49 protein-coding genes and 3 pseudogenes (2 of these 52 cut by a window edge) are annotated in these 57,671 nt (G+C 62.1%); 36 read left to right on the top strand and 16 right to left on the bottom strand.

The genetic code is table 11. From position 1 onward, the window contains the following. From AC1L34_RS07240 to proB, 10 genes are all read left to right on the top strand, one after another. On the top strand, window positions 1–1,780 hold the 3' portion of the coding sequence (locus AC1L34_RS07240; protein ID WP_424297384.1) for a valine--tRNA ligase. The gene continues 887 nt to the left of window position 1, outside the view; 1,780 of the gene's 2,667 nt are visible here — the last part of the coding sequence; the start codon falls outside the window, past its left edge; its stop codon occupies window positions 1,778–1,780. Continuing rightward, on the top strand, window positions 1,777–3,183 hold the full coding sequence (folC, locus tag AC1L34_RS07235; RefSeq protein WP_424297382.1) for a bifunctional tetrahydrofolate synthase/dihydrofolate synthase: 1,407 nt from the start codon (window positions 1,777–1,779) through the stop codon (window positions 3,181–3,183). Before AC1L34_RS07240 ends, folC begins: the two co-directional genes overlap by 4 nt. Further along, a complete protein-coding gene (locus tag AC1L34_RS07230; RefSeq protein ID WP_424297380.1) occupies window positions 3,180–3,569 on the top strand; it encodes a DUF4233 domain-containing protein in 390 nt (129 codons plus the stop codon). The genes folC and AC1L34_RS07230 overlap by 4 nt, the downstream gene beginning before the upstream one ends. A 177-nt stretch (window positions 3,570–3,746) precedes the next feature. Further along, window positions 3,747–4,250 (top strand): hypothetical protein, encoded by a 504-nt coding sequence (locus AC1L34_RS07225; protein ID WP_424323220.1) that lies wholly within the window; start codon window positions 3,747–3,749, stop codon window positions 4,248–4,250. A 35-nt stretch (window positions 4,251–4,285) separates the two neighbouring features. Then, entirely contained in the window at window positions 4,286–4,714 is a 429-nt protein-coding gene (gene ndk, locus AC1L34_RS07220) for a nucleoside-diphosphate kinase (protein WP_424297376.1), read from the top strand. A 356-nt stretch (window positions 4,715–5,070) separates the two neighbouring features. After that, window positions 5,071–8,520: a translation initiation factor IF-2 N-terminal domain-containing protein gene (locus AC1L34_RS07215; protein WP_424323479.1), complete on the top strand. Its 3,450-nt coding sequence runs from the start codon at window positions 5,071–5,073 to the stop codon at window positions 8,518–8,520. 244 nt (window positions 8,521–8,764) lie between these two features. Then, window positions 8,765–9,076, top strand: coding sequence for a 50S ribosomal protein L21 (gene rplU / locus AC1L34_RS07210; RefSeq protein WP_424297373.1), 312 nt, complete (start codon window positions 8,765–8,767; stop codon window positions 9,074–9,076). Window positions 9,077–9,112: 36 nt separating this feature from the next. Further along, a complete protein-coding gene (gene rpmA, locus AC1L34_RS07205; RefSeq protein WP_424297372.1) occupies window positions 9,113–9,376 on the top strand; it encodes a 50S ribosomal protein L27 in 264 nt (87 codons plus the stop codon). Window positions 9,377–9,526: 150 nt separating this feature from the next. Beyond that, window positions 9,527–11,020: a GTPase ObgE gene (obgE, locus tag AC1L34_RS07200; protein WP_424296460.1), complete on the top strand. Its 1,494-nt coding sequence runs from the start codon at window positions 9,527–9,529 to the stop codon at window positions 11,018–11,020. Between the two features lie 37 nt (window positions 11,021–11,057). Beyond that, complete coding sequence (proB, locus tag AC1L34_RS07195; RefSeq protein ID WP_424296459.1) at window positions 11,058–12,164, top strand: glutamate 5-kinase; 1,107 nt, start codon at window positions 11,058–11,060, stop codon at window positions 12,162–12,164. A gap of 108 nt (window positions 12,165–12,272) precedes the next feature. On the opposite strand, the gene AC1L34_RS07190 is transcribed toward proB, so the two are convergent. From AC1L34_RS07190 to AC1L34_RS07175, 4 genes are all read right to left on the bottom strand, one after another. Next, window positions 12,273–12,692: an ectoine synthase gene (locus tag AC1L34_RS07190; protein ID WP_424296457.1), complete on the bottom strand. Its 420-nt coding sequence runs from the start codon at window positions 12,690–12,692 to the stop codon at window positions 12,273–12,275. Further along, the gene (gene ectB / locus AC1L34_RS07185; protein WP_424296455.1) at window positions 12,689–13,981 is read right to left on the bottom strand and encodes a diaminobutyrate--2-oxoglutarate transaminase; all 1,293 of its coding nucleotides are present in this window, start codon (window positions 13,979–13,981) and stop codon (window positions 12,689–12,691) included. Before ectB ends, AC1L34_RS07190 begins: the two co-directional genes overlap by 4 nt. Before the next feature lie 44 nt (window positions 13,982–14,025). Then, window positions 14,026–14,574, bottom strand: coding sequence for a diaminobutyrate acetyltransferase (ectA, locus tag AC1L34_RS07180; RefSeq protein ID WP_424296453.1), 549 nt, complete (start codon window positions 14,572–14,574; stop codon window positions 14,026–14,028). Between the two features lie 121 nt (window positions 14,575–14,695). Next, a complete protein-coding gene (locus AC1L34_RS07175; RefSeq protein WP_424296451.1) occupies window positions 14,696–15,619 on the bottom strand; it encodes a Sir2 family NAD-dependent protein deacetylase in 924 nt (307 codons plus the stop codon). A 76-nt stretch (window positions 15,620–15,695) separates the two neighbouring features. On the opposite strand from AC1L34_RS07175, the gene rsmD reads away from it, so the two are divergent. The 7 genes from rsmD to AC1L34_RS07140 all read left to right on the top strand — a co-directional run bounded on the left by rsmD (window position 15,696) and on the right by AC1L34_RS07140 (window position 20,695). Next, complete coding sequence (rsmD, locus tag AC1L34_RS07170; RefSeq protein ID WP_424324674.1) at window positions 15,696–16,244, top strand: 16S rRNA (guanine(966)-N(2))-methyltransferase RsmD; 549 nt, start codon at window positions 15,696–15,698, stop codon at window positions 16,242–16,244. A 36-nt stretch (window positions 16,245–16,280) separates the two neighbouring features. Then, window positions 16,281–16,769: a pantetheine-phosphate adenylyltransferase gene (coaD, locus tag AC1L34_RS07165; RefSeq protein ID WP_424323215.1), complete on the top strand. Its 489-nt coding sequence runs from the start codon at window positions 16,281–16,283 to the stop codon at window positions 16,767–16,769. 129 nt (window positions 16,770–16,898) lie between these two features. Beyond that, on the top strand, window positions 16,899–17,687 hold the full coding sequence (locus tag AC1L34_RS07160) for a DivIVA domain-containing protein (RefSeq protein ID WP_424324675.1): 789 nt from the start codon (window positions 16,899–16,901) through the stop codon (window positions 17,685–17,687). A 50-nt stretch (window positions 17,688–17,737) separates the two neighbouring features. Next, window positions 17,738–18,292: a YceD family protein gene (locus AC1L34_RS07155; protein WP_424294336.1), complete on the top strand. Its 555-nt coding sequence runs from the start codon at window positions 17,738–17,740 to the stop codon at window positions 18,290–18,292. Then, window positions 18,289–18,993 (top strand): ribonuclease III, encoded by a 705-nt coding sequence (rnc, locus tag AC1L34_RS07150; RefSeq protein WP_424294337.1) that lies wholly within the window; start codon window positions 18,289–18,291, stop codon window positions 18,991–18,993. Before AC1L34_RS07155 ends, rnc begins: the two co-directional genes overlap by 4 nt. Before the next feature lie 5 nt (window positions 18,994–18,998). Continuing rightward, complete coding sequence (mutM, locus tag AC1L34_RS07145; protein WP_480035241.1) at window positions 18,999–19,868, top strand: bifunctional DNA-formamidopyrimidine glycosylase/DNA-(apurinic or apyrimidinic site) lyase; 870 nt, start codon at window positions 18,999–19,001, stop codon at window positions 19,866–19,868. Between the two features lie 80 nt (window positions 19,869–19,948). Then, window positions 19,949–20,695 (top strand): metallophosphoesterase, encoded by a 747-nt coding sequence (locus AC1L34_RS07140; protein WP_480035240.1) that lies wholly within the window; start codon window positions 19,949–19,951, stop codon window positions 20,693–20,695. Between the two features lie 170 nt (window positions 20,696–20,865). Here AC1L34_RS07140 and AC1L34_RS07135 read toward each other — a convergent pair whose 3' ends face one another. Genes AC1L34_RS07135 through AC1L34_RS07125 form a run of 3 tightly spaced genes read right to left on the bottom strand, consistent with a single transcriptional unit; the run spans window position 20,866 to window position 25,684 of the window. Further along, window positions 20,866–22,047: a GIY-YIG nuclease family protein gene (locus tag AC1L34_RS07135; protein ID WP_480035319.1), complete on the bottom strand. Its 1,182-nt coding sequence runs from the start codon at window positions 22,045–22,047 to the stop codon at window positions 20,866–20,868. A 35-nt stretch (window positions 22,048–22,082) separates the two neighbouring features. Then, the gene (locus AC1L34_RS07130) at window positions 22,083–24,056 is read right to left on the bottom strand and encodes a DEAD/DEAH box helicase (RefSeq protein WP_480035239.1); all 1,974 of its coding nucleotides are present in this window, start codon (window positions 24,054–24,056) and stop codon (window positions 22,083–22,085) included. Next, the gene (locus tag AC1L34_RS07125; RefSeq protein WP_480035238.1) at window positions 24,053–25,684 is read right to left on the bottom strand and encodes a class I SAM-dependent DNA methyltransferase; all 1,632 of its coding nucleotides are present in this window, start codon (window positions 25,682–25,684) and stop codon (window positions 24,053–24,055) included. Before AC1L34_RS07125 ends, AC1L34_RS07130 begins: the two co-directional genes overlap by 4 nt. 94 nt (window positions 25,685–25,778) lie before the next feature. Between AC1L34_RS07125 and AC1L34_RS07120 the strand changes: the two genes are divergently transcribed. The 6 genes and pseudogenes from AC1L34_RS07120 to istB all read left to right on the top strand — a co-directional run bounded on the left by AC1L34_RS07120 (window position 25,779) and on the right by istB (window position 32,625). After that, window positions 25,779–27,185, top strand: coding sequence for a tyrosine-type recombinase/integrase (locus AC1L34_RS07120; RefSeq protein ID WP_480035237.1), 1,407 nt, complete (start codon window positions 25,779–25,781; stop codon window positions 27,183–27,185). Next, window positions 27,182–28,993 (top strand): hypothetical protein, encoded by a 1,812-nt coding sequence (locus tag AC1L34_RS07115; RefSeq protein WP_480035236.1) that lies wholly within the window; start codon window positions 27,182–27,184, stop codon window positions 28,991–28,993. The genes AC1L34_RS07120 and AC1L34_RS07115 overlap by 4 nt, the downstream gene beginning before the upstream one ends. Beyond that, complete coding sequence (locus AC1L34_RS07110; protein WP_480035235.1) at window positions 28,990–31,068, top strand: hypothetical protein; 2,079 nt, start codon at window positions 28,990–28,992, stop codon at window positions 31,066–31,068. The genes AC1L34_RS07115 and AC1L34_RS07110 overlap by 4 nt, the downstream gene beginning before the upstream one ends. Beyond that, window positions 31,065–31,511, top strand: coding sequence for a hypothetical protein (locus AC1L34_RS07105; RefSeq protein ID WP_480035234.1), 447 nt, complete (start codon window positions 31,065–31,067; stop codon window positions 31,509–31,511). The genes AC1L34_RS07110 and AC1L34_RS07105 overlap by 4 nt, the downstream gene beginning before the upstream one ends. Before the next feature lie 279 nt (window positions 31,512–31,790). Continuing rightward, window positions 31,791–31,940 (top strand): annotated as a pseudogene (locus AC1L34_RS07100) (helix-turn-helix domain-containing protein); the annotation flags it as partial. Next, window positions 31,915–32,625 carry an IS21-like element helper ATPase IstB gene (istB, locus tag AC1L34_RS07095; protein ID WP_480035233.1) on the top strand — a complete coding sequence of 237 codons (711 nt, stop codon included), beginning with the start codon at window positions 31,915–31,917 and terminating at the stop codon, window positions 32,623–32,625. The pseudogene AC1L34_RS07100 and the gene istB, both read left to right, overlap by 26 nt. A 124-nt stretch (window positions 32,626–32,749) precedes the next feature. Here istB and AC1L34_RS07090 read toward each other — a convergent pair whose 3' ends face one another. Continuing rightward, window positions 32,750–33,016, bottom strand: coding sequence for a hypothetical protein (locus tag AC1L34_RS07090; RefSeq protein ID WP_480035232.1), 267 nt, complete (start codon window positions 33,014–33,016; stop codon window positions 32,750–32,752). Between the two features lie 309 nt (window positions 33,017–33,325). On the opposite strand from AC1L34_RS07090, the gene AC1L34_RS07085 reads away from it, so the two are divergent. The 5 genes from AC1L34_RS07085 to AC1L34_RS07065 all read left to right on the top strand — a co-directional run bounded on the left by AC1L34_RS07085 (window position 33,326) and on the right by AC1L34_RS07065 (window position 40,939). Continuing rightward, window positions 33,326–33,616: a hypothetical protein gene (locus tag AC1L34_RS07085; protein WP_480035231.1), complete on the top strand. Its 291-nt coding sequence runs from the start codon at window positions 33,326–33,328 to the stop codon at window positions 33,614–33,616. A gap of 129 nt (window positions 33,617–33,745) precedes the next feature. Beyond that, on the top strand, window positions 33,746–35,314 hold the full coding sequence (locus AC1L34_RS07080) for a type I restriction-modification system subunit M (protein WP_480035230.1): 1,569 nt from the start codon (window positions 33,746–33,748) through the stop codon (window positions 35,312–35,314). Next, on the top strand, window positions 35,311–36,843 hold the full coding sequence (locus AC1L34_RS07075) for a type I restriction-modification system subunit M (RefSeq protein WP_480035229.1): 1,533 nt from the start codon (window positions 35,311–35,313) through the stop codon (window positions 36,841–36,843). The genes AC1L34_RS07080 and AC1L34_RS07075 overlap by 4 nt, the downstream gene beginning before the upstream one ends. Then, on the top strand, window positions 36,843–37,994 hold the full coding sequence (locus AC1L34_RS07070) for a restriction endonuclease subunit S (RefSeq protein ID WP_480035318.1): 1,152 nt from the start codon (window positions 36,843–36,845) through the stop codon (window positions 37,992–37,994). The genes AC1L34_RS07075 and AC1L34_RS07070 overlap by 1 nt, the downstream gene beginning before the upstream one ends. After that, the gene (locus tag AC1L34_RS07065; protein ID WP_480035228.1) at window positions 37,994–40,939 is read left to right on the top strand and encodes a type I restriction endonuclease subunit R; all 2,946 of its coding nucleotides are present in this window, start codon (window positions 37,994–37,996) and stop codon (window positions 40,937–40,939) included. Before AC1L34_RS07070 ends, AC1L34_RS07065 begins: the two co-directional genes overlap by 1 nt. Window positions 40,940–41,093: 154 nt before the next feature. Here the strand turns inward: AC1L34_RS07065 and AC1L34_RS07060 are convergent, their stop codons facing one another. The 4 genes and pseudogenes from AC1L34_RS07060 to AC1L34_RS07045 all read right to left on the bottom strand — a co-directional run bounded on the left by AC1L34_RS07060 (window position 41,094) and on the right by AC1L34_RS07045 (window position 44,717). Next, window positions 41,094–41,438, bottom strand: a complete 345-nt coding sequence (locus AC1L34_RS07060) for a hypothetical protein (RefSeq protein WP_480035227.1) — start codon at window positions 41,436–41,438, stop codon at window positions 41,094–41,096. Between the two features lie 220 nt (window positions 41,439–41,658). After that, a pseudogene (locus tag AC1L34_RS07055) lies at window positions 41,659–41,995 on the bottom strand (site-specific DNA-methyltransferase); the annotation flags it as partial. A gap of 397 nt (window positions 41,996–42,392) precedes the next feature. Next, a pseudogene (locus tag AC1L34_RS07050) lies at window positions 42,393–43,451 on the bottom strand (type IIL restriction-modification enzyme MmeI); the annotation flags it as partial. A 168-nt stretch (window positions 43,452–43,619) separates the two neighbouring features. Further along, on the bottom strand, window positions 43,620–44,717 hold the full coding sequence (locus AC1L34_RS07045) for a hypothetical protein (RefSeq protein ID WP_480035226.1): 1,098 nt from the start codon (window positions 44,715–44,717) through the stop codon (window positions 43,620–43,622). A 213-nt stretch (window positions 44,718–44,930) separates the two neighbouring features. Between AC1L34_RS07045 and AC1L34_RS07040 the strand changes: the two genes are divergently transcribed. The 6 genes from AC1L34_RS07040 to AC1L34_RS07015 all read left to right on the top strand — a co-directional run bounded on the left by AC1L34_RS07040 (window position 44,931) and on the right by AC1L34_RS07015 (window position 51,787). Continuing rightward, window positions 44,931–46,610: a Mu transposase C-terminal domain-containing protein gene (locus tag AC1L34_RS07040; RefSeq protein WP_006898165.1), complete on the top strand. Its 1,680-nt coding sequence runs from the start codon at window positions 44,931–44,933 to the stop codon at window positions 46,608–46,610. 4 nt (window positions 46,611–46,614) lie between these two features. Further along, complete coding sequence (locus tag AC1L34_RS07035) at window positions 46,615–47,553, top strand: TniB family NTP-binding protein (protein ID WP_094610788.1); 939 nt, start codon at window positions 46,615–46,617, stop codon at window positions 47,551–47,553. A gap of 17 nt (window positions 47,554–47,570) precedes the next feature. Next, window positions 47,571–48,782 carry a TniQ family protein gene (locus tag AC1L34_RS07030; RefSeq protein ID WP_006898167.1) on the top strand — a complete coding sequence of 404 codons (1,212 nt, stop codon included), beginning with the start codon at window positions 47,571–47,573 and terminating at the stop codon, window positions 48,780–48,782. Window positions 48,783–48,990: 208 nt separating this feature from the next. After that, a complete protein-coding gene (locus AC1L34_RS07025; protein ID WP_039868144.1) occupies window positions 48,991–50,157 on the top strand; it encodes a site-specific integrase in 1,167 nt (388 codons plus the stop codon). 176 nt (window positions 50,158–50,333) lie between these two features. After that, the gene (locus tag AC1L34_RS07020) at window positions 50,334–51,458 is read left to right on the top strand and encodes a tyrosine-type recombinase/integrase (RefSeq protein ID WP_006898169.1); all 1,125 of its coding nucleotides are present in this window, start codon (window positions 50,334–50,336) and stop codon (window positions 51,456–51,458) included. Next, window positions 51,455–51,787 (top strand): helix-turn-helix domain-containing protein, encoded by a 333-nt coding sequence (locus AC1L34_RS07015; protein ID WP_006898170.1) that lies wholly within the window; start codon window positions 51,455–51,457, stop codon window positions 51,785–51,787. Before AC1L34_RS07020 ends, AC1L34_RS07015 begins: the two co-directional genes overlap by 4 nt. Before the next feature lie 950 nt (window positions 51,788–52,737). Here the strand turns inward: AC1L34_RS07015 and AC1L34_RS07010 are convergent. After that, on the bottom strand, window positions 52,738–53,010 hold the full coding sequence (locus AC1L34_RS07010; protein WP_039868146.1) for a hypothetical protein: 273 nt from the start codon (window positions 53,008–53,010) through the stop codon (window positions 52,738–52,740). Between the two features lie 342 nt (window positions 53,011–53,352). Between AC1L34_RS07010 and AC1L34_RS07005 the strand changes: the two genes are divergently transcribed. Beyond that, window positions 53,353–53,871 carry a hypothetical protein gene (locus AC1L34_RS07005; protein ID WP_143544392.1) on the top strand — a complete coding sequence of 173 codons (519 nt, stop codon included), beginning with the start codon at window positions 53,353–53,355 and terminating at the stop codon, window positions 53,869–53,871. Window positions 53,872–54,043: 172 nt separating this feature from the next. On the opposite strand, the gene AC1L34_RS07000 is transcribed toward AC1L34_RS07005, so the two are convergent. After that, window positions 54,044–54,457 (bottom strand): RidA family protein, encoded by a 414-nt coding sequence (locus AC1L34_RS07000; protein ID WP_006898173.1) that lies wholly within the window; start codon window positions 54,455–54,457, stop codon window positions 54,044–54,046. 5 nt (window positions 54,458–54,462) lie between these two features. Further along, window positions 54,463–55,116 (bottom strand): TetR/AcrR family transcriptional regulator, encoded by a 654-nt coding sequence (locus AC1L34_RS06995; RefSeq protein WP_101841652.1) that lies wholly within the window; start codon window positions 55,114–55,116, stop codon window positions 54,463–54,465. A gap of 332 nt (window positions 55,117–55,448) precedes the next feature. Here AC1L34_RS06995 and AC1L34_RS06990 point away from each other — a divergent pair, with 332 nt between their 5' ends. Continuing rightward, window positions 55,449–56,468: a recombinase gene (locus AC1L34_RS06990; RefSeq protein ID WP_151097328.1), complete on the top strand. Its 1,020-nt coding sequence runs from the start codon at window positions 55,449–55,451 to the stop codon at window positions 56,466–56,468. A 587-nt stretch (window positions 56,469–57,055) separates the two neighbouring features. On the opposite strand, the gene AC1L34_RS06985 is transcribed toward AC1L34_RS06990, so the two are convergent. Then, window positions 57,056–57,671, bottom strand: the 3' portion of a protein-coding gene (locus AC1L34_RS06985; RefSeq protein WP_081598158.1) for a zf-HC2 domain-containing protein. It continues 62 nt past the right edge of the window; only the last 616 of its 678 coding nucleotides appear in the window; its start codon lies beyond the right edge, outside the window; its stop codon occupies window positions 57,056–57,058.

Below are 57,671 nucleotides of genomic sequence, written 5' to 3'. Positions count from 1 at the left end.
CAATCTGCCGATGATCACGATCATGGACCGGACTGCCACGATCGAGGGCACCGGAACGACGTTCGATGGTCTCGACCGATTCGCCGCTCGCGTTGCCGTCCGCGAAGCACTGGCCGAACAGGGCCGCATCGTGAAGGAGATCCGTCCGTACGTGCACAGCGTCGGACACTCCGAGCGCGCAGGTGAACCGATTGAGCCGCGACTGTCGATGCAGTGGTGGGTCAATGTTGAATCCCTCGCCAAGGCTGCGGGCGATGCCGTTCGCGACGGTGACACGGTGATTCACCCGAAGAGCCAGGAGCCGCGTTGGTTCGACTGGGTCGACAACATGCACGACTGGACGATTTCCCGTCAGCTGTGGTGGGGTCACCGAATCCCGATTTGGTATGGCCCGAACGGCGAAGTGGAATGCTTCGGCCCGGACGAGACGGCGCCGGCTGGCTGGGAACAAGATCCCGACGTACTGGACACCTGGTTCTCGTCGGGTCTGTGGCCCTTCTCGACCATGGGCTGGCCCGAGCAGACCGACGACCTGGCGAAGTTCTATCCGACGTCGGTCCTGGTCACGGGCTACGACATCCTGTTCTTCTGGGTGGCCCGCATGATGATGTTCGGCACCTATGTCGGCAAGCTCGACCTTGGGGGATTCGGCACTCGACCCGACGGCGGTGCGAAGGTGCCGTTCTCCGACGTCTTCCTGCACGGACTGGTGCGCGACGAGCACGGCAGCAAGATGAGCAAGTCGAAGGGCAACGGTATCGATCCGCTTGATTGGGTTGACCGCTTCGGTGCCGATGCGCTGCGATTCACCCTGGCCCGCGGCGCCAACCCGGGCAGCGATATTTCGGTCGGCGAATCACACGCGCAATCGTCCCGCAACTTCGCCACCAAGCTGTTTAACGCCACCAAGTTCGCGATGATGAACGGGGCGCAGGTCGGCGACTTGCCGGCCGCCGACGCGCTCACCATCGCTGATCGTTGGATCATCGGTCGCCTCAACGAGGTGTTGGCCGACGTCGACTCGGGCTTTGAACGTTACGAGTTTTCGAAGTCGTGCGAGGCGCTGTTCCACTTCGCGTGGGACGAGGTCTGCGACTGGTACTTGGAATTGGCAAAGGTGCAGTTTGCCGAAGGCGGCGCGCGCGCCGAGGCGACGACCCTGGTGCTCGGCAATGTGCTCGACCAGTTGCTCCGCGCCCTGCACCCGGTGATGCCATTTGTCACCGAAGTCCTGTGGAAGGCGCTGACCGGCGGCGAGTCGGTGGTTATCGCCGCGTGGCCCACGGGAACCGGAACTGGCTCCGACACCGACGCCGCACAGCGGATCGACGACCTGCAGAAGCTGATCACCGAGGTCCGACGCTTCCGCAGCGACCAGGGCCTCAAGCCCGGTCAACGGGTCGCGGCCACCGTCGAGGGGCTCGACGAGGCTGGCCTGGCCGATCTACGTCCGCAATTGGACTCGCTCGCGAAGTTGGAGGCCGCCGGAGACGACTTCTCGGCGACCGCGACCGTCGAGGTGCGACTGTCGACCGGTACCGCGACCGTCGCGATCGACACCTCGGGCACCGTCGACCTGGAGGCCGAACGCAAGCGTGCGGCGAAGGATCTTGCTGCCGCGGAGAAGGAGTTGGCGGGGACCACCGCCAAGCTCGGCAACGAGCAGTTCCTGTCGAAGGCACCGGACAACGTTGTTGACAAGATCAAGGCTCGACAGGCTCTCGCTGAGGCAGATATCGCCCGACTGACCGCCAAGCTCGCCGAACTGGGTGCCCAGTGACCCATTCGCCGGACGCGGCCGCCGACTACGCCGAGCTGCAGGCCCTGGAAACCGAACTCGATACGCGGTGGCCGGAGACCAAGATCGAGCCGTCCCTGTCGCGCATTAGCGCGTTGATGGAACTGCTCGGGAACCCACAGCACGCCTACCCGACGATTCACGTCGCGGGAACCAACGGCAAGACCTCGGTCACCCGCATGATCGATTCACTGCTGCGGGCATTTCACCGTCGTACCGGTCGGGTCACCAGCCCCCACCTGCAGATGGTGACCGAACGCATTGGGATCGACGGTGCGCCGATTTCGCCGCGCACCTACATCGACACCTACCGCGACATCGAGCCTTACGTGACGATGGTTGACGATTCGTCGACCGCCGATGGGGGCCCGCGGATGAGTAAGTTCGAGGTGCTCACCGCGATCGCTTACGCGGCTTTCGCCGAGGCACCCGTTGAGGTGGCGGTCATCGAAACCGGCATGGGTGGTCGATGGGATGCGACCAACGTGATCAATTCGCAGGTTGCCGTCATCACGCCGATTGCGATGGATCACGCCGACTACCTGGGCGATACCCTCGCCGCGATCGCAGCGGAGAAGGCGGGCATCATCAAGCCGGGCCCCGAGGATGCGATCATCCCGATGGATCCGATCACCGTCATTGCACCGCAGACCCCCGAAGTAACCGACGTCCTGATGCGAGCGTCGGTGGAGGCGGGAACGATAGTGGCGCGGCAGGATTCGGAATTCGCGGTGCTCGAGTCCGCGACCGCCGTTGGCGGACAACTGTTGCGCATCCAGGGGCTGGGCGGTGTATACGACGAGGTGTTCCTACCGCTCCACGGTGCACATCAGGCCCAGAACGCCGCACTTGCGCTCGCCGCCGTCGAGGCGTTCTTCGGTGCCGGTGCCGACCGTCAGCTCGATGTCGACGCGGTCCGCGAAGGATTCGCCACGGTCGAGAGCCCGGGCCGATTGGAGCGCGTTCGCAGCGCCCCCACGGTCTTCCTCGATGCCGCGCACAATCCGCATGGGGCCGAGGCGCTCGCCAAGGCTCTGGTGTCCGAATTTGATTTCCGCAGGCTCATCGGCGTGATCGGTGTCCTCGGAGACAAAGATGCGCGCGGCTTGTTGACGGCGTTGGAGCCGGTCCTCGACACCGTCGTCCTAACCAACAATGGATCGCCGCGCGCACTCGATACCGATGCGCTCGCCGACATCGCGAACGACGTATTCGGCGAAGACCGCGTCGTCGTGGAACCTTTCCTACCCGATGCCGTCGATGCGGCGATCGCGCTGGCCGAAGAAGACGAACAGGGTTCAGTCTCCGGCGCGGGCGTCGTTGTCACCGGTTCCGTCGTCACCGCGGGTGCAGCCCGCACCCTGTTCGGCAAGGAGCCGTCATGACAGAGCAGTTCACCGCGCCCGCAACCGACCCGTGGAAGGGCTTCCGCGGCGTGATGGCTGGCACCTTGATCCTGGAAGTGATCGTGGTGGCACTGGCCTTCCCCGTGGTTGCCCGCCTCGCTGGTGGCGTGACCTGGGCGTCGGGCCTGTACCTCGGAATCGTGACGCTGATCTTGCTGCTGCTCTCGGGCCGACAGGGTAAGCCGCGCGCACTAGAGATCAACCTGGTGATGCAGGTGTTTGTGATTGCCGGCGGACTCATACACTGGTCGATCGCCGTCGTTGGCGTGGTGTTTTTGTGCGTGTGGCTGTACATCGCTTACATCAAGCGTGATGTGGCGAAACGGATCGAGCAGGGGCGACTGCCCGGACAACAACCACTCTGAGCTGTGACGATGTGACCCATTCTGTGTTTTCGGTTACACTCGCTGATCGGTGGGTGGAACCTTGGGAACTTCATCCGATCGGCGCACTTGCGGGGGTTCGTGGACGCCAGATCGGGTAGCCCATTCGAAATCAGAAGTAGGCGGAGGAACGCACAGGTGTTGTCGAGTTTGGGTCGATTGAGTGTTTCCGTCGCCACGGTCGCTGCGGCAGTTGCGACCGTCGTGGTGCTTGCCGCACCGGTGGCTTCAGCAGACTCCCCGACGCATCCCCGTCCGAACGATCCCGCGGCTTCGCAGTCGCAGGCGCCGCACGCACAGCCCTCCAAGTCCAATGCGCAGCCCTCCAAGTCAAACGCCCCCAAGGCGACGGAGACCGACCCGGACGCTGCCGAGGCGAGTTTCCCCATGCCGGTGCAGCCCGGTGCGCTGGGCTACTTGGCGACACGGTCGGCGACCCTGTGGTTGCACCAACGCGGTGCCGTCAACGTCATCGCCAACCTCCCGGTGCCGGGGGCCTACGCCAAGTCGAATAAGTACATGGCGAAAGAGCTCGACCGTCAGCTGACCGCGGCGGTCAAGACGCCGGGCGCCTGCCTGCAGATCATCGTCAGTGGCGGCGATGGTGGGGGACTGTTCAACTACGGCTTCTTCGCAATCGAAAAGCAGTACTGCCCCAAGTAGTGCACCGGTGACCGACGGTCGCTACAGTGTCGTGCGTGACTGAACAGACTCTCGTCCTCATCAAGCCCGACGGCGTCCAGCGCGGCCTGGTCGGCGAAGTACTCGCCCGAATCGAGCGTAAGGGCCTCACACTCGCGGCGTTGGAACTGCGCACGGTGACCACCGAGGTGGCCAGCGAACACTATGCCGAGCATGCCGAGCGGCCCTTCTACGGTTCCCTCCTCGACTTCATCACTTCCGGACCGTTGGTTGCGGCTGTCGTCGAAGGCCCGCGCGCGATTTCGGCATTCCGTCAGCTTGCCGGTGGCACCGATCCGGTCGAGAAGGCTACGCCCGGCACTATCCGTGGCGACTTTGCGTTGGAAACCCAGTTCAATATCGTTCACGGTTCCGACTCGCCCGAGTCCGCTGCTCGTGAAATCGGTCTCTGGTTCCCCGAGCTCAACATCTCAGAAACCCTCTGAACTCTGCTTTAACGATCGCTAACATCTGATCGACCTCAGACAACGCGGCGCGCGAGAGGCATTTCGGCACTCGTGTGTGGGCTATGGCCCGTGATGTGGGATACTTGCCTAGTCGTCGGCACCACGCTTTGGCGTCGACGATCGACGCACAGCCAGATAGAGGTACCCGGTTCCGTCAGATCCCCACAGGGATCCGGCTGCGGCCCGAGGCCTGCGTCGAGCAAGGCGTCTTGACGACGCAAAGACCACATAACACCCGGTCAATCCGGCCGGCACACATTGCAATAAGGCCCTCGCGTGGCCGCGTTGTCTCGCTTTCACAGTGACTACGCGCCCGGGGGTCTTGAGGAGACCACGTGACCGATAACGGGTCGCCGACTGATGCCACTTCGGCGGATCAGTCAGCGGAGAAATTTCCCCTACGACTCCGTGTGCATGCACTTGCGCGCGCGCTGGAACTGACCAGCAAACAGGTACTTGAGCACCTGCAAGACATGGGCGTGACGGCACGCACCGCACAGTCGTCGATCTCGCGATCGGATGCCGAGGCCGTCGAACGCCGCGTCAGCGGTGCTACCGAGGCTCCTAAGGACGAGCCTGCATCGGCTCCGGCCGATACCGCGCAGGCCGGTTCGTCACTGTTCTCCGCTGTTGAGACCCCACAACCGGTTGCTGCCCCTCGTCAAGAGTCCGCCGCACCGCTATTCCTCCCGCCAAGTGCGGTTGAGGCTCCGTCGAGCGTCGAAACCCCGGCCGCTGCGGGCGACGTCGCTGAACCAGCTAAGACAGGGCCAGCCAAGACGGGATCCGGCAAGGCAGGGTCAGACAAGGCAGGGTCAGACAAAGCAGGGGCAGACAAGGCAGGGACTGCCGAAGCCGAGGCGAGCCAGCCCGAGAGCGCCCCGTCCGATGCCAGCGACGGTGATACCGAGCAAGCACCGGCCCAGCGACGCCAGCGTCGCCCAGCAAAGAAGACCGCAGGCAAAGCGAAGGTCGCCGAGGCCAGCAGCGACGATGCTGAGACCGCGGAGACACCCGCCAAGGTCGACGCAGACGATGCCAGCGCAGAGCAGGCAGACGTTCCGGCTGAATCGGGCGACACCGAACCGGCTGACGACCAAGAGCAGCGTTCAGACGAAGGCGAGAGCCGCTCGCGGCGTCGTCGACGGGGCCGCCGAGGCCGCGGTCGTGGACGTGGCGATCAGGGTTCCGAGGGCGACGACAACGGCGATGAGCCGAGCACCGACAGCGACTCGAGCGATAACGCTGACGCCTCCGCAGACGAGACCGGCGACACCGACAAAGCTGCCGACAACGCGAACCAGACAGCGAACGAGCCTGCTACGGACGCCGACGCAACGGACGCTGGCGCCGCCGAAGGCGACGAGAGTGCCGCCAGTGGCGACTCCGATGCTGGCGACACCGACGATGATGCCTCCGGCCCGTCGAGCAAGCGTCGACGTCGCCGCCGCCGCCGTCGCAGCGGCAGCGACAGTGACACCGAAGACATCTCCGCGAGCGATGACCCACCGAACACCGTGGTCCACGAGCGTGAGCCTCGCACTAAGCGCGTCCGCGACGAAGTGCAGGGCATCTCCGGCTCCACACGTCTGGAAGCCAAGCGTCAGCGCCGTCGCGACGGTCGTGACGCTGGCCGTCGCCGTCCGCCAATCCTGACCGAGTCAGAGTTCCTGGCGCGACGGGAATCCGTTGAGCGAGTCATGGTGGTGCGCGAGCGAGCCGCCAACAGTTCGATCACCTCCGACCCTGCACACCCCGGTCACACCGAGGACTACACCCAGATTGCCGTGCTCGAAGACGGCGTCCTGGTGGAGCATTTCGTCACGACCGAGACTTCGCAGTCGATGGTCGGAAACATCTATCTGGGCCGCGTCCAGAACGTGCTGCCCGGCATGGAAGCCGCCTTCGTCGACATTGGTCGCGGACGCAACGGCGTCCTCTACGCCGGCGAAGTGAATTGGGAAGCCGCAGGCCTCGACGGTGGCTCGCGCAAGATTGAGCAGGCACTCAAGCCCGGCGATCAGGTCCTCGTCCAGGTCAGTAAAGATCCGATCGGACACAAGGGTGCACGCCTGACGACCCAAATCTCGCTGGCTGGCCGCTACCTGGTGTACGTGCCCGGCGGCACGTCGACCGGTATTAGCCGTAAGCTGCCCGACACCGAGCGCAAACGACTCAAGCAGATCCTCGCCAAACTCGTTCCCGAGAAGGCTGGCGTCATCATTCGCACCGCCTCCGAGGGCGTCAGTGCCGAGGAACTCGGTGCCGACATCGAGCGGCTGGAAGCTCAGTGGCAGGGGATTGAAGCCGCGGCCGCCGAGCACAAGGAAAAGGCCGCAGGCACCACCAAGGCTCTCTACGAGGAGCCCGACCTGCTGGTCCGCGTAGTGCGCGACATCTTCAACGAAGACTTCCGCAAGCTCGTCGTCGAAGGCGACCGAGCCTGGTCGCAGGTCTCCGGCTACGTCAACGACGTTGCCCCGGACCTTGCTGAGCGACTCCAAGAGTTCCAAAAGGATCATGCCGATGCGCCTGACTCGTTCACGGTGCACCGGATCGACGAGCAACTCGCCAAGGCACTCGACCGGAAGGTGTGGCTCCCTTCGGGTGGCACGCTGATTATCGAGCACACCGAAGCGATGACCGTCGTCGACGTCAACACCGGCAAGTTCACCGGTGCCGGCGGCAACCTCGAAGAGACCGTTACCCGGAACAACCTCGAAGCGGCCGAAGAGATCGTTCGCCAGATGCGCCTGCGCGACATCGGCGGCATGATCATCGTCGACTTCATCGACATGGTCTTGGAGTCGAACCGGGACTTGGTGCTACGACGACTCACCGAAGCTTTGGCTCGCGACCGCACACGCCATCAGGTGTCGGAGGTGACTTCGCTGGGCCTGGTCCAGATGACGCGCAAGCGTCTCGGTACCGGTCTGCTCGAGGCCTTCTCGACCACATGCACCACGTGCTCCGGTCGCGGCGTGATTGTGCACGCCAACCCGGTTGAAGTTCGTCCGGCCGAGGACGGCAGCCGCGGTGGCAACAACGATGCAAACTCACGTCGGTCGCGTCGCTCGCGTCGGCGCGGGGGAGAGTCGGGAACCGACTCGCATTCGACTGACGATTCGCAGTCGCCAGATGAGAGCCACGTCGAGCAGAAGGCGCCGCACAAGCCGGCCGCCGAGCATCCGATGTTCCGCGCCATGGCGCACGACGAACACGAGGCGCACAGCCACGCTGCCGACTCGGACGACAAACTCGAGTCGACCACCAACGTCGACGCCAGTGCAGAGTCGGCAACCGAGACGGCCAGCAGCGAGGAGACCACCGACAACGGTGGTCGCAGCGAGCAGCAGCGCGGCGGCCGTAACCGAAACCGGTCGCGTGGACGAAACGGTGGTGACAGGCAGCGCGGGGACAGCCAGCGCGGTGAAGCCGACCGTGGCGACACTGTGCGTTCCGAGCGCAAGGGTTCTGCCGTTGAGGCACCCGCAACGGCAGTCTCGGAGCCTGCTGCGGTCCAGCCCCCCGCGGAGTCGAAGCACGTGGCGGAGTCGAAGCCGGTAGCGGACGCACCAACCGGAGCGGTCGTGACACGGCGTCGTCGTGCGGTTCGCCGCGCAGCGGCACCAACCACCGCAGCCGAGCCGGTCGAGACAGTGGTTTCACAGACCCCGGTCACGACCTTCGCTAAACAAGCCAGTGAACCGGTCGTGGAGGTGAAACGGTCACCACGGCGTCGGAGCGGACGTCGAGCGGCCGGTCCGCCCCCCGCCAACGAGTGACCAATGTCGGTGACATTGGTCTCACGAAAGCTTCTCGGCGCGCATCGAGCGCGCTGAGTTTGACCTGACCAGGCGCGATCCCGTAGCCTTGGCAGGTCGCCTTCCGCAGGCGCGTAGCTTGCTGCGCGCAGCGGCGGAAGGGGTTACCGACCCTCGAGGGTCGGAACCAACACACACCAATTACGCCGGGTGAGCAGGCCTGACCTGTGGACTCCGGCCCGAAGACGAGTTAAGAGGACGCGGGATGGCAACGTACGCAATCGTCAAGACCGGCGGTAAGCAGTACAAGGTCGCCGAAGGTGACACTGTAAAGGTCGAGAAGATTGACGGCGAGCTCGGCAGCACTGTGCAGCTGCCGGTGGCACTGGTCGTCGATGGTGCAAATATCACCACCGACGCCGACAAGCTGGCTGCTATCTCGGTCACCGGCGAGGTCGTCGAGCACGTCAAGGGCCCGAAGATTCGGATCCACAAGTTCAAGAACAAGACCGGCTACCACAAGCGCCAGGGCCACCGTCAGAAGCTGACGGTGCTCAAGGTCACCGGTATCAAGTAGAACTTTTTAGCCCGAACTTCTCAGGAGGACAGTCAGATGGCACATAAGAAGGGTGCATCGAGCTCGCGCAACGGTCGCGATTCAAATGCCCAACGACTCGGCGTCAAGCGCTTCGGCGGCCAGACCGTCAATGCTGGCGAAATCTTGATCCGCCAGCGCGGCACCAAGTTCCACCCCGGCGTCGGCGTGGGTCGCGGCAAGGACGACACCCTGTTCGCCCTCGAGGCTGGCGCGGTTAAGTTCGACGTGAAGCGCGGACGCAAGACCGTGAACATCGTCCCGGAGCCAGTCGCAGTCTGACCTGCGAATCCGGGGAACTAAAGCTCTTCTGACAGGGCGGGCAGGGTCACTAGACACCCTGACCCGCCCTGTCTGCATATCCAGATCCGGCCTCACCGGATCCGCCAGTCGGAGACTCCTTCGGCCGGTGCTTTCGAGGAAGGCGAGAATATGTCACGCTTCGTCGACCGCGTGAAGATCGACGTGGTGGCCGGCAACGGCGGCCACGGTTGTAGCTCCGTGCACTCAGAGAAGTTCAAGCCACTGGGTGGTCCTGACGGAGGTAACGGCGGTCGCGGCGGAGACGTGCGACTCGTCGTTGACCCGCAGGTTCACACCCTCCTGGATTTCCACTTCCGGCCCCATGCCCGCGCCACCAACGGCACCCCCGGCCAGGGTGGAAACCGCAGCGGTGCAACCGGCCAAGACCTCGTCCTTCGGGTGCCCGAGGGCACAGTCGTGTTCAATTCCGACGGCGAAGTGATTGCCGACCTCGTCGGTGAGGGAACCGAGTTCGTCGCAGCAAAGGGTGGTCGCGGAGGACTCGGCAATGCCGCGCTGGCTTCGCGCGCCCGCAAGGCCCCTGGGTTTGCGCTGCTCGGTGAACTGGGGGACGAGCGAGAACTGATCCTGGAACTGAAGTCTGTCGCTGACGTCGGTCTCGTCGGATTCCCCTCGGCCGGAAAATCCTCGCTGGTGTCGGTGCTGTCCGCCGCCAAGCCCAAGATCGCCGACTATCCGTTTACCACGCTCGCCCCGAACCTGGGTGTCGTGACCGCTGGCGCGGAAGTATTCACCGTTGCCGACGTGCCCGGACTCATTCCCGGAGCCTCCGAGGGGCGCGGTCTCGGACTCGATTTTCTCCGCCACCTGGAACGGTGTGCCGTGTTGGCGCATGTCGTCGACTGCGCCACCTTGGAACCGGGCCGCGATCCACTCTCCGACATCGACGCACTCGAAGCCGAGCTCGCGGCGTACAAGCCTGCGCTCGACGAAGACCACTCGCTCGGCGATCTCGCCGATCGGCCGCGCATCGTAATCCTCAACAAGATCGACGTTCCCGAGGCCGCCGAACTCGCTGACCTCGTCGAACCCGACATCGCCGAACGCGGCTGGCCCGTCTACCGGATCTCGGCCGTCGCTCACAAGGGACTCTCGGAGCTGACGTACGCGCTCGCCGAGATGGTCCGCAAGTACCGCGCCGAAGCTGAAGCGCAGAAACCGGTCGACGTCCGCCCGATCGTGCGACCAAAGGCCATCGATCGCACCGAATTCACCATTGTCCGCAACCCGGACATTGAAGGCGGCTTTATCGTCCGCGGCGAGCGACCCGAACGATGGGTGCGCCAGACGCCGTTCGAGAACGACGAAGCGGTCGGTTACCTAGCTGACCGACTGAACCGGCTCGGCGTAGAGGCTGCACTCGTCAAGCACGGGGCACAGCCCGGCGCCTCGGTGACCATCGGGGCCATCAGCTTCGATTGGGAGCCGAGCGCAGATATGGTTGACGTGCCGCTGACCGGACGCGGCACCGACGTGCGTCTGGAGCGCAACGACCGCGTTGGCGCCGCGGAGCGCAAGATTGCCCGCAAGCTGCGTCGCGAGTCTACTGGCGACACAGAACTCGGCTGGGGAGACGAAGAGTTCGACGAAGATGACGAATGATCTTTCAGTTGCCGACGGCAATACTGCCGTGAAGTCGATGCGGGAGACCATCGGATCGGCGCGCAGTATCGTCGTCAAGATTGGCTCGTCGGCGCTGACCGATATCGAGAACGGTATTGATCTCAAGCGGCTCGACTTGCTGGTCGACGCGCTCGAAGCTCGCATGAAGGCCGGATCAGATGTGATGGTCGTGTCGTCGGGTGCCGTCGGTGCGGGTATTGCGCCACTTGGTCTTAAGAAGCGACCCCGCGACCTGGCGACGAAGCAGGCCGCCGCGAGTGTGGGACAGTTGGCGCTGGCCCACGCATGGGGGACGTCGTTCGCTCGATACGGCAGGGTAGTTGGCCAGGTGCTGCTCACCGCCGACGACATCTCAAACCGAGCGCATCACGCCAACGCTCAGCGGACCCTCGATCGATTGCGGGCATTACACGCAGTAGCGGTAATTAACGAGAACGATACGGTCGCGACCACCGAACTCCGGTTTGGTGACAATGATCGACTTGCCGCGCTCGTCTCGCACCTGGTGCATGCCGATGCGCTGATTTTGTTGTCGGACGTCGACGGCCTCTACAACGGCGACCCGCGTAAACCGGGTCCTGACGGTACTCCCGCGCGACTGATCGAGCAGGTAGACGGTCCAGAAGATCTCGATGGTGTGATTGCCGGGACCGGCGGATCCCTCGGGACCGGCGGCATGGCGTCGAAGTTGGCTGCCGCTCGTCTCGCCGCGGACTCTGGCGTCCCGGTGCTGCTCGCCGCCGCGTCCGAGGCTGCCGCCGCACTGGGTGATGCATCAGTGGGTACGGTGTTTGCCCCTCGGCCCACGCGCCTGTCCGCCCGTAAATTCTGGGTCCGGCATGCTGCCGAATCCCACGGCCAACTAGTGCTCGACGACGGTGCTATCGCTGCGGTTTGCGGACGACGACGGTCGTTGCTGCCTGCTGGCATCGTGTCGGCGACCGGCGACTTCTCCGACGGTGATGTCGTCGAGATTGTTGACCGCGACGGCAACGTCCGCGGCCGGGGTGTGACGTCGTACGACGCGGAGGATGTGGCGAAGATGATTGGTCGCTCGACGGCCGATCTGCCACCAGAACTGCAGCGTCCGGTTATTCACGCTGACGACCTGGTGCCAGCATAACTTGGGCAAAAAGAAGCGTTAGGTGTCGCTGGATCGCGTTTGATGTCGGTAACAGCCGACACCGAACGCGATCTGGCGACACCTAACGCAACAGATCAGCGCCAGCGCTTAGGCGCGGTGCCTGCCCGCGGAAACGGGAACCGCAACGAGCGGGTAGACGCCGTTTTCGTCGTGCACTTCGGTGCCGACAACCGGGGGATTGAAGACGCAAAGCATGCGCATCTGCTCGTCGACCACCACGGTGTGGCGTTCGTGGCCGTCCAACAGGTACATGCTGCCAGCCGAGAGCTGATGAATTTCGCCGGTCTCCCGATTGAGCAGGCTGCCACGACCTTCCACGAGCCAAACGGCTTCTACGTGGTTGGCGTAGTGAAATTCGTTGACCGAACCGGCTGCGATCGTTGTCTCATGGAATGAGAAACCGACTCCGTCTCCGCCGAGCACGATCCGCTTGGAGACCCAGTTGCCTTTGGGGTCACGGACTTCTCGGTCGGTGCCAGTAATTTCTTGAGTGGTACGGACAATCACGCGTTTGTCTCCTGGAAATGTTCGTTGAATGCTTGGTCGACTGACTCGCTCAGGATCGCCAACCCGTGAGCCAAGTCTTCACTGGTCGTCGTGAGTGGCGGAAGTAGCTTGACGACTTCGGAATTCGGTCCGGAAGTCTCGGCCAGCAGGCCCTTGCTGAAGGCAATCGCGCAGGCCCGGCCAGCCAGTTCGGCCTTCTCGAAGACCAGGCCCTGAACCATGCCGCGACCTCGATGCGAGAGACCTTCGTGACGCTGGCACAACTCGTCGAAGCTCTCGGCGATCTCAATGCCCTTCGCCTTGACCTGCACCGACAGGGCGTCGTCGGACCAGTACTTGTTGATCGCCGCGGTCGCCGTCACAAACGACGGATTGTTGCCGCGGAACGTTCCGTTGTGCTCACCCGGCTCCCAAACGTCGAGGTCGGGACGAATCAAAGTCAGCGCCATCGGCAGCCCGTAGCCGCCAATCGACTTTGACAGTGTCACGATGTCGGGAATGATGCCGGCCTCTTCGAATGAGAAGAAGTCGCCGGTGCGGCCACATCCCATCTGGACGTCATCGACGATCAGGAGAATCTCTTTGCGCTTGCAGAGGTCGGCGAGGCCTCGGAGCCATTCCGGACGAGCCACATTGACGCCGCCCTCGCCTTGCACGGTTTCGACAATCACAGCGGCCGGCCGATTGAAGCCTGAACCGGAATCGTCAAGGACGCGCTCAAACCACGCGAAGTCTTCGACGCTTCCGTCGAAGTAGCCGTCGAAAGGCATCGGCGTGGTGTGAACCAACGGGACGCCAGCACCGTTGCGCTTCATGGCGTTACCGGTGACGGCGAGCGAACCCAGCGTCATTCCGTGAAAGGCGTTCGTGAAGTTGATGATTGCCTCGCGGCCGGTAACTTTACGTGCCAGCTTCAGTGCAGATTCGACGGCGTTTGTGCCGGTAGGGCCGGGAAACTGGATTTTGTAGTCAAGTCCGCGCGGAGCAAGGATCTTGGTGGCGAAAGTTTCGAGGAATTCACCTTTGGCGCACGTGGACATATCGAGACCGTGAGTAATTCCATCACGCACGATGTACTCGACGAGAGCGTTCTTCAGCACAGGATCGTTATGGCCGTAATTTAACGCTCCGGCACCGGCGAAAAAGTCGAGATAACGATTACCGTCAACGTCGGTAAGCCAGGACCCGACAGCCGTATCGAATACGGCTGGCCAGTCGCGGCAGTAGGAACGGACTTGAGATTCGTGCTGGGTAAAAGTGCGATCGTCCAGGGTAGTTTCGATGCTCATATTTAGGAGAATTTCCTTGTGTGAGATGTCCGGCGACCCGCTTTTTAGTCGGCCGGAGTCAGCAGATACAGATCTTCAGGCTGGTGCGAGGCAGACTCGCGCAAGCCGTCATCGCTGACGTTGGGGAACAGCTCTGCCGCAAAGAACGGCTGGTGTGAAAAATTCAGGCCAAGAGCCCGGGCAACGCCTGCGAACAGTCGTTGTGATGCTTCGTTATCTGGGCTGATCGTGGTGTTGATGGCGGTCACGCCCGCCTGGGTGCCACGGTGGAATAGCTCGCAGAGCATCCGCTTCGCGATCTGCTTCCCGCGATGGGCGTCGTCGACCGCCACCTGCCACACCATCAACGACGCTGGGTCCGCGGGCCGACGGTATCCGGTGACAAAACCAATCGGCACACCATCGACTTCGGCGACGATTGACGTCTCGGAGAACTCTTGCGACCAAAGAATATAGGAATATGGTGAATTCACATCGAGCACTCGTGAATCGCGGGCAATCTCCCATATTCGTTGTCCATCACTGGCCTGCGGCCGCCGAAAGGCGACTGCGGTTTTGGAAAAATCTTCCTGCGGGAAATCAATTGGCTTCATGACGTGAACGAGGCTATCGGCCAATCAGATGAAAGTCACCGTAGATCCAAAACTGGTCCGCAATAGCCCCGGCTTTGACCAGTACAGCACTAACATGTGACTTACGTCACAGTGCGGCTCGTTAGGCGAGCGCGGCGCTGTTCGCGACGTTCGTCTCGTATGTCTGGCTTAACAGCACGGCTACCGCCGGGAGGACCACTTCGCAGCGGTGGTCAATCTTTAAGGTGGCGAGGTCGTCGCCGCGAGTGTTGCCGCGATTGACGATGATGATCGGCTTGCCCGTTGTCGCAGCATGTCGGACAAAACGCAAGCCCGACATCACGGTGAGGGACGACCCCGCGACGACCAGGGCGTCGGTAGCGTCGACCAGGGCAAAAGCTTCGTCGACGACATCCTTGCGGACCGTCTCGCCGAAGTAGACGATGTCGGGCTTCAAGATGCCGCCGCAGTGGGGGCAGTCGATCATCACGAAGTTTCCGATATCGTCGAGCGCGGCATCGGCATCGGGGGCAACCTCGATCGCACCGCGAGACGCCATCTGTTCGGCATAGCCCGGATTGACCGCTTCGAGTTCGTCGGCGAGGCGATGGCGTGACATTTGGGTTTGGCAATTGAGGCAGCGGACCCGTCCGTACGAGCCATGTAGGTCGACAACTGGCGATGATCCCGCCTTCATGTGCAACATGTCGACGTTCTGAGTGATGACGCCAGCGGCAATCCCGTTGGACTGGAGATCCCGCAAAGCGAAGTGCGCAGCATTTGGGAGGGCGGCGTCCATGAACCGCCAGCCAACGTGATTGCGCGCCCAGTAGCGACGGCGACTCTCGGCGGAGGCCATGAACGCATCGATCGTCATGGGGCGTCGCGAAGGGGAGTCTGGGCTCCGATAGTCGGGGATGCCTGACGGGGTCGACAGACCAGCGCCGGTCAGGGCCACGATTCGTCGCCCGGCAATGATCTCGGCGAACTGCTCCGCGCGCTGTTTCGGATCCGGGTCGGCGGTCGTCGCCGGTGCGGGAGTCCAGGCGGTGGTGCGAGTTCGCATGCGACCACGCTACTGGCTTCGCCGGGACTGTGCTGCCCTCAAAGCGCATGCGCCATGCACTACGCTGGTTGGGAATATGACCAGAATTATTGCCGGTGAATTTCGTGGCCGCCGGCTCGCCGTTCCAGCCGACACCACGCGTCCCACCTCCGACCGCGTGCGCGAAGCACTGTTCTCCATGCTTGGTTCGCGCATGGACTTGGCGGACCTCCGGGTCCTCGATCTGTTTGCGGGTACCGGGGCGCTTGGCATCGAAGCTGTCTCGCGCGGGGCCGCATCGGCGGTCCTCGTTGAAGCCGACCGTCGCGCCGCTGGGATCCTTCGCGACAACGTGTCTGTGTGCGGGGCTGCCTCGCGCATACGCATTGTGAACCGGAGCGTGGAGTCCTTTGTGGGTGCACCGGCCGGTCCTTTCGACCTGGTCTTCATGGATCCGCCCTACGAGGTGTCCGACGACGAAGTCGACGGGATTGTCGCCAATGTTGCCGCAGCGTTGGCTCCGGAGGGGTGGATCGTCGTGGAGCGTGGCCGCCGAAGTCGGGAAGTCGCGTGGCCGGACGGGTTGGAATTGGTGACGAGTAAGCAGTACGGCGACACGACCGTGTGGGTCGGCAACCGCATTTAGTGGGGCCGCGCGAATACTCGCGTAGATTCACCAGACATGAGCGTCGCAGTCTGCCCCGGTTCGTACGATCCCTTCACTCTCGGTCACCGTTTTGTCGTCGAACGTGCCGCCCAACGGTTCGAGCGCGTTGTGGTGGCGGTGGTGGTGAATCCAAACAAGCAGGGAATGTTTGGGGTCGAGGAACGGATTTCGCTGATCGAAGACGATTGTGCTGGCCTGCCGAACGTGACCGTACGTAGTTGGACCGGCCTGGTCGTCGACCTGCTTCTGGAAGAAGGCGCCGACACCATGGTGAAGGGGTTGCGGTCGGAAACGGACTTCGCCTACGAAATGCCGATGGCGCAGATGAACCGGGAACTGACCGGCTGCGAGACCTTCTTTATGCTCACCGATCCCAAGTACGCGCATGTGTCGAGTTCGTTGGTGAAAGAGGTCGCCAAGCTCGGCGGCGATGTAACCCCATACTTGTCGAGCCATATTCATGCCGCGCTGACTGATCGACTGTCACAGACTCTGCGCGCTTAGGGAGCGTGACCAGCGCAACTTCCGACACGCCCGGCTAGCCTCCGCTGTCACAGCCGCAACATTGGGCACAATGGCCTCAGAACTATCAATGGCCGCCGAACCCGTTGGCTGAGCCGGATTGGGGAAATCGTGTACCGCGTATTTGAAGCGCTCGACGAATTGGTCGCGATCGTTGAAGAGGCCCGCACCGTGCCGATGACCGCCGGGTGCGTCGTTCCGCGCGGCGACGTCCTCGAACTGCTCGACGACCTTCGCGACGCCATGCCGGGCGAACTCGACGATGCCCAGGATGTCCTCGACGAGCGTGACACGTTGGTGACGAACGCGCGTGACCACTCCGAGCGATTGATCACCGGTGCCGAAAACGACTCGGAAGCGATGCTCGCGCACGCCCGCGCGGAAGCCGACCGGATCTTGTCCGAAGCAAAGGCGCGCGCGGACCGAATGATGGACGAAGCGTCGAACAACGCGCAGACCATCGTGGGCGACGCCAACGACGAGGCGCAGCGTCTCGAGCACAGTGCTGCCCGTGAACATGAAGCCGTCACCGGTCGTGCTCGCGCAGAAGCGGCCCGCGTCATTGAAGCGGGCAACGCGAACTACCACAAGTCCGTCGCCGATGGCATCGCTGAGCAGCAGCGGATGGTCTCGGAGTCGGAGGTTGTCGCGGCAGCCAAGTCCGAAGCCGAGCGCATCGTCGATGCCGCTCACGCCGAGTCGGATCGCCTGCGCGGGGATTGCGACATCTACGTGGACGACAAGCTCGCAGACTTCGAGGACATCCTCACCGGGACGCTGCGCTCGGTGAATCGCGGACGACAGCAGTTGCGGACCGGTGCCGCGATGCACGACTACGTCGAGTACCCGCACGGTGTCGACGGTGACGAGCAGTCCGGTCCCACTCAGATGGCGGGCTAAGCTGCGCGAGCTTTAGTTTCCAACCGGGGTGAAGCAGTAAGATTGTCCAAGTGACTGACTCTGGATTTGTGATCGACGTCCGATCTGTACCCCGTCGTGCTGGCTCGATGATCGAGAAGGCTTGGACGATCCAGACGCCCGAGCGTCTGGGGGCCGAGATGCTCGGCATTCCCGCCGGTGGCGACGTGAGCTTTGACCTTCGGTTGGAGTCGGTCAACGAGGGCGTTCTGGTAACCGGCACCGTTGGTGGCCACGCGGTCGGACAATGCAGTCGGTGCTTAGATCCGATCGAGGACGACATCACTGTTTTCCTTACCGAACTGTTCGCCTATCCGAACAGTGAGACCGACAAGACGGCTTCGGAAGAAGAAGACCTCGAGCGAATCATCGATGAGGAAATCGACCTGGAGCAGGTCGTGATCGACGCGATCGCCACGGATCTGCCGCTGTCGCCACTGTGCACGGAAGACTGCCCGGGACTGTGCCAGACCTGTGGCATCAAGCTGGCCGACGCTGAGCCCGATCATCACCACGACCTGATTGATCCCCGGTGGGCCAAGCTGGCCGACAAGATCAAGCCCGGTGCGGAGGGCGATTCGAAGTGAGCAAGCGGCCCGATACGACGCTCCTCACTGACGTTCTCGGCGTCACGATCAGCGACGAGTTGTTGACGCTGGCGCTGACGCACCGGTCGTACGCGTACGAGAATGGCGGCTTGCCGACCAACGAGCGCCTGGAGTTCCTGGGCGACGCGGTGCTCGGTGTCGTGGTCACCGAACGCCTGTACCTCGGCTTCCCCGACCGTCCAGAAGGTGAGTTGGCGAAGATTCGGGCCAGCGTGGTCAACATGAACGCCCTCGCCGACGTCGCCCGCGACCTCGGCGAAGGCGGTCTCGGTGCGCATCTCTATTTGGGGCGCGGTGAAGAGCTGACCGGCGGTCGCGACAAGGCTTCGATCTTGGCGGACGGCTTAGAGTCACTGTTCGGTGCGATTTTCCTTGATCACGGTATTGAGGTTGCCCAGCAGGTCATCCTGAATCTGTTTGAACCGATCATCGAGCGGTCGGGGAGCCTCGGTGCCGGGCTCGATTGGAAGACGTCGCTGCAAGAGCTGTCGGCGGAGCGGAGTCTCGGTCAGCCGCAGTACCTGATTTCGTCGACCGGTCCCGATCACAACAAGGAGTTCACGGCCACCGCGGTTGTCGGAGGCGACGAGCTCGGTGACGGTGTCGGCAGAACCAAGAAGGAAGCCGAGCAGCACGCCGCTGAGCTTGCGTGGAAGACGCTCAACGAGCGACCCCGGTAGGGACCGTGCCGGAACTTCCTGAAGTCGAGACCATTCGGCTCGGATTGGCTGCGCATGTGCTCGGCCGGGCCATCGGCGACGTTGAGGTGCTGCACCCGCGCGCCGTTCGCCGCCATATCGGCGGAGCTGTTGACCTCTCGAGTCGGTTGCGCGGCAAGCGTTTTACCTCCGTAGAACGGCGCGGCAAATACCTATGGCTGGTGGCTTCCGACGACACCGATGAGGTGGCGACGGTTGTGCATCTGGGGATGAGCGGGCAAATGCTCATCGCCGAGCAGGGGAGTGAAGATCCCGTGCACCTGCGGATCCGCGCGACACTTGACGGTAACCACGAACTCCGATTCGTCGACCAGCGGACCTTCGGCGGCTGGCACCTGGACGAGTTGGTCGAGGGCCCAGGTCGTCGCCTCCCGGAGTCCGTCGCTCACATCGCGCCCGACCCGTTCGAGGAAGCCTTCGACCGGGACGAGGCGATTGCCGCACTGCGACGCCGCGACACCGAGATCAAACGTGCAATCCTGGATCAGACGGTGATTTCCGGCGTCGGCAACATTTACGCCGACGAATCCCTCTGGCGTGCCCACCTTCATGGGCGGCGTCGTACACGCGGGATTCCTAAGGCCAAACTCGGCGAACTCGTCGACCATGCCACCGAGGTGATGGCCGAGGCGATCAACGTCGGCGGCACATCGTTCGACGACCTCTACGTCAACGTGAATGGGCAGTCCGGGTACTTCGGCAGAAATCTACATTCATATGGCAGACATGGCCGACCATGTCCGAGGTGCGGAGCGCTCATCGTGAGGGAGCAGTTCATGAACCGGGGATCGCACTTCTGCCCGAAGTGTCAGCCACCGCCACGAAGTAGGCGCTGACCGGAGCCGGTGAACACCCCGGCCGGGTCATTACTTGCATATGCAAGTAAAACCGAGCCTTATATATAGAGGGGGAACCTATGCCCATCATCTACACCATCCCCGACGTCCACGGGTGCCGGGCTGAGCTGCAGTCCGCACTCACCAAGGTCGACCTGTCCGACCCCGACGCCCGCCTCGTCTTCCTCGGCGACTACGTCGACCGCGGACCCGACAGCGCCGGCGTCCTCACTGTCGTCAAGGGCCTCTGCGACGCCCACCCCGACCAGGTGATCGCGCTCGCTGGCAACCACGAGATGTGGTTCCTCGACTGGCTCGACGGCGACGACCCGACATGGCTGCTTGCCGACACCGGCCTCGTCACGATCAAGTCGTTCCTGCCGACAGAGGTGATAGAGGCGGCCGTCGCCGAGCTGGCGGGCGGGTCCATCAACGCCGTCAACGGCGCCCTCAAGGGAGAGATCTGCGCTCGTCATGATGATCTAATCGCCTGGCTGCGCCAGCTACCGCTGTTCCATGAGACCGCCACGCACCTCTACGTGCACGCAGGCGTCGATGAGGAATCGGGACCGATGTGGAAGGCGATGACCACCGACGAGATGCTCACCGAGAAGTACCCGCCCTCGCTCGGCCCCACGTCGGTCGGCAAGGTCATCGTCGCCGGACACGTCGGTGTCGGCCCGCTGCACGCCCGCGAGGGCCGGATGCGGTGCTGGGAGCCGTATGTCGATGCGGGGCGCGTGTACCTCGACGGGCGAGTGGAGGACACCGGCGTGCTCAATGTCATGCGCTACGACGCGGCGACGCGCACGACCAGCTTCCTTTGATACGCAGCACAAGCACCCGCCGGCCGGTGGCTGGCGGGTGCTGGTGCTCTCGATTCGCTGTGCGCCGCCATCTGCACGCGATCTACTGGTGGACGTGGACGATCCTCCATGCCGACACTCCGCGTGTGAGCGACTCGGGGTTCGGCGATCATCGCCCCCCAGCGCGGCGATCATCTACCCAGGTCACCATCCTCGTGCACTATGAGCTGCCGCGAACTCTCGTCATATCGGTAGTGCACGATCTCGCCTGAGATGATCAGATGCACCACCTGGTCGATCACGTCGCGAGGCACGACGAACCACTCGGACGGGTCGTAGCCTCGGCCGTCCTTGTCGATTTGTGTGAGGTCCAAACGCACGCCGGCGAAGATCCGGTGCAGCAAGTTCTCCACGGCCGATGGCCGCACGTTGTATACGCGATAACTCGCCACCACCTCGACCGGAGCCATCAAGTACGTCGGGGACTTCTCGGCACTCTTGATCCGGTTTTCGACCGGGCCGCGCGAGAATCCAATCTTGTGCAGATCGGCGATACCGGCGATCTGCGGGTCCTCGCTGCAGGACCTCAAGACGTAGACGTACCCGCTCTCGACGTCGGCGTCTCCGATCTCGGAGACACTCAGTTCCGTCCTGGCCAGAGCGAGGCCCTTCTGCTCGTGGAGACGTATCGACAGCGATTGCCGGTACATCGACGACTCGGTGCCGTTCTCGAAGATGACGCGCAGACGCTGCTTCTTCTCTCGCTTACCGCCGACGACCTTGTGCTGGGTCTCTCCGATCTCTGCGACGAAGAGCATTACGCCGTTGAGGATGAAGAACCTCCCCTCCAGGATTGACTCAACCCCGGGAAAGGGAATCAATCGCATTGATCCCTCGGACAACTCGGCATGCTTCTGCTCGAAGAGAGGCCTGAAGCTCTCGAAGTCCGACGCCTTCTGCCGCTGCGCTACATCGTCGGTGGGTTGCGGCTTCTTCCTGGTCGGGAGGGTCGAAACGTCCAGAATGCCAGTGTCGTCGCCGAGTAGATCGAGAGGGTCCTGCTCCAACAGCTCGTCGATTGAGCCGGGGGCATCGGGCGCGTCAAGAAGGCCGTACTCGTCCAGGTGTTTGAGGGCCTCGATCTTGCTGTCATCAGCGAGGATGCCGTCCAGACGTGCGCCGAGCTTGCGTTCAGCGATCTCCCGCGTGGTCGCGCTTGGGAGCCGGCCGTGGGTGCGGCGGAACTCTACAATCTCCAGAAATGCCCGCTCCAACCGATCGCTGGAGGTGACTTTCTTCGGCTTCTCGGGCATGTCCAGCAGGCCGTCGACGTCGGAGTCGAGGAGCTTCTGGAACGCGTCGCCCTCGGCCATGCGATCGCTTCCTGCGGTCGTCTTGTCTGCAGAGCTCATTGAGCGCCCCCCATTTCGGACGCTCGCCTTTGGGCCTCGCGCTGCTGCTTGAGCCGCCGCAGGAACAGCAGAGCCTCTGCATAGCGCTTCTCTGTGGGGTCGTCTGAGCGCACCTCGGGATGTCGCCCGTTGACCTTGACCCAGTTCTGAATCTTGGGGAACAACGTGAGCGCTTCGTCCTCGCTGATCTCGACCCGTGTACTGGTGATCGCGTCTGAGATGATCTTCAGCACCGACGGCGTCACCGACTTCGACATCACCTCGAAAGCCCGCTGGAACGGGTTGACCGTGTCGATCAGGTTGATGCTGACGTCATCGATGTTCACGAACGTGTCGGCCATCTTGATGAACCGCTTGTCACCGACCTCGCGAACCTCGCCGTTCTTGATCACCGAATCCACCACGACCTGCTGGCGAACCTCCTCGACCTGATCATCGGTCAGGTCCGGGTAGCGATCCCGGATGATCTTCGGGATCAGAACCTTGTTCGTGGTCTCCGGGTCAACGCTGCCGGCCGCAGCTTTAGCGAACGTCTCGTCCTGCAAAATGTTGGCCTTCAGGTCGTTCAGGTCGGTCTCGACGATCTGCTTGACCCGCTCGCTCGACGGCTCCTTGAAGCCCTTGATCCTGATCGTGCCCGGCTCAGGCGCGTCGTCGTTGCCGCGTTTGGCCTTGAAGTTGAAGTTCGGTGCCAGTACCTGCTCCATCAGCAGCGACGCCGTGATCGCCTTGAGCATATTGTTCACCGACACCGTCACCTCACCACGCTCAGCGTCGGGCTCGGCCAGCAGGTTCGTGAACTGCGCGTGCGTCTTGCCCGGGCTGTCGCGGGTGACGCGGCCGATGATCTGGATAATCTCGGTCAGAGAAGCCCGATACCCGACCGTCAGGGCGTGCTCGGCGAACGGCCAGTCGAAGCCCTCCTTCGCCATACCCAGCGCGATGATGATGTCCACCCCGTCGCGGTCCTTCGCTGCGACCGTCGACAGATAGTGCAGGGTGTCGGCGCGCTTCTTCTGATCGGTGTCGTCGACCAGATCGGCCACCCGCAGCACCTCGCCCGTGTCGGCCCGTCGGATGCGGATGATCCCGGTATCTGGCTCGGTGTCGATCACGTCACCGATGGTGTCGATGATGAACCCGACCTCTTCGATCTTGTCCTTGGTCGACTCACCCGAGTTCACGTTCGGGATGTGCACGATCGTCTTCTTGTCCAGGTCAAGCACTTCGCCGATCGCCTCGGTGTACCGGCCCTGATAGAAGTGGTGCCCGATCCCCAGCGACTTCAGATACTGGTAGCCGTTGAGCTGGTCGTAGTAGTTGAACGTCACCGGCGTGAACTGCGCCTCGTCCTCCGACGAGAGCACCGGCACCGAGTCCCCACGAAAGTACGAACCGGTCATCGCCACAATATGGACGTCCGAGCCGACCATCACCTCCTTCAACAGTGCTCCCAGACGGGAGTTCTCGGTATCAGCCGAGACATGATGAAACTCGTCGATCGCCAGCACAGTGCCGTTGAACTCATCCGGCGCCAGCCGCTCGAAAGCGAAACGCAACGTTGCATGTGTGCACACCAGAATCGGGTCGGTGCTGTTCAGGAAGTCGACGAACGCGTCGACCTTGCCCGCCGACGACCCCGGCGTGCACAGGTTCCGCTCCGGTTTGACCTCCCAATCAGCGAAGAAGCCATGCGAGGTCAACTTGGTCGTCGAGAACGACGCACCGATCGAACGCTCCGGGACAGCGACGATCACCTTCTTGCGGCCCTGGTTGTACAGCTTGTCCAAGCCAACGAACATCAACGCTCGCGACTTACCCGAGGCCGGTGGAGCCTTGATCAACAAGTGCTGGGCGTCCCGCTTGGCGAACACCCGCTGCTGCATCTCCCGCATCCCCAACGCATCAGTGTTCACCGACGCACCAGTCTGCGCGTACGTCACGTCGACGACGTTCACCGTGCTACTCACTTCTTGCCCCTCCTCGCTGGCTTAGCCGCCTGCTCAGCAGCGGTCATCTCCTCATACATAGCGAACAGGTCCGACAACCGCTCCTCATCGGTCTCGTAGCCGCGCTTGGAGTAGATCGAATCCACCAACGCATCAACCTCAGCATGGGCAGCCCGCAGATCACCAGGCATCTTGTCCGGATCATAAAGCTCGGCCAGAGTCTTCTCGCAGTGATACTCACGAACATCCAGCACCCGCAGAGCCGCGACCGTCAACCGCTCCTTCGTCGCATCCGACAACGCTGGAACTGGAAAATTGTTGTAGACAATCGTGTTTGAGTATCGGTAGTCAGTCTTCATCTTCCCGCCAACTGACCGGGCCCACACCATGTGCATCCGCGACGTCAACAGACCGAAAACCCACGGTTTCGCGTCGTACACCGCGTACGCCAGGTTCGAGACGACTGTGTCTGGCCCGAGGTAACCCATCGGGATGTATTCGCGTCGTTCCGACGAGACACTTGGGACGATAATCGAATCCGTCGGCTTGTAGCTTCGCTGTACAAAACGATGAGGTTCAGATGCAAACCTATTTGCAATACCGCTGGCCTTCTCGCCGAGCCTCGAGACGGTCACCCGACTAAATCGCTGAGCGATAAAATCTATTCGGCTAGCGGTCACAGCGTCGTTATCTGGAACCCAGAGACAGTATCGTTCACCACCATTGATTACCTCTGATGCCCCCATGAATCGCTTGATCCACCGCTCAGCTTCAGGAGCTGCAGCAAGCAGCGCGTCCTTCTCCGACGGAGACAACAGCAGACCTCCACCATCTGTAGCCTTCGATCCGAATACCATCGGAGGAAGATCGACGGCTCTCGGATTGCGCGACCTAGTGACGAGAACGTCGGGACCGTCCGCAAGGTACCCGTTGATGTTGGCTGCTGCAACCTGAATCCCGTCGGTAAAGAGATACTTTGGCGATTGGCTTGCATTTCGCAGTCCGATGACGGCGACGGTGACGCCAGCGTTACGCTTGGCGTTGTTTTGCCACTTGAACGAGGTATACGCAAATCCTATCTCGACACCGCAGGAAAGGACTGTCGGGAACATTAATCCAACATGATCGCCTTGCGCCACCGAGTTCGTCGTTACGAAGGCCAGTTGCGCATGAGTTCCGCGCAGATAGTCTGCCCCCTTGACGAACCAAAGTGAGATGTAGTCGAGGTTTTTGGAGAAGGGGCGATCGCCGAAGACGCCTTTAAACTCCGACTTCTGGTCATCGGTCTGCATACTCGACCCGACGTACGGCGGGTTGCTGATCAGGTAGATCTCACCACCGTTGTTGGGGCAGACAGCGTTCCAGTCAACTCGTGTCGCATTCCCAGCACGGATCTGACCTGTTTCCTTAAGAGGAATCAGCGGAATCTCGACACCGAACTTGTCGCGAAATTCGCGGTTCATTTGATGCTTGGCAATCCATAGCGACAGGATCGCCACTTCGACGGCGAAGTCGTCGATCTCGATGCCGTAGAAATTCTCGATGTCAATCTTCGATACCGCGTACAGCACCTGGTGTTTGGGGCTCAGGTCGGCGAGACGTTCGAGGATCGCGTGCTCCAGGCGTCGCAGTTCCTTGTAGGCGATCACTAGGAAGTTCCCTGATCCACAGGCGGTTATATGTAGTCTTTGGCAATGTCTCAGCCACAGCTCAATCAGCTGCATCAGTCCGATCCAGGGGGCGGTGTTGACAGTTCACCTCTACTTCGCCGACTGGGGTGCTGCGGCACCACTCGTCAGTGATACAGAACTTGCCGTTGCCAGCGAGCGCAAGATCGGCAACGGCACCCCGATCCTTCTCGACGGCGAGATGCGGCCGATAGAACCGTGGTGCACATTCCTTCGGCAGTACGCACAAAACGTCAGCCCCAATACTAGCCAGGCGTACGCACGCGACGCCCAAAGATTCGCGAGATTCCTAGACGGCCGTGGGGTCGCGACTTTCGATGTGGCCCAGGAGGACCTAGTCGCCTACCGAAATGAGCGCCACTCAACAGGCATCGCCGAAACCACCTGGGCACGTGAGCTTGTCGTCATCCGCGCCTTGTTCACCTACATGGCTGAAGTCGGTCTACGGACGTCCTTGCCGTGGATCCAGATCGGCCGCCGATCAATCGTGCACCCACGCCGCACGGCACCCGAGATGGATGTGCGGGCGTTGACCCACGGGCAGTGGACCACCTTTCGGGATGTTGGCCTTGGCGGGAAGCACCCTGACGGGGATCTCGACTCCTCCTATCGGGGGCGGTCGACGGTGCGGGACACCACTGCGGCCGAGTTGGCGGTGACGACAGGGATGCGCATCCAGGAGTGGCGAACAGTTCTCGACGTCGAAGTCCGTGCCGACCGGGATTCCGGAGCTTCCTTCGTCATCGAACGGACAGCCAAGAACGAGCGACGACGGACAATCTACGTGCCGGCCACCACTGTCCGGGCGATCGAGATCTACTGCGCATCGGAGCGCTCGCGAGTTATCAGGAGCGCTCAAGTAAATCTGCGAAGGAAACTGCCTGACCTGGCGGTTGTGGACAGGATCGACCGAGCGGCCGGGCGACTGTCCTACACGTTGCATGGTCAACTTTATCGCCACACGTATCCGATGATCCCGATCGAGCATCGCCGCCTACTCGTGAAGGTCAACGATGACGTCATCGAGCCGTTGTCACTGCTGATCGGCGCTGGCGGACTGCCCCCGTCGCAACGTAGTTGGCATGACAGATTCGCAAAGGCGAACGCCAGGGTCGAGTCCTTCGCCGGACAGTCTCCGGTGATGCCGGCGGCGGTCACGCCGCACGACCTGCGGCACACCTTCGCGGTCGTGCTGCTTCGCAGCCTCCAATTACGGGCCGTCGAGCACGAACGCGATCGGCCCCGATATGGGACCGGCACTATCAGTGAGCATATCGTCTTCAATCCGCTCCTGACCTTGCAGCGGCTGCTGGGGCACGCGAGCCCATCGACGACGATGGTCTACCTGCGCTACGTCGATGAGTCTCATGATCTCGTGCAACGGGCCTTCGACTCGTGGGGCGACGACACCCGCGACTACGCCAGTTATGTTCTCGACAAGCTCGAGGGGGCGGCGTCGTGACGACCCTCGACCTGACCGCCCGCATCATCACGTTTCCCTCTGGATCCACGCACCAGCGCACCAGTATCGAGCCGAATCGATACGTCGCGGCCCGCCTGATCGCAGAACTCGCGGACGCGTGGGTGAGCTACGCCGAGGTGATCGGACTCTCGCCCGGTTCGGCGTCCGGGCAGTCCTCGACGATCCGCAGCCTTGGGGCATTCCTGACTATGGATTCTGACCGCTCCCTGACCATGCGCAGCAAGGGTCGTGCGATCGTTGACCGGCTGTACGCATGGGAGATCGCCAATACCGACAAGCACCCGCCGCCCAGCGTCAGGGCGAAGGATCATGGCAAGATCCTGCGGAAATTTGTTGCCTACTACCTTCACACACAAGGAATCACGGACGGCTTCCTCGCCAGTTGGGCGGCCAGTCCGATACTCGACGGGACAACGCCCACAGCCCGTCCCTTGGACGAGTTCAGCAACGCCGAACGCTTGGCGCTGGAGAAAGAATGTCGGGCTATCGTCCGTGAAACCGAGAGCCTCTTGACTCTAGGGCGGCTGTTGCTCGCCCAGGGCTGTGATCCTCGAGAGCACGGCTGGGGTCAGCTCGAGAACATCGTGTGGGCGATCCGGCACTTGCCGTACGAGAAGGACTATCGGAACAGGATTTTTGGCAGGAATCCGGACATCACTGTCGCAGACATCAACGATGCCGTCCGTGCCGCCGCAGGCGTCGATGCTAAGGGCCGGCATGTCTCGACAGCGGCGGGGTTTCTGCTGGTGCCGAACGACATCTACCTCAGCGCCATCCGCGTCCTGCTGCACCTGCAAACCGGGTGGGCGCCGGAGGAGACCAAAATGCTGGCCAAGGAGGACGTGGTCTTCGGCGAGAACGAAGTTCGTGTACGGGCGACGAAGAATCGAGCCCAGCGAGTTCGGTGGTACACCTTGGTCTCGAAGCGGAACGCTCCGTGGGGGTGGAGTGCCGGCGACCTGCTTCGCCGTGCCGCTGCCGCGATGGACACAGCCTACGAAATGTCGCCGAGTGAGAAATCCTGGTTCTGGACATCAGGGACGGAGTCCCCCCGGCACGGTGGGTACCCGTGGTTTGCGATCCATCGATGTACCTTCGGCTCGAACGTATCCCTGCACGCATTGATCGAGGACCGCTGCCTCAAGATCTCCAATCCCCACGACATGCGGCGGCTGCGGAAGACCGTTAAGAGTGCCCGGGCGGCACTCATCGGCACGCTCAGCGGTGCGGCGGGCGATGATCACACCGTCGAAGTGTTCCGCGGTCACTATGCCCAGTCCACCACCGTCCGGACCATTGCAGCGCAGACGGTCATCCGGGCGCAGAACAAGGTTCTGGACCGCGCAACTAATGGTCCGACCTTGATTGAAGCCGATGCGGCCGAGGTGGTGGCGGTCGGCGCGGACACTGAATTGGTCGGGATCGCGCAATCGGTGCTGGACGAGACAACGGCAGTCCGTGAGCTGTCCGTTGCGGCGTGCTCTGACCCGTACAACGCACCCCACACCCCGGCTCCAGGACTGTGCTTGGACGCCCCGTCGATGTGTATGAGGTGCGCGAACGCCATCGTCTTCATCGACCATCTCCCGCGGCTGGTGAGCTACAACGACGTCCTTCGGGAACTGCGCCAGTCGATGCCGCCGCAACAGTTTCATGAGGTGTACGGGGAGCAACTCGCCAACCTCGACGCCATCATTGCCCGATTCCCCGCCGCGAAGATCAACGCTGCCCGCGCCGACAGGACGCACATCCACCGGCCACTCAAAGAGAGGGACCAGCACCGATGACGGAATCCTTCGCCTCCCGCGAAATGCGCGATGCACAACGGTGGCGATCGCCGTTCGCCGACGACGAACAGGTCCTGCCGGCGAGTCTTCGCGTCGTCGATGGCCCGACACCAAAGTTTGGCGATGGCCCGCGATGGGATTGCAGTGCGATGGGATTGGCTCCCAACCTATCTAAGCATTGCTCTCAGCTTCGATTCGACGTCTACCCAGATGGCTGGGCTCTGGTGGCCAAGACGCTGGCGATGAGCATGCTCAACCCGACCCATCCAGTACTACGCCGCGCAGGCATCTACCTCTCGAATCGCCCAGCCAAACTCAAGACAATCAGACACCATCTCGATCAATTGCGGTATCTCGCGGACTGGGCCAACAAGACTGGACGCACGGGGAGCCTGTCGGACTGGACCGTGCACGACGGCGCCGCATATTTGGACTCTGTCCGCGCCGCATCAGGTGCCTCCCGCATCCGGGCAAGTGAGGATATCCTCCGCCGGTTGCATACCTTCGGCCCATTGCTCGAAGGTGGTGGACTCCTCGTGCTAATGCCGATGACGCAGGTCGGGAGAGTTGCAGGAGAGGTGCGGACCCCCGTGATCCCACCGGAGGTCTTCTGGCCACTGGTGCGGGCATGCTGGACCTACATTGATGTGTTCGCCCCCGACATTCTCGCCGCCCGCGTCGAGATCGACGGACTCGATGCAGCGAGAGCCGCAACGACATTCACCGAGCACGCTGGCATCGTCGACACGGCGTTGGGCGAGTGGCTCTCTGATCCGGATGGATTCGTTCCACTCCACGTTGGCAACTACGGCCGAGGCAAGGCGGGCGAGATCAACTGGGACGGTCTCGCGGCCCGTCTCACCCCACCGTTCAGCTCGCTGGTGTTCTACAAGACAAGAGGCGTGGATCGGAAGCAACGAGTGCAAGGCGCAATTTCCGCAGGCACACCAACCAGGTTCGGATTCGCCCCAACCCGGCCTTCCCGAGTCGACCGGCCGGATGGCACCCGCGGCCTCTGGTGCCGCGGCTTCGACCGGCCGATCGTCAGCCGCGAATTGACCAACCTGAGAAATGCCGTCTATATCTTCGTCACGATGATGACCATGATGCGCGACAGCGAAGTCCAGGGCATCGCCGTCGGATCGCTGAGCACGAGCCACGGGGCACCCATAGTGCGCAGTACCCTGCACAAGAAGCAGGCTCCCGGCGGGCAGCCGGAGTCGTGGTGGGTCAGCGAACCCGTCGTTAAGGCGATTCAACTCGCGGAGAAGATCACTCGTGACGAGGCCAGGATCTTCGGGAGCGTCCGGCAAGGGCAGGTCCGCGATCTTTCCGGCTTTGACGTGCACGAACAGATCAGGATGTTCATCGACTGGGTCAACGCGCACTCCCCGGACAACGGGCTGGACAAGATCCCCGATTTTCATGTCAGCCCACACATGTTCCGTCGCACGATGGCGGTCATCACCGCCAACGAACCCGATGGCGAGATCGCACTCGGCATCACCCTCAAGCACAATGCAACCCGCGCCCTCGCAAACTCGGTTACATCTGGATACGGTGCGCCTACACCCGCATGGGCGCGGGAGTTCGATCACGAGGCGAAGAATGTGGCCGCTGGAGAACTCGTCGCCGAATGGTCACAGCACGCAGCCGGACAACCAGTTGCCAGAGGACCGGGCGCGACTACCTACTTGGGCGGCCTCGACGACGTCGCCACTGCGGCCACATCGATCCGGCTAGGAGACAAGCGGATGCTTCGAAACATGCTGCGCGATGAATTCTCCACTATCCGGCTCGGTACCTTGAATCACTGCCTCGGAGCGCCAGAGAAGGCCGAGTGTCTGCGGAACGTCTCCGAGCAAGCGAAGGCCACCGGTCCGATCCCCAGCTTGTGCAGTCCGTCAACGTGCCGAAACTCAGTGATAACTGACAAGCACATGCCCATCTGGGTGAGCGAGGAAGCCGAACTTGTCGAGAGGCTACGGGACAAAAGAATGGCGGATGTGCATCGAGCGCGACTTCAAGTGCAGCTCGACGACATCCGCAGAATCACTAGGCAGGAACCGAAATGACCAGTGGCGATGAAGCCCGCCCCGGGGTATCACCCACGACGGAGAAGAAACTGCACGATGCCATGCACCGAATACTCAGCGGTCAGGCCAAGAAGACCGACGGCAGGCTCACCAAGAACAATCTGTGCGCCGAGGCCGGCGTCAGCCGCGCAACCATGAACAGGGCGGTCTCGGTCATGGCTGAGTGGAACACCGCGGTGACCGACAAACGCCCCCGGGACCCTCACCATGCCCAGCTCGAAAATGAGATCACCAGACTCAAACGAGTCGTCGCGGACCTACGTGCTCAGAACGCGGACCTTAAGCAGCGAAGCCAAGCTGCGGTCACAGTGATTGCCGAGCTCAACGCCCAGCTCATCACCTGTCAAGGCGACGAGCCGACCGGCACAATCACCCCCATCAGCCGACAACGTCAGTACCGACCGAGTGTCCCGCGCACGTGACCGCCACTGCATGAAATGAAGGCAGAAGAGGCATCGATCCTGTCTTCACTGGCTGGCCCTATCTCTTGATGCCCTCGTGGGACTATTCAGCGAGCTACGTAGTGACGGGGTGGGACTCATTTCGGAGTTGATCCCAGGAATTAGCTCGGTCGACGACATCCTCGTATGCGATCAAGTAGCCCCAGCGTGTGGTTACGAAGCGGTCTTCTGTCAACGCTTCTGGAAAACTGACCCCCTGGCGCTGATTGAATATTGACCCCCCTTGGTGCTCAATGAAGGGTGATCACAGTGGAAGATTGGGCAGAGATCCGCAGGCTGCACAAGGCCGAGGGGATGGGCATCAAGGCCGTCGCCCGGCACCTGGGTATAGCCCGCAACACGGTCAGGTCGGCGTTGACCGCGGATGTCCCACCGAAGTACGTGCGCCGCGGCAGACCGTCTTGAGGAGACCGCACGCGATCAGGGCTGGACCCACCCCGAGTTCTTGGCCGCGGTGTTATCGGCGGAGGCTGCGGCGCGGGAGTCCTCGGGGTCGCAGACCCGGATCAAGGCCGCCCGGTTCCCGGCGTTGAAGTCGTTGGACGAGTTCAACTTTGACCATCAGCCTTCGCTTCGACGCGAGGTTGTCGCGCATTTGGGGACGTTGGCGTTCGTGGCGAAGGCGGAGAATGTGGTGCTGCTAGGGCCGCCCGGGACGGGTAAGACACATCTGGCGATCGGTCTTGGACTCAAGGCGGCCCAGCATGGGCATCGGGTGCTGTTCGCCTCGGCCACCGAGTGGGTGCACCGGCTCCAGGGTGCCCATGACGAGGGCCGTTTGCCGCAGGAGTTGGCGAAGCTGCGCCGCTATCCGGTGCTGGTGATCGACGAGGTTGGCTACATCCCGTTCGAGGCGGAGGCGGCGAACCTGTTCTTCCAGCTAATCTCCTCCCGCTATGAGCAGTCCTCGGTGATCGTGACCTCGAACATGCCGTTCTCGCGGTGGGGAGAGATCTTCACCGACGATGTGATCGCCGCCGCGATGATCGACAGGCTGGTTCATCACGCGGAGGTCATCAGCCTCAAGGGCAGCTCATATCGGATGCGCGGCAAGAAGACCAGCCCCACCAAGTAGAAACAATTCCACCCAGGGGGTCAAAATTGGATCAGCAGAAAGGGGTCAATTTTCGAACGGCGTTGACAGTCTTCACTGATGAGGCGGTTGACAAGGTTCTCGACCGCCTGCCGTTTTTCTTATACTAGGCGATCATCCCTGCCTCCTTCGTTCTTCCCTCGATGATCCAGTAGAAGTCGTTGGTGTCGTACGCGACGATGTCGGGGAAGTAGGTGCGATTTTCGCGATACGCGATGAACGCGTCATCGTGACGATACAGACGCTTCCACCAAACAATGTCGGGCGATTTGTTGAGTAGCTCTGCCAGCTTGTACTCGCCTGTTAGCGAGTCAAAGCCGGCCGCAGGGAACAGGCCCTTAGACCAGTCACCGTTGTAGCGGCCACGAACCATCTTGTCATTTTTTCAAGCAGATCGTGAAAGTGTTCGCCGAGAGGGAGGTTGAACCATCTGTCAGTGTTTGAGGTGGCGGTGGTTCTGTGACTTGGACACGGAGGTGGTGCTCCTGCCGGTAGATGCTATTCGGTTCTGGCCCTGCGGGACGTCGACGGTGGTGCGCCGAGGCGATGGATGGTCAGCAACCGTACGGTGTACCGAGAAACGTACACCGTACCTACGACCCGGAGGGATTCGTGCAGTTAAGCCGGGACGCTCCGATCACCCTGGGCAAAGAAACGAACACGCAGACCTATCATCAGGAATGTGGCACGGCCCTCTCGTAAGCAACCTCGTGAGCTTTACCCGAACTGGCCCAACCGCCAGATACGTACCGAACCTGCCCACGAGAAGATTCGTCAGGTCGCGAAGGCCGTCCAGCGAGCCATGGACGAGGGCGGCGGATCGGCCAGAGGGTTCGCCACCAAGGTTGGCATGGCGCACACCGTCGTCAACGCGCTCGTGACCGGCATATCGTGGCCAAACGCTGAGTCGATAGCGCGACTGGAAGTGGCTCTCGACCGCGAACTTTGGCCGCACCACAAAAAGGGGACGTGACGTGAGCGAAGCACTGCGTGTCGTTCATTTCTCAGAACAGATCATGTAATTTGACCTTTATAGATCGAGCCAGACACAGGCTCACAACTACCGCCGCTGCCTGCAAGAACAATCATGTGAGGACTCCTTATGACCGAAGACGAAGCGCAGTCTCTTGCATGGGCTTATGCGGAGCCGTCCCAGCCGGTCTCTCTCGCTGAACTGGAGAATTATCTGGCAGCCGCTGCGGACCTTTTGCGCGGTCGCGTTGACCAGGCGGACTTTAAGGCGTACATCTTCCCGTTGATGTTCTTCAAGCGTATCAACGACGTGTACGCCGAAGAGTTCGCCACGGCCCTTGCCGACTCCGGGGGCGACTTCGACTTCGCATCGTTTGACGAGAACCACCGCTTCGTCATTCCCGACGGCCACAACTGGAACGCAATCCGTGAGCGGTCGGTGAACATTGGCGCAGCCCTACAGACCGCATTTCGCGAGATCGAGAACGCGAACCCGGACACCCTCTACGGGGTGTTTGGTTCGGCGAGTTGGACCAACAAAGAGAAGCTGCCCGACCGCGATCTGGCGGCCCTGCTTGAGCACTTTTCGACCAAAACCCTGTCAAACAAAGCCGTTGCCCCGGATGTTTTCGGCAACGCCTACGAGTACCTGATCAAGAGGTTTGCCGACCAGTCCAACAAGAAGGCTGGCGAGTATTACACGCCTCGCTCAGTGGTTCGCCTGCTGGTCAACATCCTTGACCCGCAGGAGGGTGAGAGTATCTATGATCCCGCCTGCGGCACAGGTGGCATGCTCATCGAGGTTGTCCAGCACGTAGCCGAGTCCGGCGGAAACCCCAATACCCTTCTCGGGAAGCTATACGGGCAAGAGAAGGTGCTCACCACCTCTGCCATCGCGAAGATGAACCTGCTCCTCCACGGCCTCGACGACTTCCACATCGCCAAAGGCGACACCCTGCGCGACCCGGCGTTCTTCACGGGCGCGAGGCTCGCCCGATTCGACTGTGTCCTTGCCAACCCTCCGTTCTCGCTCAAGAACTGGGGGCACGAGAGTTGGGGGACCGACAAGTGGGGCCGCAACACACTCGGCGGCGTACCCCCCAAGGGATATGCCGACTGGGCCTGGGTCCAACACATGGTCACTTCGTCTAACCCAAAGACCGGGCGCATCGCCGTGGTTCTTCCCCAGGGCGCGCTATTTCGCCAAGGTGCTGAGGCGAAGATCCGCTCGAACATTCTCAAGTCTGGGATGGTCGAAGCTGTTATCGGTCTGGCACCTACCCTGTTCTACGGGACCGGCTTCACCGCTTGCGTACTGATTCTCCGACGGAATAGGCCCGAGGATCAGAAGCTGAACGTGCTCTTCATCAACGGCGAGCAACTGTTCCGCCGGAGCCGCAATCAGAACACGTTCGAGCCGGAACATGCCGAGACGATCCTGAGCGCCTACACCGGCTACGTGGATGTGGAGAGCCTCGCCAAGGTCGCCACCCTCGACGAGATCAAGTCCAACGGCGACAACCTCAACATCCCCCTCTATGTGCAGACCGATTCCGGCCAGCAAGAGGGCACCCTTCGGGAAGCCCTCGAAGCCTTGGAGGCGACACAATCAAACGCCGCGAAGACTCGCGCCGAGCTGGAAGAACAGCTCGCAGCGTGGGGTCTATCCGCAGACGACATCAAGGAGATCGCACGATGAGCACCGCCAGGATCAGCCAGCGCGAGCTGGAGAACTACCTGTGGGGCGCAGCGATCATCCTGCGAGGAATGATCGACGCAGGCGACTACAAGCAGTACATCTTCCCGCTGGTGTTTCTCAAACGCATCTCGGATGTGTACGACGAGGAGTACGCCGAGGCGATGGCCGACTACGGGGATGAGGAACTGGCAGCTCTTCCCGAGAACCACCTCTTCGTCGTCCCCGAGGGATGCCACTGGTCTGACATCCGCTCATCGAGCGTGAACCTGGGGCAGCGACTTCGCACCGCGATGCGCAAGATCGAGGAGGCCAACCCTGAGACGCTCCCCGGCGTGTTTGGGGACGGCGACTGGGGGAACAAGAACCTCCTACCCGATGAGACCCTCGCCGAACTGGTCGAGCACTTCTCAACCCGCAGACTCACCCTCGCAAACCTTCCCGAGGATGAACTCGGCAACGGCTATGAGTACCTCATAAAGAAGTTCGCCGATGATTCCGGACACACCGCACAGGAGTTTTACACCAACCGCACCCTCGTCCATCTGATGACGCGGATGATGGACACCCAACCTGGAGAGTCGGTCTACGACCCGACATGCGGGACCGGCGGCATGCTGATTTCCACTGCTGTCGAACTTCGCCAGCAGGGCAAAGAGTGGCGCAATCTCGGCCTCTATGGGCAGGAGCGCAACTTCGGAACCTCCGCCATCGCCCGCATGAACCTTTTCCTCCATGGAATCGTCGACGGCCACATAGCCCACGGGGACACGCTCTCGAATCCGAAGCTGTTGGACGCACACGGCAAGCTACAGACGTTCGACGTGGTCCTGGCCAACCCCCCGTACTCAATCAAAGCGTGGGACCGCGCAGCGTTCGCGAAGGACAAGTTCGGACGCAACAAGTGGGGCACCCCGCCTCAGGGTCGCGCCGACTACGCCTTCTTTCAGCACATCGCTGCGAGCATGAACCCGAAGACCGGTAGGGCCGCGATCCTCTTCCCGCACGGCGTCCTATTCCGCCGCGAAGAGATGGAACTGCGCAAGAAGCTCATCGAGTCCAACCTCGTAGAGTGCGTTCTCGGACTCGGTGCTGGCCTGTTCTACAACAGCCCAATGGAGGCCGTAGTGATCACGCTCCGAGCCAAGAAACCAGCGAACCGCAAGGGCAAGATCCTGTTCATCAACGCGGTCAACGAGGTCGCCCGCGAGCAGGCACAATCGTTCCTACGGGACAGCCACCAGAAGAAGATCCTCAACGCCTACAACGAGTTCAAGGATGTCGAGGGATTCGCAGCAGTTGCGGACACAGCCACGATCAAGTCCAAGGACTACAGCCTGTCTATCCCACTGTATGTCGCTGGTCTCACCACGAATGGCGTGGCCGCAACCGCCCAGGATGCCCCGGAGGTCGCCGCTTCGGTCACCGAGTGGCGCGAGGCATCTGAGGCCGCGGACAAGGCGATCAGCGAGGTACTCGACATGCTCCGCGCTGCGGTCGAAGCCGATAAGAAGGACGAGGTGGATGCGTGATGCTGAACCTGGACAAATCCACCTGGCAGCGTGTGAAGTTCGGTGATGCAATCCAGAGCGTGACGAAGCGTGTCAACGATCCTTCTGAAGCCGGTGTTGAGCGATACGTGGGACTAGAACACCTCGACCCTGGTGTTCTCACCGTGCAGCGCTGGGACGACCCCAGTAAGGTCTCCGCACAGAAGTTACTGTTCGCACCTGGGGACGTAATCTTCGGACGTCGTCGCGCGTACCAGAAGAAGGTTGCGAAGGCTGATTTCGACGGGATTTGCTCAGCTCACGCACTCGTCCTCCGTGCAATTCCCGGCAAGATCGACCCCGACTTCCTTCCGGTATTCCTTTCAAGTGACTACTTTCTGAACAGGGCCATTGAAATCTCTGTCGGCTCTCTATCACCTACTGTGAACTGGCGTGATCTAAAGGTGCAGGAGTTCGACCTGCCGCCTCTGGACGAGCAGAAGCGCATCGCCGACCTGCTGTGGGCGGTGGAGCGTCATGGTCGAGGATTAACTGCGCAGTTAGCCACTCTCACTGATTCGAGCGCGGCCGTATTTTCGCAACTTCTCACGAGATCCGTGACGAAGTCCATACGCCTGGGCAAGATTGGAAAGTTCACACGTGGGCGACGATTTACAAAGGCAGACTACGTAGACTCCGGGCTTGGGTGTATTCATTACGCACAGGTTCATACTGACTTCCATATAGCCGCCACCGAACCGCTTACGTACGTACCTGCGAAGATGGAGTCATCACTCCGTCTGGCAGGCTGGGGCGATCTAATCATCGCAGGCACAAGTGAGGACGTGGAGGGGGTTGGGAAGGCAATAACGTGGCTCGGAGCAGACGTGGCAGTGCATGATGACTGCTTTATTTACTCCCACAGCCTGGACCCCATGTTTGCGTCCTACCTGTTTTCATCCGCCGAGTTCAACCATGCCAAGCGTGCATATATATCAGAGTCAAAAGTCGTGCGAATATCATCTGCCGACTTAGCCAGAATGGAACTACCGATTCCAGAAATGGAGGAACAGCAGAGAAGCGTGCGAGAAATGGCAAAGATTGAAAAATCTGCCGATACCATCAGGCATGAATTGCAAACTACCAAGTCAGTGCGAGAATCTCTCGTCTCGTCAATCTTCGGAGAATCTTGATGTCCATCTTCAACGAGGCAAACACCGTCCGTGATCTTGTGCGTGATCTGGCGGTCGGACTGGGTGCCTCGTTTGTGCCCGGCGCAGAACTCGCCCGTACGACGAAGGACGTGCTGCTCGCGGATTCTGTCCGCGCAGCGCTCGCTCGCCTGAACCTGGACATCGCCGCGGACCCGGACAAGGCCGAGCAGGTTCTCTACCAGCTCAACGACATCCTCCGAGACGCACGGCAGACACCCAACCCGGTCGCGCTGAATGAAGAGTTCATGGCGTGGCTTCGCGAGGAGAAATCACTTCCAATAGGGCCGGACTCGGAGCACGTCACAGTGCGGTTCGTCGACTTCGAGAACCCTGCATCCAATGAATGGATCGTCTCCACGGAGGTCACGTTCGACCAGCTCCGCACCAGTAAGCGCTTCGACCTGGTGCTGTGGTGCAACGGCCTACCTCTAGTCGTCGGTGAAGCCAAGACGCCGACTCAGGCCGCGTACTCGTGGCTGGACGGCGCAGCCCAGATACACGAAGACTACGAAGCAAGTGCGTCGGCGTTCTTCGTGCCGAACATCTTCTCGTTCGCCACGGAAGGCAAAGACCTCCGGTACGGCACCGTGGGCATGCCCATCGAGATGTGGGGTCCGTGGCGTGAGGAACGCAAGCCCGGCCACGCTGCGCCGCTGCCGGGTGTCGATACTGTTCGCCAAGCTGCGACCGGCCTCCTGTCACCTGAGGTAGTTCTGGAGTTCCTCCGATTCTTCACGGTGTATGCCACCGACAAGAAGCACCGGAAGATCAAGGTCATCGCTCGGTTTCAGCAGTACCAAGCTGCGAACCTCATCACCGACCGTGTTCGTGACGGCAAGGTAAAAACTGGGCTGATCTGGCACTTCCAGGGGTCAGGCAAGTCGCTTTTGATGCTGTTCACGGCGCTCAAGCTCAAGGCGATGCCCGAGGCAAAGAACCCGACGATCCTGATCATCGTGGACCGGATCGACCTCGACACACAGATTACCGGCACGTTCAACGCTGCCGATGTGCCTGGTCTAGTCTCCACCGACTCGCGCCAGGAACTGAGCCTGTACCTGACGACCGGATCTCGGAAGATCATCATCACGACGATCCACAAGTTCGCCGACGTGGACCTGACCGCGGATCCGCTGGAGCCGTGGGACTCGCGCGACAACATCATCGCGATGGTCGATGAGGCGCACCGGACGCAAGAGGGTGACCTGGGAGCCAAGCTCCGCGCTGCGCTTCCCAATGCTTTCCGGTTCGGTCTGACCGGCACCCCGATCAACCGACGCGACCGAAACACCTTCCGCATGTTCGGCCACGAGGGAGACGAGGGCGGCTACCTGTCGAAGTATTCGTTCCAGGATTCGATCCGCGACGGTGCGACGCTACCCCTGCATTTTGAGGCACGTCCCTCGAAGATGAAGGTCGACCAGGAGGCCATCGACGCCGCGTTCGATGCCCTTGCTGACTCGCAGGGATTGTCTGATGTCGAGCGCAGCGAGCTGTCTAAGAAGGCAGCGTCTATCGAGCGGCTTATCAAGGCTCCGAAACGCATCACGATGGTCGCCGAGGACATCGCGCGGCACTTCAAGGAGAAGGTGGAGCCAGAAGGGTTCAAGGCGCAGGTCGTCGCCTACGACAAAGAGACCTGCGTCGCGTACAAGAACGAGCTGGACCGTCTCTTGGGGGAGGAGGTCTCGACCATCGTCATGTCGTCGGGACGTGACGGAGATCCTGCCTGGGCGAAGTGGGAGCCCAATGCCGATGAGCAGGAAGCGATCCTCAAGCGTTTCAACGATCCCAGTGACCCCCTGAAAATCATCATCGTCACAGCCAAGCTCCTGACCGGCTTCGATGCGCCGATTTTGTACTGCCAGTACCTGGACAAACCACTCAAGGACCACACCCTTCTCCAAGCGATCTGCCGGACGAACCGCGTCTACCCGCCGCGCAAGACGCACGGGCTAATCGTCGACTACCTGGGCATCTTCGACGACACGATGAAGTCCCTGGCGTTTGATGAGGACAGCGTCCGGGAGGTCGTCACGAACATCGACGGGCTCGCCGAACAGCTAGGTCCAGCCATCCAGGAGGCGCTCGACTTCTTCCCGGGCATTGACCGGACCGTGGGTGGCTACGAGGGCTTGATCGACGCCCAGACTGCCCTCGCGGACCAGGAGACTCGGGATGAGTTCGCCAAGTCCTACAGCATGGTCTCGCAGATGTGGGAGGCGCTGAGTCCGCGACCGATCATCAACCAGTACCGCGCCGACTACGTGTGGCTGTCAGCGGTCTACAACTCGGTCAAGCCGACAGACAACACTGGTCGCATGCGGTGGATCGCGCTCGGTCCGAAGACGCTCGAACTCATCAACGAGCACGTCCACATCGAGATCCCGGAACTTTCCGAGCACATCGTTCTCGACGCCGACACCATTGACGCCTACCTCGATGGGGAACGTCCTGACGTTGCGCGGAAGGACGTGGAGAAGTTCATCACTGCCCGCATCGCCAAGCACCTGGACGACCCCAAGTTCATCGCACTCGGAAAGCGACTCAACCAGTTGCGGGATCGCTATTCCGATCTCCAGCAGTCCAACCTCGACTTCCTTCGTGAGCTGCTGGAGTTGGCGAAGGACACGGTGTCCGCAGAGAAGGAAGCCGCAGAAGTTCCCCGCGAGGAAAAGGGCAAGGCGGCGCTGACGGAGTTGTTCGAGTCACTCAAGTCGGACGAGACCCCGATTATCGTCGAGAACGTAGTGCGAGAGATCGACGACGTTGTTCGTGCTACCCGGTTCGAGGGCTGGCAGAGCACTATTCAAGGCGACAAAGAGGTGCAGAGGGCCCTGCGCCGCGTCCTCTACGTGAAGTTCAAGATCCGCGACAATGACGTGTTCACAAAGGCCCACAAGTACGTCCGCGAGTATTACTAACCGTTCTGCGAACTACTCATAGGAGTGTCAATACTGACGCAGCATAGGAGAGCGCGATACCTCCGAACAGCAAACCAACGCCCAGCCACGGCCCTGTCAGCTTCCCTGCCTGAGTGGGAAACTCACGGCTTAGAAGGTTGCGCATGGCGTGCCGCTAATCCGCCGACGCTGGGCCGATGTCTGCAAGATGATCCAGAGTTTCCGGTGCCGATATCTGGCGCATGGCGGTGTCGATCGCTCTCAAACCAGAATGATGCTGGATCGCTAGAGCTGCTGGATACGAAGAGGTTTTCCTCTCATAGCTTCGCTTGGACTCTGCCATGGTTGAGCGGTGGGTTCTTCGTGCCGCATCGGCAGCGTCGAAGTCTCGCTTGAACCGCCGCACACTTACCTGTGTTCTGACCACCTGGCGGACTACAAGAAAACCACCGTAAAGCTGCGAAACGAGTGCCAGCGTGTAGAGAATGAAGGCGGCGAGGGTATCGCCATGGTCGGACATCCTGACAACCGTGCGCTCGCTACACGGCCTCAGCGCACTTCCGATGCACCATCTCCATATCGCGGGAGTCGTAGACCATGCCGTTCCGGTCGCGCACGGCGATCTTGTCCACAACGGTGTGCATCCGGGTTCCTGCCTCGTCGTTAAACCCGATGGCGGAGCCGTAGATCTGGGCCAGGCCCATGGGCTTAAACGCGTCGTTGCACGCCCAGTGATTTTTATTGAACGGGGAATCGATGTAGATGAGCTTGACCTCGCCAACGTACTGGTCCGCAAGCTCGGGTACGCGGGTCAGCGCTTCCAGAACATCACCGGACTCCCCTGTGATCATCAGGTTGTCCGTGGTGGGCTCTAGGTTTGCTTGCTCGGAGTAGACCGTTTGGGGGTCAGTCCCCGACTGGGGCATTTCAACGAAGTCGTCAAAAACCAGGGTGCGTTTCGCAGTATCGAGGGTCGCGGGGGTTGACCCAGCGATACCCGTACCGACCGGCCACTGTGGGGATCAGGGCTTTGTCCTTGTTGACCCAGGTCAGCTCCAGAAGCTGCTTTCGCGTCATTGTCTCCCAATTGGTACTTGCGTTTGAACTGTTCGTAGACTGCAGTATGTGAGCGATCGTCGTCCGTAGTGGACAATCGAACGTAACGCTAAGTGGCTGTGCGGTAATCGATTAAACCGGCGATGGTCGCGATCCGGTCGTCATTTTTGAGTCTGCCGCTACTGGGACCTAGCCCCGAAATCGTCTTGCGCCCGCAGCTCGGGCAGCGGTAACAGGGACACGGTGTGTACTTTATGTCATCTGCCCTCAGGTCGAGTCCTGGCTCAGGTGCGCACAGTGGTTTTGGGCTACTGGAGACTAACGATGTCTGGAGTGACTACTCGTGACCGGCGGCCCCGGCGAGCTCATGCCTCCCAGTGCATTTACTGGCTCATGAGACACGTGATTTGCGCATAAACGCGGGGTCAAAGACTTTGATCGCGCCGATTCGATCCAGCAGCTTCTCCAGCCTGCCGACGCTCTTGAAGCCCGCGTCGAGCTCCTCCTTGAGCTCGTCGAGGAACAGCGGTTCGATCGTCTTGAGGATGTTCGGCACCGACGTGTAGTGCTGCCCGAGGTCGGACCGCTTGCCCGGGGTGACGATCGCCTGGAACATCGAGCCGAAGATGTCAGGGTTGATCTCACTCCAGTCCAGCGCACCCAGGTCGAGCAGCAGTCCACGGGCGGTCTTGGTGAACGCTGGCACCACATGCTGACTGGTGACCTCGAAAAGTCGGCCGTTGACGTACGGGAACGCGGACAAGTAGCTTGCCTTGTCCTCGGGCCTCTCGGCGTCCAGGGCGTTGAACAGATCTGTCAGGAACTCCTGCACGTCTGACCCGTCGGCCTGGGTGTGCGACCCCACCGCGGTGGTGAACTGGCCGTCGTCGAAGATCCCGGTGTCCTCAGCGAAGAAGCAGAACAGGAGTCGGGTGAAGAACACGTTCAGCGCATGGCGGCCATGCTGCTCATCGATGAGGTCCGGGTTCGCCTGCAACAGCTCGTCGAACAGCTTTCCCATGCGCTCGGCAGCCTTGACGTCGGCGTGAGCCTCGGAGGTGTACTGCGCCTTCTCCATCCCGGCCCAGGGAAGGAAGAAGGTGAAGTGCTTGTCGATGTCGCGGATCGGGAAGACCTTGTTCTCGCCGGTCTTCATGTCGACCGCGACCAGCTCGTCGTAGTCGGTGGCGATGACGAACCGGGGGTTGTACCGAACGACGTCCGGTGATGTCCGCAGCTCCTCGACGTCAGCCAACGGCTCGCGGTCCGTCTCGCGGAAGTAGACGACATTCTTCTGCGCGACTTCGCGATCCTTGTCGACGGCGACGTTGAGCGACCCGTTACGCAGCCGGGTGACGTTCCCCTTCGGCTTCCCGTAGGCCAGGAGTAGGTCGAAGATGAACTCGCGGTCGTATGACTCGCGCCGCGCGAGCGGAGCGACCCGCTCCTCGACCGCTTTCAGATTCAGCCTTGCCACGCCTGGGGTCCCTTCGTCAGTTGCAGACCGGTAACTCGTCCAGTCGACTTGACGTATCTTCCCACTGCGTCCGGAACTCGACGTAGGAAGGCCTCAGTTGTGGACAGGGGTTCCTCGGAAGACCAGATCGCTTGGCTCGTGGGTAATCCGACCAGCCCAAGTCCAGGTCTACTCGTTCGCCTCACACCAGGCCGCCACCGCCGCGGCCAGTGCCTCGTCGTTGCCCACGCTCAGCTCGGCGGCCACGGCGTTGAAGCTGTCCACCAGCTCCTGCGGCACGTTCCCTCTCAGCTCGACCTTGTTCGACTTGTACGGAGCCGGTGCGGCGGCCAGCGCCTCGCGCTCCTTCTCGAACTCCTCGAACAGCTGCTGGTAGTGCTGCTGCAGCGGCTGCATCCGCTGGCCCGGCTCGAACCACTTGAGTCGCTTACACTTCTTCTGCTTGGAGCTGGCGATGCCGCGATTGTGGGCGTAGTCATTGCGCATGAACCCCAGGTCCCGCATCAGCGTCGAGCGCACTGCGCGGTCCGGGCAGCCGTGGATCTGCGCGAGACGGTGCCGGTAGTTCAGCTCCCATTCGGTGAAGAAGGTGACGACCCACCGGCCGGCCAGCTGGCTCTGGGTCGGCGTCTGAGTCTCGACCTCGAACTGCTCCATGTACTCCTGCATGCCCGCGACACCTGGGTGCACTGCCGCCAGCAGTTCCGAGAAGGGGATCGTCGTCGCCGATTCCTCGTCGGTGCTCTGGAACACCATCACGTCGAAGTGCTGCGGCGTCGCGCCGACCCGGTCCTTGCGGAAGTCGGTGACCCGCTCGTCCCACTGCTTACCCAGCAGCTCCATGACCCCGTGGTGGCCCAGCCGCGCGGTCACCACCATGGCCTTGAGGTCGCTGATCATCTCGCTCACGACCTCCTCTGCGGTCTCGGTATCCTCGACGCCCTCGTAAAGCCGCTGCCGCGCCTCTTTCGCCATGTCGAGTACTCCTGTGATCTGGTCCAGGCTCAGGTCGGCCGGGTCGATGGCGCGCACAGCATCGACGACCGGTTCGATCACCGCGCGCAGGTGCGAGCCCAGCGCGGGCTCGGCGACGTCCCAGTGACCAAGGATTGGAGAGGACATCGTTGCCGTGGCCAACTCGACGGCCTGCCCGTGCGGGAACGACTCCATCCCTCCGCTGCGCATGGCGTTGATCGTCATCTCGAACGGAACGGTGGCCTGGTCGAGGACGTGCTGCCAGCGCTGGGCCTGCTCTGCGGTGCTCATGCCGTTGACATTAGCCACGACGTCCGACAAGTCGCTGTCCGCAAGCCGGTCGGTCAGCGAGACACGCTCCGAGCGGCCGGCCTGTCAATTTCAGAAGACGGCTGCACTCTTTGCAGGTGTTTCGAGGGTGAGTGCAGTGGTCTTCTGACATCCTGATGTCAGAAGTGCGGTGCACGGTCGCACGTTCGGCTCTCGGTGACAGGGAGGCTTGTGATGGACCCTGACAAGCTCGACGTCGTGGAGACCGGTGTGCTGACCGCGTCGGGGGAGCGGTGGTCCCAGGCCGAGACCCGTTTCGCTGTCCTGGCTCCCTTGCTGGAGATGCATCCGGTGCGTTCGGAAGCGGTCGACGATGCCGCGCAGCGGTTGGGATTGTCCAGGCGGCAGGTCTACACGTTGGTCGGCAGGCTCAGGAACGGGACGGGGACAGTCACCGATCTTCTGACGAAGGTCTCGTCGGGTGGGCGTGGCCGCAGCCGAGTAACGGCCGAGGTCGAGGACGTGATCGGCGATCATCTCACCCGATATTTTCTTCACCGTCAGAAGCTCAGTGTCGCTGCGCTGCATCGACGTATCGCGTTGGCGTGCCACCGCGCGGGTCTGCCTGTGCCGGCCAGAAATACCGTCACCGCGCGTATCGCCGCGCTCCATCCGGCATCGGTGGCCAGGTCACGCGGAGGACCCGATGCCGCCCGCCCACGTCAGTCCGCCGGCGACAGTCCACCGACGGTGTCGGGGATTCTCGATCAGGTCCAGATCGACCACACCGTCGTCGATCTGATGGTCGTTGACGAGTACGAGCGGCAACCGATCGGCCGCCCCTACCTGACGATCGCCATCGATGTCTTCAGCCGTTCCGTACTTGGGTTCGTCGTCACTCTGGAGCCGCCGTCGTCGATATCGGTCGGGTTGTGCCTGGGCCGCGTGTGCTGCGAGAAACAGACATGGCTGGAGGCATGCGAGTTCGCGGAGCAGGTGCACTGGCCGATGGCAGGGAAGCCGAAACAGTTGTATCTCGACAACGCCTCCGAGTTCAAAAGCGAAGCGCTGCGTCGCGGATGCGCCCAGCACGCGATCACACTCGAATACCGTCCTCCGGGCCGACCGCACTACGGCGGGATCGTCGAACGCATCATCGGAACGGCGATGACGGCGGTGCACGAGCTGCCTGGGACCACCTTCTCGAACCCCGCGGACCGAGGAAGTTACGACTCGGACAAGCACGCGGCGTTGACATTGCGTGAGTTGGAGCGCTGGCTGGTCCTGGCCATAGCCTCGTATCACGCGAGCGTTCACACAGGGATCGGGAACACTCCGGCCGCCGTGTGGGCCGGCGCGGTCGCCGCAGTTGGTCATGCCCCTCGTGTGGTGCTCGGCGAAACCGCGTTCCTGGTGGACTTTCTTCCCGTCATCCGGCGACGTCTGACGCGCACGGGCTTCGTTCTCGATCACGTGCACTACTTCTCGAACGCGCTCAAACCGTGGGTTGCGCGGCGAGAGGATTTGGGGCGGTTCGTGATACGACGTGACCCACGCGATTTGAGCAGAATCTGGGTCCTCGAACCAGAGGGTGCCGGCTATGTCGAGGTGCCGTATCGGACGATGTCACATCCCGCGGTGACACTGTGGGAGCACAGAGCTGCTATCACTCGTCTCCGCGAACAAGGTCGGTCGAACGTCGATGAGAGCGCACTGTTTTCGATGATCGAGCAGATGCGCGAGGTCACCGACCGCTCGCAGAAAGCTACCCGCAAAGCCCGGCGCAACCGTGCCCGCCGTATGCATCTCACCGGCGTCGCGTCTGCACCGATCCCGGCGATTCACCCGCCGGAGGAGCCTCGAGCGGACGGCGGCACCGCAACGCCGGTCTTCAGCGACATCGAGGAATGGTGAGGCGATGACCGCATCGATGGGAAGCAGCGACGAACCCACCGAGTCGTCCGGCGAGGGTTTGGGGCACCTGCGGGAGTCGGTTCGACCGCTCACCGTACTCGACGATGCGGAGCGGATCCGGTTGATCCGGTCGGAGAGGTGGATCGGGTATCCGCAGGCTCGTACGGTCATCGACCATCTGGAGACGTTGCTGTCGTGGCCGGACCGGCAGCGTATGCCGAACCTACTGTTGCTCGGTCCGACGAACAACGGCAAGTCGATGATCATCGAAAAGTTCCGGCGCACTCATCCGCCGATCAGCTTGTCCGACCGCGAGCAGATACCGGTGTTGTGCATGCAGATGCCCCCGGACCCGTCACCTGGCCGGTTCTACCTCGCACTGCTCACAGCGTTGGGAACACCGACCCGACCACGCAATCGGGTCCACGAACTCGAACAGCAAGCATTGATGCTGCTCCGCGCCACCGGCGTACGGATGTTGATCATCGACGAGCTCCACAATGTTCTCGCCGGCCGCGACAACGTCCGCCGCGAATTCTTGAACGTGCTGCGATTCCTGGGCAACGAACTACGCATTCCTCTTGTCGCCGTCGGAACCCGCGACGCCTACCTCGCCATCCGGACCGATCCTCAGCTGGAGAACCGATTCCACCCCATGACTTTGCCGGTCTGGACCAACACGGCCGACGCCAGATCACTGCTGGCCAGCTTCACCACGAGCTTCCCCCTCCGCAAACCCTCGCACCTGACATCACCGGAGATGACCGACTACCTCCTCACTCGCTCCGAGGGCACCATCGGTGAACTGACAACGCTGCTCACTGCCGCAGCAGTGACCGCCGTCGACAGCGGAGAGGAAGCGATCACCTCATCGGTGCTCACGCGCACTCCGTACGTCGGCCCCACGGAGCGCCGCCGCCAGTTCGAGCGCCACCTCGCATGAACGCGCGGCTCGCACCTATGCCCGATGATGCGTACGTTCGCCCGTGGCCGCTGCACCCGCAGCCACTGCCAGGTGAGGCCCTCTCGTCCTGGTTGGCCCGGATATGCGAGCTGTATCCGCACATCAGGCCTTCTGACCTGCTCGCAGACCTCGATATCGATTGTGCTGTCGAGGATCTCGACCGCTACACACCGGAGCCGATACTTGCCGAGCTGGCCGTTCGCGGCGCAGTTCCGGTAGAGAGGGTACGGATGATGACGTTGGCGGGGTGGACACCGTGGCTGCTCGACAGCACCGACCCCGCCGACTGCGACTTCGACACCTACGTCCACCAATTTTCGATCCTGCTACCGGCCGACCTCGCGAGGGAGGATCGACGACGCCGCACACCCACGAGCGAGGCATGGTTGCCGTGGGCTAGCACTCCGCGCAGTCGGGCATGCCCGGCATGTGTCGACAGCCTCGAATCCACTGCTGATATCAACATGACTCTGCTGCGTCAATATCCGGTGCTGAGCAGCTGCCTCGACCACCGTTGTCGACTCGAACCCTGCTCTGCTTTCCCTGGTCATGCGATCTTCTGGGATCAGGTCCGGTTCGGTTCGGACGAACGGGTCTCGCCCGTTCCGGTTTCTTCAGCGGTCACGGACCTCGATCGGCGCAGCACCGAGGCTCTGACGACGGGATGGGTGGAACTCGGCTCAGGCCGGGTACATGCCGCAGTGTGGTTCCGGCTTCTGCGCACCGTCGTCGACGAAGTGTCCTCGCCACTGGTTCGCACCGGACGGTGGGCGACGAGACTCGTTGCGATATGGAGGGCCGCCGGTCGTTCTCGCCCGTTGCGGACCGCGTGGGTTCCGTTCGAGGACCTGCACTGGGACGAGCAGGCGAAAGTCCTCGAGGCCGCAGCGATCGGCATCGCGATGGTCGAGAGCGGTGAGATCAATGCCGGCGGTGCGCACGCATCTCTGCTGCGCCCACGACCCTATGAGCCGGTCGATCCCGGGACACCTCCGACGCGCTCGTCCTATCCCGCACCCGAGCGCGATTTATGGGCTGACGCGCACGCTGCAGCCGAGGCCGCCATCGAGGCAGCGCGCGTCGATCCCGCATCCGCCAGTTCGTTGTACAACTTCCTGCGCTGGGGGTGCCGCACCGCAGCGGAGCTGGATGAGACGGTGCGACTGTTCGTCGACCACGGGATCCCGCTGCAACATCCGCCGACGTAGTTCTCGCCCGATGGAGCGGGGTCGTCCGCGACGCACACGCGGCGATGGCCGACAAGGCCCGTTTTGGCGGCGGTGTCACAGTCACCAACGTTATTTGTGCGGTGACCGACGAGAATTTTCCTTCCCGCACCGTAGACCCACAAACCACCAGCTGAGCGTGGTTTTGGATCCAGAAAATGTGTCGGAGCTGCCCGCTACAGTCCTTTCCATGACAGAACGCCAGCCAGCAGACGGCCCGAACACTGTCCCAGCTGTCGTGTCGTGTGGCGCAGCGGTGTTTCCGGATCTGACGCCCGAGGTTGCCGCCCGGATAGAGCGGTCGATGGCTGCATCGCGGTCCGCCGGTACCCGCCGGGCTTACAGCTCGGCGTGGCGAGGCTTCGAGACCTGGTGCACCGCCACCGGACATGCCGCGTTGCCGGCGCATCCCGCCGTGGTGGCCGCGTATCTCGTCGCCGCGGCCGACACACTCACCGTCGACGGCACGCGGGCGTATGCGCCTGCGACATTCGGCAAATGGATTGCAGCGATCGCCGACCGCCACCGCAGCGCCGGCTACGACAACCCGTGCGGACACGAAATGGTGAAAGCGACTCTGGCAGGTGTTCGTCGGGATTATGCGTCGGCGGGGGAGCGGCCCCGCAACCCGCGGGCACCGCTGCTGACCTCCGACATCACCACGATCGTCGACCACGCGCGCCGCAGTGCTGTCGGGTGGGCGTCCGAGGTGCTCGAGCGCCGCGACACCGCGCTGCTGCTGATGGGCTTCACCGGCGCGTTTCGTCGCAGTGAACTCGTAGCGCTCGAATGCCGCGATGTCCGCCGCGACCGTCTCGACGGCGCGCACGTACAGATCCGGAAGTCCAAGACCGACCAGGCCGGCACCGGAGCAGTGAAAGCACTACCGTTCACCAACCGCCACGAGTCATGCCCGGTGTGCGCGTGGGTGCGATGGCTGCAGCTCGTCGCCGCGTTCGACACCGGCGGCAGAGTCGCCGTCATTCGGTTACTTTCCCGTGCAACACCATTCGACTCTCATGTGTGCCGGGGAGCATTGCCCGCCGCCGACAAATCTTCGCCGCTGTTCCGATCGGTCCGCAAGAATGGCAACCTCTCCGACACTGCGCTCTCCGGGGCTGCGGTGCACGCCGCGATCCGTCGCCGCGCCGCTCGCGCCGGCTTCGACCCCGAGACGGTCACACAGTTGGGTGGGCATTCGTTGCGGGCAGGATTCGTCACCCAAGCATTCCGCAACGGCGCAGACGCCCACGCCATCATGCGCCAGACCGGCCACACGACCCCTGGGATGGTCGAAATCTACGCCCGTGAGCACGCACCCATGCTCGGCAACGCCGTCACCGACCTCGGACTATGAAACCGGAACTAGGCGGAATTGCGTCCGATGCAACTGCGTTCCACCGCATAAGCTGATGCGACCTGGACGTTGACCGCGGTGTCATCCTATCCGTTGCCGGCTTTCCGTCTCGCCTGACCTGCGGCGACGGCAGTCAGACTAGACTTGATTCAACATTGTTGTGTTTAATGCAACGCATGGGCGAGACTGAGATTCCGGGTGCGGCGCATCTGGTGTTGACCGACGGGGTAGTGCATCTCGAGCCCGAACAGGCAGTGTTCGAAGCGATGCTGGCGGGGTGGGAACGTCAGCAACGAACGCGGTTTCTCAGTGACGAGGGGACGATCGCGCCGCGTTTGTCGCTGGTGCGTCGGATGGCCGAGTTCACCAATTCGTATCCGTGGCAATGGGAACCGGCGGACGGTGAAGATTTCATCGTGCATCTGCGGTCCTCGGTCCGGCGTAAGCCGATCGTGGTGTCGACCGCCCGGTCGTACGAGATGTCGATTTGCTTGTTCATGGAGTACGTCACCGACAGCCGCTACGGTTGGCCTGCGCAGTGCTGGGATCGGTTTTCGGTTGTGCCGCAACAGGTTTTTCACGAGGGAAACACGATCGCGCATGCTGCAGATTTCGAGGGCGGACCGGGGAGGCGGCCGCTGACCTACGACGAAGTGCAGACCTTGTTCGATGCCGCGGACGGCCGCGTCGAGCAGATCCGCAAGCTGGGCCGCAAAGGTTCGTTGACAGCGTTACGCGACGCCGCCCTGCTCAAGACCGTCTACGCCTACGGACTGCGCCGTCGAGAGGCCCGCGGGTTAGATCTCTCCGACCGACGCCGCGCACCGAAAGCAGCGCAGTACGGCCAGTACGGTGCTTGGTTCGTGCGGTGGGGGAAGGCATCGAAGGGAAGCCCGCCGAAGCGGCGCACCGTGTTGACGGTTCCGGAGATGGATTGGATCGTCGATGTGCTCGACCACTGGGTCGAGGAGGTTCGGCCATTGATGAAGCCGGGCGCGCTGACCGCGCTCTGGGTCAGCGAGCGCGCCGGTCGAATGTCACTGCGCAGCATCAACGATGCCTTCGAGCAAGTGCGTCAGGCGGCGGGGTTGCCGGTCGAACTCGACCTGCACTGTCTGCGGCATTCGTACGTCACGCATCTGGTGGAGTTCGACTACCCAGAACGGTTCGTCTCCGAACAGGTCGGTCACCGATACGCCTCGACGACCGCGATCTATACCGGTGTATCCGACGAGTACCGAACCCGACTAATACGCCGAGCGCTGCAGAGCCGCGACACTTTATGGAAGGGAGCGCCATGATCAAGAAGATGGGCTACCGCTGGAACCTGCGACGCCTGATGGCCGACCATGAGATGTTCCAGACCACCGAGCTGGGCCCGCTGCTCGCCGAGCGCGGGATTCACCTCTCCCGCGAACAGGTCTACCGGCTCGTCACCGCACCGCCGCAACGGTTGTCGATGGACACCCTCGCCGCGTTGTGCGACATCCTCGGGTGCACACCGAACGACCTCATCGAGATCGACGTCGTCAACACTGCTATCAAGAAGACGAGCAACGGCAGTACGGGTGAGCACCCAGCCCCGCCACGGGCACGACGCACCACCATCCGCCGACCAGAGACGACATGAGCCGACGGCCGGGAGTCGAGCCACGCCAAATCGTGCTCGAGCGAGCCGCCCATCACGTCAGAAACAGTGTTCCTGACCTCAGCCTCTGCGCCGCAATGGAATTCGTTGCCGAAGCGGTAGTCGACTCAACACTGAGACCGTTGGAAGCGCACCTTGCGCGGCATCCCGATGCGCTGACGTCGGGATCATCGAACACCCCAGTGGCAGTGCAGCGACTGGCCGCGCTACTCGTCGCGGCCGGACACACCACGGTCACGATTCCCAGTTGCCTACGATGCAAGGCCCCAAAGATCCTGCACCACATAGTCGACGGAGGTCGTGTCTGCGACAACTGCCGACGATATTTCCACTGCGCGCCGTGCAGTCGCTGCGGCAAGGATCGGTCGATCGCCAAACGCGACGACCACGGCAGACCACTGTGCAGCTCATGCGTCCCCCGCAAGAGGGGGCCATGCGGACAATGTGGGCGAGTGTTGGCGATCAAGGCGCGGCGGAGCGACGGCGCCGCATTGTGTCCGAATTGCTACCGCACTCCGCACTGCACCTGCATCCGGTGCGGGGAGGACGCGCCCACATACGCCCACACCGACGACGGCCCGATCTGCAAAAGCTGCTACACCCGGCCCAAGCGCCGCTGCGGTGGGTGCGGCGAAGTCAGGGGAATCGACCGCACCGCCCGAGGCACCGAACCTGATCTCTGCAACCGCTGCCTCACCCGACCACGACACCCATGCGTGATCTGCGGTGCGGCGCATCCAGCACATCCGGATGCCCAACAACCGGTATGTCTTCGCTGCCGCGACGACGGCCATGTCCTCGAACCCCAGCTCACCGAATCCCCGACACGAGTACGCCGGCGACAACACGAAACCGCCCACGACGCACTCGAGGCAAAGCTCCGCATCGTCCTCAGTCACCCGGAACACGGCATTGCCGAGCAACTTGTTCCGTTAATTGCCGTCTTCGCCCACGTCCCCAATCCGTCTTCGATGATGCGCTGGCTTCATCGACGCGCCGGCGGTGCGAAGTTGCTTCACGAGCTCGCTCAACGAGCCCACCACGAGTCCCTGAGCCATGAACTGCTCGACCAGTGCCCGCCGAGCTATGCTTTGCACCGACTGCGTGATCTGCTCGTCCACGCGGGAATTCTCGCGGAGCGCGACGAGTTGCTCGAGCGAATCGAACAGTGGCTCGAGCATGCCCTCGGTGAACGGCCCGCTCATCACATCGCACTCGTGCGACCATTCGCCACCTGGCACGTTCTGCGGCGTGCTCGCCGACGATCCAACCGACGGCCCGTCACGGTCAGCGCTGCCACTTACGTTCGGAGCCAAATCGCAATCAGTCTCGAATTCCTGACCTGGCTCGATGAACGCGGCAAGACACTGCCCACGACCGATCAAGCCGACATCGATGTTTGGCTCGACGGTGGCAGCGAATACCGTTACTTCGTAACCACATTCATAGAATGGTCGAAAGGAAGGAAGCTATGCTCCGACCTGACGGTGCCCCAAAGGCCGAGCGCCGACCCGTCGAACTTGCTCACCGAAGAAGACCGGTGGGACATGCTCGACAGGTGTCTTCACGACGACGAACTGCCTCTCGACGTCCGAGTCACGGGTGCGCTCGTCCTGCTTTACGGCCGCACAACCACCAGCATCGCTACGCTGACCTGTGGCCGCATCGACGTCGTCGACCAGGAGACCTACCTGCGTTTCGACGAAGGCCCCGCCTTGGTGCCACCTGCACTGGCCGCACTCCTGACCACCCTGCGAGACAACAGAGTCGGTCGCGAAACCTTCTACCAGACCGAACTCGCAACCCGATTTCTGTTTCCGGGAAGGTCCCCGGGCAGGCCAATGGCGTCTGCTGTCCTCGCACGCAAACTCCGCCACCACGGGATCGAACCGCTTCCTGCCCGCCACTCGGCTCGCTCGGCCTGGGCCCGCGACATCCCTGCCCCGATCGCCGCTGACCTACTCGGCGTCAACATATCTACAGCCACCAAATGGTCCAGTCGAACACGACGAGACTGGGCCGACTACCTGCTCGCTCGTTCCGAAGAGCAACAAGACGAATCATGAACGCCAAGCTGAAACAGTGAATGTGCACTTACACAACACATTCAAGGTCCTACCATCGAGCATTTCGACCAGGTTCGATCCGGGCATCGGGTCTCGACTACCTGTCCCTGTTTTCGGATACACCGACGAGTGGGCAGGTTACGTCGCCGGTGGCCCCCAAATGGGGTTGCGTCTACGATTCGGCGCTTGGGTAGGAAGCGACTGCTTCGACCTCGAACAGAATGTCGGGCATGGCCAAACCCGACACACCGATTACGGTCTGTGTCGGTGGCAGCTCCCCGCAGCTGTCATGGACAACACTTCCGATGATTCCGAGCTTCTCGAAATCCGGGCCGACGACGTAGGTTCTGAGTTGGACGATGTTGCTGTGGTCGAGCCCGTGCGAAGCCAGGGCCACGCCGAGGTTGGCGAATGCTTGTTTCACTTGGCCGGCGAAGTCGGCAGAGACGACCATGCCGTCCTTTCCGGATCCGTACTGACCGGAGACGAACACTAGGCCAGTACCGGCCGGCACTGCCGCAGTGTGACTGTAGCCGTAGGGAATTGGGTCGTGGAGCTCACTGGGGTTGATGACTGAGTGGGACATGGGTGTCACCCTTCTTGTTCGCCGAGCGCCGGCGGGTTGCCGGAAGTTTCGTGGGTATCAACTTGGAGGACGTACGCCAACTGGGAGATGACTACGTCGCGGTAATTCGTTGCAGGAAGAGGCAGGTGGCCGAGTACCGTTGGGTACAGCACGCCGACGATGTTTGCCACTGCGACTTCGACGATGGACTCGACATCGAAGCGCGGGTCGAATTGACCGCTCTCCACTCCTCGACGAACAGCGTCCGCGAAGGGTTCTCGGTACTGGGTCGCCAATGCTGTGGCGTGCTGCCGGAGTTCGGTGTCGTGGGCGGCTGCCGTCCAGAATTCCATGAGCATCCGCCAGGTCGGAACATCCGTTGCAAGGCCACGGTCCACCATCGCCACCAGTTGTTTCCATGGGTCATCGAATTGCGCCGTGAATTCGCGCATGGCTTCAACGGCAACGGAAGTGGCGCGTTGGAAAGCTTCGATCAACATGTCCTCGCGAGATCCGAAGTAGCCCTGCAAGGTGCTTACTGCGATACCGGAGGCCTCGGAGATATCTGCGTACCTGGTGCCGCTGTATCCGCGGACCGCCATAGTCGATATCACCTGATCGAGCACGAGGAGACGCTTGGGGCCACCTGCTCGTCGGTTGCGCACTGCGGCTTCGCTCATAGCCATACCGTATCACAATACGGTATGGCTAGCCGGTTCAACATCCGCCTTCGATCACGTCCACCGCCGCAAACGAGCCTCCGATTGACGTGACGGTGCGAATGGACGGGCTCGTACGGAACGGTTTCGCGCCCGCTGACAGACGGCGGGCAGATCTGAAGATGCTTGGGCTACGGGGGCGTCCACCTCGGCTCGACGTCACCAAGGCTGGGCGAGCGGTGCCTAAACTGTTGTAACAGCCAAACCGGGGAGGAAGTGTCACCGTTTCCGAACACTGCAACTTTGAATATCGACACTCCGCCAGTCAATCGAACGGAATTACGTTCGGCTCGGTGGCTTATGGCATCTCGGGTCTCGGCCGCTCCGCAGAACACACATGGGCATTGTTCTGCGACTGGTGCGCTGCCAGCGACCGGTCGTCGCTGCCTGCTACACCGTCCACACTGGCAGAGTTTCTTGACCACCACCCTGCCGCAGTCGCCACGCAGCGTCGTCGAGTATCGGCTGTCAACGCTGCCCACCGCAGTCGCGGTATGGCCGAACCCGGTCGCTCGGTCCCCATTCGGCTCGCTCTCGCAGAGCGCCGCCGGGAACGTCTCACCGAAATCCGTGGCTGCGCTGCATCGATCATCGACGGCATTCTGTCGTCTGGATGGCCATACGGGCTGTTCGGGCGACGTGATGCACTGATACTCACCTTGGTTTCTGCCGGACTGACTTACCGTGACATCAGCACTCTGCGCCGCGGCGACATCGAGGTCGCAGGGCCGGACCTGATCGTTTCCGGCCTGCACCGGGTCACCCCGACCATGCTCGGCAGTTACGGTGAGTCCGGTCCGGTGTCGGTGTACCGGCGCTGGGCGCAACTTCAGTCGATGTTCGATCGCTCCGCGAGTATCTCGATGCTCCGTGAATTTCTCGACCCCGATCGCTCACCTTCGATGTCTGAGTCTCCGGTGGTGACAGCGCAGCACGCGGAGGAGCCGCTTGTGGTTCGTATCGACCGCTGGGGCTACACACCCTGGACGCCGGAACCGCTCACAGTGCAGTCGCTGTCCGCACTGACGCGCGCTCACCTGAACGGTCGGCCGGCTGCGCATCGACCGCGCACCCTGTGGACGACGAACGACCCCGACAGTGCTGTTCTACAAGGAGCAGAACCAGGTCGATCGGGCTTCGTTCTGGACAATGCCTACTACGAGCACGGGATTCGTGCCCGGCGCGACGCACACATCCGCCTCGCCGAGCTCGACGATCGGTTCGACGACATCAATGACCGCGTCGACGATCTTTTGCGCACTCTCGTCGACATTCTCGACGAACACGACGGATGGGATCGCGGCGACTGTTGATGCTGTCTCTCGGGCAACTGGCATCGGCGGACTGATTGCACTGTCGGTGTGCTGTCGACCCATGGACACAGATGTCGACTTCCGTCACCGGCTCGATGTCTACGTCGATGAGTGGGTGCCCTTGGGTCGATGGCAGCACCGTCTTCGATACCCGACCGCCGAAACGACGAGACGACCGAAGGCGCGTCCAATTGTCGTCACAGTCATCGCAAACGACTACGAGTATGAGCCCCTGAGGGTGATATCAGCACATACCCATGGGGTACATCTGACCGTGTATACATCCGATGCTCGCTGGGTCGCCTCGGATAGCTAGGGGTCTCGGATCCTGCGACGTACGTGTCGTCGATATCCGTAATTTTCTGTGGGACACCCGACAGTGGGCTGCGGGTCGATTGGTTCTGGTGAGACGAGGAGACTGGTGTGATCGCTCGATGTCGCAGGTCGGACTCGGACTTCGATCCGGGGTACGTCGTGAGCGCCCCGACCTCCTTCGACTGCGGTCCAGCCACTCGGCCGGCCGTTCGACCAACATGCGGTTCGAGGCACCGCATCCAAACCTGGCCCGTGTCGGTGACGACTCGGTCTCAGCGAGAGGCCCGCGCGATCGTGTTGCCCGCCGGATCGTCGATCACGATCGAGTGGATGTCCTCGACAGAAAGGGACGTCGCGCCGGTCACCGCTGCTGCTCGGCTCGCGGTGACCGACCATTGAGCTGCTTGCTGTCGAGCCCCGTCGTTGCCGACCACCTGGAGAGTGAGGACGCCTGCGTCGGGGAGTTGTTGGACGTCGACGTCGATCGATGTGCCCCAGGCTTTCGTGGTGAGCTCGAGCTCACCTGTGGCCCCGATGGTGCTCGACAGAACGAGCGGGCGGGCTCCCGCATCGTTCACCGTTGTCGAATCGTCGGAGCGGGCGAGGCTACTGAGCGGGACGATCGCCGCAGCGACTCCCAGAACGAGGGTCGCCGACACCGCAGTCCACACTCGCCGCCGCCTCTTCTCGGAGGTCCGTTGCTGCCTCATCGCGCTCAGCAGGTGGTCGAGTCGCTGGTCTGCACCGGCCGTCGAGTGCACCGGTGAGAGATCTGCTGGCTGCCTTCGACGTCGAAGCACACCCGCGACGGGTGCCAGTACGTCGATTTCGGTTCGGCAGGCAAGGCAGTCGTCGAGATGTCGTCGTACCGCTGCTCGGTCGTCGCGC

The organism is Gordonia sp. 34D (genome assembly GCF_056682775.1).
Note: the sequence above shows the minus strand (reverse complement) of the source record. Positions and strands in the feature narration are given on the sequence as shown.

Coding starts and splice junctions, on each gene's coding strand:
- AC1L34_RS07230 (WP_424297380.1), top strand. CDS start 3,180: ATGACAGAGCAGTTCACCGCGCCCGCAACCGACCCGTGGAAGGGCTTC.
- rplU (WP_424297373.1), top strand. CDS start 8,765: ATGGCAACGTACGCAATCGTCAAGACCGGCGGTAAGCAGTACAAGGTC.
- rpmA (WP_424297372.1), top strand. CDS start 9,113: ATGGCACATAAGAAGGGTGCATCGAGCTCGCGCAACGGTCGCGATTCA.
- obgE (WP_424296460.1), top strand. CDS start 9,527: ATGTCACGCTTCGTCGACCGCGTGAAGATCGACGTGGTGGCCGGCAAC.
- proB (WP_424296459.1), top strand. CDS start 11,058: ATGCGGGAGACCATCGGATCGGCGCGCAGTATCGTCGTCAAGATTGGC.
- ectB (WP_424296455.1), bottom strand. CDS start 13,981: ATGAGCATCGAAACTACCCTGGACGATCGCACTTTTACCCAGCACGAA.
- ectA (WP_424296453.1), bottom strand. CDS start 14,574: ATGAAGCCAATTGATTTCCCGCAGGAAGATTTTTCCAAAACCGCAGTC.
- AC1L34_RS07175 (WP_424296451.1), bottom strand. CDS start 15,619: ATGCGAACTCGCACCACCGCCTGGACTCCCGCACCGGCGACGACCGCC.
- rsmD (WP_424324674.1), top strand. CDS start 15,696: ATGACCAGAATTATTGCCGGTGAATTTCGTGGCCGCCGGCTCGCCGTT.
- coaD (WP_424323215.1), top strand. CDS start 16,281: ATGAGCGTCGCAGTCTGCCCCGGTTCGTACGATCCCTTCACTCTCGGT.
- AC1L34_RS07140 (WP_480035240.1), top strand. CDS start 19,949: ATGCCCATCATCTACACCATCCCCGACGTCCACGGGTGCCGGGCTGAG.
- AC1L34_RS07135 (WP_480035319.1), bottom strand. CDS start 22,047: ATGGCCGAGGGCGACGCGTTCCAGAAGCTCCTCGACTCCGACGTCGAC.
- AC1L34_RS07110 (WP_480035235.1), top strand. CDS start 28,990: ATGACGGAATCCTTCGCCTCCCGCGAAATGCGCGATGCACAACGGTGG.
- AC1L34_RS07105 (WP_480035234.1), top strand. CDS start 31,065: ATGACCAGTGGCGATGAAGCCCGCCCCGGGGTATCACCCACGACGGAG.
- istB (WP_480035233.1), top strand. CDS start 31,915: ATGTCCCACCGAAGTACGTGCGCCGCGGCAGACCGTCTTGAGGAGACC.
- AC1L34_RS07090 (WP_480035232.1), bottom strand. CDS start 33,016: ATGGTTCGTGGCCGCTACAACGGTGACTGGTCTAAGGGCCTGTTCCCT.
- AC1L34_RS07080 (WP_480035230.1), top strand. CDS start 33,746: ATGACCGAAGACGAAGCGCAGTCTCTTGCATGGGCTTATGCGGAGCCG.
- AC1L34_RS07075 (WP_480035229.1), top strand. CDS start 35,311: ATGAGCACCGCCAGGATCAGCCAGCGCGAGCTGGAGAACTACCTGTGG.
- AC1L34_RS07070 (WP_480035318.1), top strand. CDS start 36,843: ATGCTGAACCTGGACAAATCCACCTGGCAGCGTGTGAAGTTCGGTGAT.
- AC1L34_RS07065 (WP_480035228.1), top strand. CDS start 37,994: ATGTCCATCTTCAACGAGGCAAACACCGTCCGTGATCTTGTGCGTGAT.
- AC1L34_RS07060 (WP_480035227.1), bottom strand. CDS start 41,438: ATGTCCGACCATGGCGATACCCTCGCCGCCTTCATTCTCTACACGCTG.
- AC1L34_RS07045 (WP_480035226.1), bottom strand. CDS start 44,717: ATGAGCACCGCAGAGCAGGCCCAGCGCTGGCAGCACGTCCTCGACCAG.
- AC1L34_RS07040 (WP_006898165.1), top strand. CDS start 44,931: ATGGACCCTGACAAGCTCGACGTCGTGGAGACCGGTGTGCTGACCGCG.
- AC1L34_RS07035 (WP_094610788.1), top strand. CDS start 46,615: ATGACCGCATCGATGGGAAGCAGCGACGAACCCACCGAGTCGTCCGGC.
- AC1L34_RS07030 (WP_006898167.1), top strand. CDS start 47,571: ATGCCCGATGATGCGTACGTTCGCCCGTGGCCGCTGCACCCGCAGCCA.
- AC1L34_RS07025 (WP_039868144.1), top strand. CDS start 48,991: ATGACAGAACGCCAGCCAGCAGACGGCCCGAACACTGTCCCAGCTGTC.
- AC1L34_RS07020 (WP_006898169.1), top strand. CDS start 50,334: ATGGGCGAGACTGAGATTCCGGGTGCGGCGCATCTGGTGTTGACCGAC.
- AC1L34_RS07015 (WP_006898170.1), top strand. CDS start 51,455: ATGATCAAGAAGATGGGCTACCGCTGGAACCTGCGACGCCTGATGGCC.
- AC1L34_RS07010 (WP_039868146.1), bottom strand. CDS start 53,010: ATGAGCGGGCCGTTCACCGAGGGCATGCTCGAGCCACTGTTCGATTCG.
- AC1L34_RS07005 (WP_143544392.1), top strand. CDS start 53,353: ATGCTCGACAGGTGTCTTCACGACGACGAACTGCCTCTCGACGTCCGA.
- AC1L34_RS07000 (WP_006898173.1), bottom strand. CDS start 54,457: ATGTCCCACTCAGTCATCAACCCCAGTGAGCTCCACGACCCAATTCCC.
- AC1L34_RS06995 (WP_101841652.1), bottom strand. CDS start 55,116: ATGAGCGAAGCCGCAGTGCGCAACCGACGAGCAGGTGGCCCCAAGCGT.